General features: G+C 67.5%; 52 protein-coding genes (1 of these 52 cut by a window edge). 26 read left to right on the plus strand and 26 right to left on the minus strand.

Features of this window, described 5'->3' with window-relative positions; all coding sequences use genetic code 11:
- Nucleotides 1-827 (minus strand): IclR family transcriptional regulator (locus BDO18943_RS26675; protein ID WP_175024706.1); only part of this gene is annotated, 827 nt, incomplete at its 3' end.
- Between the two features lie 177 nt (nucleotides 828-1004).
- Here BDO18943_RS26675 and BDO18943_RS26680 point away from each other — a divergent pair.
- The 3 genes from BDO18943_RS26680 (at nucleotide 1005) to BDO18943_RS26690 (ending at nucleotide 4924) form a co-directional block, all read left to right on the plus strand.
- Nucleotides 1005-1964, plus strand: coding sequence for an MBL fold metallo-hydrolase (locus BDO18943_RS26680; RefSeq protein WP_043183605.1), 960 nt, complete (start codon nucleotides 1005-1007; stop codon nucleotides 1962-1964).
- Between the two features lie 179 nt (nucleotides 1965-2143).
- A complete protein-coding gene (locus BDO18943_RS26685) occupies nucleotides 2144-3496 on the plus strand; it encodes an MFS transporter (protein WP_175024707.1) in 1353 nt (450 codons plus the stop codon).
- Between the two features lie 87 nt (nucleotides 3497-3583).
- Complete coding sequence (locus BDO18943_RS26690; protein ID WP_175024708.1) at nucleotides 3584-4924, plus strand: MFS transporter; 1341 nt, start codon at nucleotides 3584-3586, stop codon at nucleotides 4922-4924.
- 132 nt (nucleotides 4925-5056) lie between these two features.
- Here the strand turns inward: BDO18943_RS26690 and BDO18943_RS26695 are convergent, their stop codons facing one another.
- Nucleotides 5057-6877, minus strand: coding sequence for a sensor domain-containing diguanylate cyclase (locus BDO18943_RS26695; RefSeq protein ID WP_235996198.1), 1821 nt, complete (start codon nucleotides 6875-6877; stop codon nucleotides 5057-5059).
- A 325-nt stretch (nucleotides 6878-7202) separates the two neighbouring features.
- A complete protein-coding gene (locus BDO18943_RS26700) occupies nucleotides 7203-8003 on the minus strand; it encodes an SDR family NAD(P)-dependent oxidoreductase (protein WP_175024709.1) in 801 nt (266 codons plus the stop codon).
- Between the two features lie 141 nt (nucleotides 8004-8144).
- Between BDO18943_RS26700 and BDO18943_RS26705 the strand changes: the two genes are divergently transcribed.
- On the plus strand, nucleotides 8145-9104 hold the full coding sequence (locus BDO18943_RS26705; RefSeq protein ID WP_175024710.1) for a GlxA family transcriptional regulator: 960 nt from the start codon (nucleotides 8145-8147) through the stop codon (nucleotides 9102-9104).
- Between the two features lie 90 nt (nucleotides 9105-9194).
- Here the strand turns inward: BDO18943_RS26705 and BDO18943_RS26710 are convergent, their stop codons facing one another.
- Complete coding sequence (locus tag BDO18943_RS26710) at nucleotides 9195-9686, minus strand: 2,4'-dihydroxyacetophenone dioxygenase family protein (RefSeq protein WP_175024711.1); 492 nt, start codon at nucleotides 9684-9686, stop codon at nucleotides 9195-9197.
- Nucleotides 9687-9853: 167 nt separating this feature from the next.
- Here BDO18943_RS26710 and BDO18943_RS26715 point away from each other — a divergent pair, with 167 nt between their 5' ends.
- The 3 genes from BDO18943_RS26715 to BDO18943_RS26725 are packed head-to-tail and all read left to right on the plus strand — an operon-like array spanning nucleotide 9854 to nucleotide 11932.
- Nucleotides 9854-10324, plus strand: coding sequence for a MarR family winged helix-turn-helix transcriptional regulator (locus tag BDO18943_RS26715; RefSeq protein WP_175024712.1), 471 nt, complete (start codon nucleotides 9854-9856; stop codon nucleotides 10322-10324).
- Between the two features lie 37 nt (nucleotides 10325-10361).
- Nucleotides 10362-10697, plus strand: a complete 336-nt coding sequence (locus BDO18943_RS26720; RefSeq protein WP_043183616.1) for a hypothetical protein — start codon at nucleotides 10362-10364, stop codon at nucleotides 10695-10697.
- The gene (locus BDO18943_RS26725; RefSeq protein WP_175024713.1) at nucleotides 10694-11932 is read left to right on the plus strand and encodes an MFS transporter; all 1239 of its coding nucleotides are present in this window, start codon (nucleotides 10694-10696) and stop codon (nucleotides 11930-11932) included. The genes BDO18943_RS26720 and BDO18943_RS26725 overlap by 4 nt, the downstream gene beginning before the upstream one ends.
- A 114-nt stretch (nucleotides 11933-12046) precedes the next feature.
- Here the strand turns inward: BDO18943_RS26725 and BDO18943_RS26730 are convergent, their stop codons facing one another.
- The gene (locus tag BDO18943_RS26730) at nucleotides 12047-12997 is read right to left on the minus strand and encodes a LysR family transcriptional regulator (protein WP_175024714.1); all 951 of its coding nucleotides are present in this window, start codon (nucleotides 12995-12997) and stop codon (nucleotides 12047-12049) included.
- Between the two features lie 105 nt (nucleotides 12998-13102).
- On the opposite strand from BDO18943_RS26730, the gene BDO18943_RS26735 reads away from it, so the two are divergent.
- Together BDO18943_RS26735 and BDO18943_RS26740 are read left to right on the plus strand one after the other, a co-directional pair.
- A complete protein-coding gene (locus BDO18943_RS26735) occupies nucleotides 13103-14458 on the plus strand; it encodes an aspartate aminotransferase family protein (RefSeq protein WP_175024715.1) in 1356 nt (451 codons plus the stop codon).
- 50 nt (nucleotides 14459-14508) lie between these two features.
- Complete coding sequence (locus tag BDO18943_RS26740) at nucleotides 14509-16026, plus strand: CoA-acylating methylmalonate-semialdehyde dehydrogenase (RefSeq protein ID WP_175024716.1); 1518 nt, start codon at nucleotides 14509-14511, stop codon at nucleotides 16024-16026.
- 111 nt (nucleotides 16027-16137) lie between these two features.
- Here the strand turns inward: BDO18943_RS26740 and BDO18943_RS26745 are convergent, their stop codons facing one another.
- Complete coding sequence (locus BDO18943_RS26745) at nucleotides 16138-16512, minus strand: COG4315 family predicted lipoprotein (protein WP_175024717.1); 375 nt, start codon at nucleotides 16510-16512, stop codon at nucleotides 16138-16140.
- Between the two features lie 252 nt (nucleotides 16513-16764).
- On the opposite strand from BDO18943_RS26745, the gene BDO18943_RS26750 reads away from it, so the two are divergent.
- On the plus strand, nucleotides 16765-17694 hold the full coding sequence (locus BDO18943_RS26750; protein WP_175024718.1) for a helix-turn-helix domain-containing protein: 930 nt from the start codon (nucleotides 16765-16767) through the stop codon (nucleotides 17692-17694).
- 89 nt (nucleotides 17695-17783) lie between these two features.
- Here BDO18943_RS26750 and BDO18943_RS26755 read toward each other — a convergent pair whose 3' ends face one another.
- The 3 genes from BDO18943_RS26755 to BDO18943_RS26765 form a co-directional block, all read right to left on the minus strand.
- Nucleotides 17784-18743, minus strand: a complete 960-nt coding sequence (locus BDO18943_RS26755) for a DMT family transporter (RefSeq protein ID WP_175024719.1) — start codon at nucleotides 18741-18743, stop codon at nucleotides 17784-17786.
- 129 nt (nucleotides 18744-18872) lie between these two features.
- Nucleotides 18873-19805 (minus strand): AEC family transporter, encoded by a 933-nt coding sequence (locus BDO18943_RS26760; RefSeq protein WP_210771954.1) that lies wholly within the window; start codon nucleotides 19803-19805, stop codon nucleotides 18873-18875.
- A gap of 182 nt (nucleotides 19806-19987) precedes the next feature.
- The gene (locus BDO18943_RS26765; protein WP_175024721.1) at nucleotides 19988-20872 is read right to left on the minus strand and encodes a LysR family transcriptional regulator; all 885 of its coding nucleotides are present in this window, start codon (nucleotides 20870-20872) and stop codon (nucleotides 19988-19990) included.
- 311 nt (nucleotides 20873-21183) lie between these two features.
- Between BDO18943_RS26765 and BDO18943_RS26770 the strand changes: the two genes are divergently transcribed.
- Nucleotides 21184-22428 carry a serine hydrolase domain-containing protein gene (locus tag BDO18943_RS26770; RefSeq protein ID WP_175024722.1) on the plus strand — a complete coding sequence of 415 codons (1245 nt, stop codon included), beginning with the start codon at nucleotides 21184-21186 and terminating at the stop codon, nucleotides 22426-22428.
- A gap of 13 nt (nucleotides 22429-22441) precedes the next feature.
- Here BDO18943_RS26770 and BDO18943_RS26775 read toward each other — a convergent pair whose 3' ends face one another.
- Nucleotides 22442-23272 carry a GntR family transcriptional regulator gene (locus tag BDO18943_RS26775; protein WP_175024723.1) on the minus strand — a complete coding sequence of 277 codons (831 nt, stop codon included), beginning with the start codon at nucleotides 23270-23272 and terminating at the stop codon, nucleotides 22442-22444.
- Nucleotides 23273-23386: 114 nt separating this feature from the next.
- Entirely contained in the window at nucleotides 23387-24322 is a 936-nt protein-coding gene (locus tag BDO18943_RS26780; RefSeq protein ID WP_175024724.1) for a helix-turn-helix transcriptional regulator, read from the minus strand.
- An 87-nt stretch (nucleotides 24323-24409) separates the two neighbouring features.
- Here BDO18943_RS26780 and BDO18943_RS26785 point away from each other — a divergent pair, with 87 nt between their 5' ends.
- Both BDO18943_RS26785 and BDO18943_RS26790 read left to right on the plus strand, forming a co-directional pair.
- The gene (locus BDO18943_RS26785) at nucleotides 24410-25840 is read left to right on the plus strand and encodes a cytochrome P450 (protein ID WP_175024725.1); all 1431 of its coding nucleotides are present in this window, start codon (nucleotides 24410-24412) and stop codon (nucleotides 25838-25840) included.
- 231 nt (nucleotides 25841-26071) lie between these two features.
- Nucleotides 26072-26377 carry a panthothenate synthetase gene (locus BDO18943_RS26790; protein ID WP_089453035.1) on the plus strand — a complete coding sequence of 102 codons (306 nt, stop codon included), beginning with the start codon at nucleotides 26072-26074 and terminating at the stop codon, nucleotides 26375-26377.
- 72 nt (nucleotides 26378-26449) lie between these two features.
- Here BDO18943_RS26790 and BDO18943_RS26795 read toward each other — a convergent pair whose 3' ends face one another.
- Both BDO18943_RS26795 and BDO18943_RS26800 read right to left on the minus strand, forming a co-directional pair.
- Nucleotides 26450-26833: a hypothetical protein gene (locus tag BDO18943_RS26795; RefSeq protein WP_175024726.1), complete on the minus strand. Its 384-nt coding sequence runs from the start codon at nucleotides 26831-26833 to the stop codon at nucleotides 26450-26452.
- A gap of 138 nt (nucleotides 26834-26971) precedes the next feature.
- The gene (locus BDO18943_RS26800; protein WP_175024727.1) at nucleotides 26972-27772 is read right to left on the minus strand and encodes a helix-turn-helix transcriptional regulator; all 801 of its coding nucleotides are present in this window, start codon (nucleotides 27770-27772) and stop codon (nucleotides 26972-26974) included.
- A gap of 141 nt (nucleotides 27773-27913) precedes the next feature.
- Here BDO18943_RS26800 and BDO18943_RS26805 point away from each other — a divergent pair, with 141 nt between their 5' ends.
- Together BDO18943_RS26805 and BDO18943_RS26810 are read left to right on the plus strand one after the other, a co-directional pair.
- Nucleotides 27914-29320: an APC family permease gene (locus tag BDO18943_RS26805; protein ID WP_043183634.1), complete on the plus strand. Its 1407-nt coding sequence runs from the start codon at nucleotides 27914-27916 to the stop codon at nucleotides 29318-29320.
- Between the two features lie 72 nt (nucleotides 29321-29392).
- The gene (locus BDO18943_RS26810; RefSeq protein ID WP_175024728.1) at nucleotides 29393-30502 is read left to right on the plus strand and encodes a DmpA family aminopeptidase; all 1110 of its coding nucleotides are present in this window, start codon (nucleotides 29393-29395) and stop codon (nucleotides 30500-30502) included.
- Between the two features lie 129 nt (nucleotides 30503-30631).
- Here BDO18943_RS26810 and BDO18943_RS26815 read toward each other — a convergent pair whose 3' ends face one another.
- Both BDO18943_RS26815 and BDO18943_RS26820 read right to left on the minus strand, forming a co-directional pair.
- On the minus strand, nucleotides 30632-30844 hold the full coding sequence (locus BDO18943_RS26815) for a hypothetical protein (RefSeq protein WP_043183635.1): 213 nt from the start codon (nucleotides 30842-30844) through the stop codon (nucleotides 30632-30634).
- Between the two features lie 137 nt (nucleotides 30845-30981).
- The gene (locus BDO18943_RS26820) at nucleotides 30982-33165 is read right to left on the minus strand and encodes an FUSC family protein (protein WP_175024729.1); all 2184 of its coding nucleotides are present in this window, start codon (nucleotides 33163-33165) and stop codon (nucleotides 30982-30984) included.
- 201 nt (nucleotides 33166-33366) lie between these two features.
- Between BDO18943_RS26820 and BDO18943_RS26825 the strand changes: the two genes are divergently transcribed.
- Nucleotides 33367-34314: a LysR family transcriptional regulator gene (locus tag BDO18943_RS26825; RefSeq protein WP_043183638.1), complete on the plus strand. Its 948-nt coding sequence runs from the start codon at nucleotides 33367-33369 to the stop codon at nucleotides 34312-34314.
- A gap of 123 nt (nucleotides 34315-34437) precedes the next feature.
- Here BDO18943_RS26825 and BDO18943_RS26830 read toward each other — a convergent pair whose 3' ends face one another.
- Together BDO18943_RS26830 and BDO18943_RS26835 are read right to left on the minus strand one after the other, a co-directional pair.
- On the minus strand, nucleotides 34438-34740 hold the full coding sequence (locus BDO18943_RS26830) for a DUF4148 domain-containing protein (protein WP_175024730.1): 303 nt from the start codon (nucleotides 34738-34740) through the stop codon (nucleotides 34438-34440).
- 216 nt (nucleotides 34741-34956) lie between these two features.
- Nucleotides 34957-36099 carry a porin gene (locus tag BDO18943_RS26835; RefSeq protein ID WP_043183640.1) on the minus strand — a complete coding sequence of 381 codons (1143 nt, stop codon included), beginning with the start codon at nucleotides 36097-36099 and terminating at the stop codon, nucleotides 34957-34959.
- 459 nt (nucleotides 36100-36558) lie between these two features.
- Between BDO18943_RS26835 and BDO18943_RS26840 the strand changes: the two genes are divergently transcribed.
- Together BDO18943_RS26840 and BDO18943_RS26845 are read left to right on the plus strand one after the other, a co-directional pair.
- Complete coding sequence (locus BDO18943_RS26840) at nucleotides 36559-37893, plus strand: chloride channel protein (RefSeq protein WP_175024731.1); 1335 nt, start codon at nucleotides 36559-36561, stop codon at nucleotides 37891-37893.
- 208 nt (nucleotides 37894-38101) lie between these two features.
- Entirely contained in the window at nucleotides 38102-39424 is a 1323-nt protein-coding gene (locus BDO18943_RS26845) for a TIGR00366 family protein (protein WP_089453030.1), read from the plus strand.
- 66 nt (nucleotides 39425-39490) lie between these two features.
- On the opposite strand, the gene BDO18943_RS26850 is transcribed toward BDO18943_RS26845, so the two are convergent.
- The 4 genes from BDO18943_RS26850 to BDO18943_RS26865 form a co-directional block, all read right to left on the minus strand.
- A complete protein-coding gene (locus tag BDO18943_RS26850) occupies nucleotides 39491-40819 on the minus strand; it encodes an MFS transporter (RefSeq protein WP_175024732.1) in 1329 nt (442 codons plus the stop codon).
- A 222-nt stretch (nucleotides 40820-41041) separates the two neighbouring features.
- Complete coding sequence (locus BDO18943_RS26855) at nucleotides 41042-41974, minus strand: BKACE family enzyme (protein ID WP_175024733.1); 933 nt, start codon at nucleotides 41972-41974, stop codon at nucleotides 41042-41044.
- Nucleotides 41975-42009: 35 nt separating this feature from the next.
- Nucleotides 42010-42816 (minus strand): SDR family oxidoreductase, encoded by an 807-nt coding sequence (locus BDO18943_RS26860; protein WP_175024734.1) that lies wholly within the window; start codon nucleotides 42814-42816, stop codon nucleotides 42010-42012.
- Nucleotides 42817-42887: 71 nt separating this feature from the next.
- Nucleotides 42888-43598 (minus strand): GntR family transcriptional regulator, encoded by a 711-nt coding sequence (locus BDO18943_RS26865; RefSeq protein WP_175024735.1) that lies wholly within the window; start codon nucleotides 43596-43598, stop codon nucleotides 42888-42890.
- 378 nt (nucleotides 43599-43976) lie between these two features.
- On the opposite strand from BDO18943_RS26865, the gene BDO18943_RS26870 reads away from it, so the two are divergent.
- A complete protein-coding gene (locus BDO18943_RS26870) occupies nucleotides 43977-45245 on the plus strand; it encodes a glycosyltransferase (protein ID WP_175024736.1) in 1269 nt (422 codons plus the stop codon).
- Between the two features lie 51 nt (nucleotides 45246-45296).
- Here the strand turns inward: BDO18943_RS26870 and BDO18943_RS26875 are convergent, their stop codons facing one another.
- The gene (locus tag BDO18943_RS26875; RefSeq protein ID WP_175024737.1) at nucleotides 45297-46706 is read right to left on the minus strand and encodes a cytochrome-c peroxidase; all 1410 of its coding nucleotides are present in this window, start codon (nucleotides 46704-46706) and stop codon (nucleotides 45297-45299) included.
- Between the two features lie 94 nt (nucleotides 46707-46800).
- The gene (locus BDO18943_RS26880) at nucleotides 46801-48471 is read right to left on the minus strand and encodes a phospholipase C (protein WP_175024738.1); all 1671 of its coding nucleotides are present in this window, start codon (nucleotides 48469-48471) and stop codon (nucleotides 46801-46803) included.
- Between the two features lie 403 nt (nucleotides 48472-48874).
- On the opposite strand from BDO18943_RS26880, the gene BDO18943_RS26885 reads away from it, so the two are divergent.
- The gene (locus tag BDO18943_RS26885; RefSeq protein ID WP_175024758.1) at nucleotides 48875-49732 is read left to right on the plus strand and encodes an EamA family transporter; all 858 of its coding nucleotides are present in this window, start codon (nucleotides 48875-48877) and stop codon (nucleotides 49730-49732) included.
- A gap of 30 nt (nucleotides 49733-49762) precedes the next feature.
- Here BDO18943_RS26885 and BDO18943_RS26890 read toward each other — a convergent pair whose 3' ends face one another.
- A complete protein-coding gene (locus BDO18943_RS26890) occupies nucleotides 49763-50236 on the minus strand; it encodes an Lrp/AsnC family transcriptional regulator (protein WP_043183655.1) in 474 nt (157 codons plus the stop codon).
- 317 nt (nucleotides 50237-50553) lie between these two features.
- On the opposite strand from BDO18943_RS26890, the gene BDO18943_RS26895 reads away from it, so the two are divergent.
- The 6 genes from BDO18943_RS26895 to BDO18943_RS26920 all read left to right on the plus strand — a co-directional run bounded on the left by BDO18943_RS26895 (nucleotide 50554) and on the right by BDO18943_RS26920 (nucleotide 54938).
- Nucleotides 50554-51939 carry an amino acid permease gene (locus tag BDO18943_RS26895; protein WP_175024739.1) on the plus strand — a complete coding sequence of 462 codons (1386 nt, stop codon included), beginning with the start codon at nucleotides 50554-50556 and terminating at the stop codon, nucleotides 51937-51939.
- Between the two features lie 45 nt (nucleotides 51940-51984).
- Nucleotides 51985-53187: an amino acid aminotransferase gene (locus tag BDO18943_RS26900; protein ID WP_043183657.1), complete on the plus strand. Its 1203-nt coding sequence runs from the start codon at nucleotides 51985-51987 to the stop codon at nucleotides 53185-53187.
- A 162-nt stretch (nucleotides 53188-53349) separates the two neighbouring features.
- The gene (locus BDO18943_RS26905; protein ID WP_011355271.1) at nucleotides 53350-53748 is read left to right on the plus strand and encodes a DUF488 domain-containing protein; all 399 of its coding nucleotides are present in this window, start codon (nucleotides 53350-53352) and stop codon (nucleotides 53746-53748) included.
- A 138-nt stretch (nucleotides 53749-53886) separates the two neighbouring features.
- Nucleotides 53887-54177, plus strand: a complete 291-nt coding sequence (locus tag BDO18943_RS26910) for a DUF1488 family protein (protein ID WP_043183659.1) — start codon at nucleotides 53887-53889, stop codon at nucleotides 54175-54177.
- A gap of 16 nt (nucleotides 54178-54193) precedes the next feature.
- The gene (locus BDO18943_RS26915; RefSeq protein WP_089453021.1) at nucleotides 54194-54433 is read left to right on the plus strand and encodes a UDP-glucose 4-epimerase; all 240 of its coding nucleotides are present in this window, start codon (nucleotides 54194-54196) and stop codon (nucleotides 54431-54433) included.
- Between the two features lie 154 nt (nucleotides 54434-54587).
- On the plus strand, nucleotides 54588-54938 hold the full coding sequence (locus tag BDO18943_RS26920) for a metal ABC transporter ATPase (RefSeq protein ID WP_175024740.1): 351 nt from the start codon (nucleotides 54588-54590) through the stop codon (nucleotides 54936-54938).
- 60 nt (nucleotides 54939-54998) lie between these two features.
- Here the strand turns inward: BDO18943_RS26920 and BDO18943_RS26925 are convergent, their stop codons facing one another.
- Together BDO18943_RS26925 and BDO18943_RS26930 are read right to left on the minus strand one after the other, a co-directional pair.
- Complete coding sequence (locus BDO18943_RS26925; RefSeq protein WP_089453019.1) at nucleotides 54999-55778, minus strand: helix-turn-helix domain-containing protein; 780 nt, start codon at nucleotides 55776-55778, stop codon at nucleotides 54999-55001.
- A gap of 16 nt (nucleotides 55779-55794) precedes the next feature.
- On the minus strand, nucleotides 55795-55819 hold the end of the coding sequence (locus BDO18943_RS26930; RefSeq protein WP_175024741.1) for a response regulator transcription factor. Its footprint extends 380 nt past the window's final position; the window shows 25 of its 405 coding nt (coding positions 381-405); its start codon lies off the right edge, out of view — the gene reads right to left on this strand; it ends in the stop codon at nucleotides 55795-55797.

Consider the following 55819-nt stretch of genomic DNA (forward strand, 5'->3'; position numbering starts at 1 on the left):
GGCGGCGGGGCGTCGTGCGCCGCGCCGAGCGATGCGGTTGCCTGCCGTGCCGCGTCGCGCAGTGCCGCCGCGATCGGGCCATCCCAGTCGACGTCGATCGAGCCCGTCGAACCGATCACCGTCAACGCGAGCTGCAGCTTGCCGTCCGCGTCGAACACCGGCACGCACATCGCACTGACCCCGGGGCTGGGCAGATCGACGCCGCGCTCGATACCGCGTGCGCGGATCGCGTCGAGTTCGGCCGGCGGTACGCCGGTATCCGGCACGGGCTGTTCGGCGCCCGCGAGCGTGGCGCCCGCACCGGCCTGGCTGGCCGCCATCGCGTCGAGTTGCGCGGGATCGCCGAACGCGCGGAACACGCGGCCAGTGGCTGTCGTGTCGAGCGACATCACCGAGCCGACGTGCAGGTTCACGTGCAGCGGATAGCCGCCGTGCTCGATGCGCACGATCGTCGGCCCGAGTGCGCCCGGCACCGACAGCGCGACGCTCAGGCCGACCGCTTCCGCGAGCCGTGCCGCGTGCGGCAGCGCCGCGCGATAGGCCGGCTGGCGCTCGATCGACATCAGCCCGAGCCGCAGCGACAACGGGCCCGGCTCGTAGTTGCCGGTGATCGCGTCACGCTTCACGAGCGCGAGCCGCGTCAGGCTCACGAGATAGGTGTGCGCCTGCGCGGTCGACAGGTCGGCCGCCGCGGCCAGCTCGGACAGGCCGAGCGGCTTGCGACGGCGCGCGAGTGCGTCGAGCAGCCGGCCGCCGACCTCGACACTCTGGATCCCGCGCTGCGCCTTGGGCGGCGCGTCGTCTGCGCTGACTTCGTGGTTCTGCACGCGATGATTCTTCCGTTGACGAAACCCCGCATGGTATCCGACGCCATTTATCGCGCCAGCTCGTAGGTTTACCCGTATTAGACAATAGCAAGCGACTTTGTCATTGACAAATATTCGATGCAGGACGAAGATCCGCTCACTCCCCTCAACACATGGCTCGCAGCCACGGAACGCAACATGGCCAAAGCATTCGCCTCCCAAGCCGATCTGGAAGAGAAGAAAGTCACCTGGACGAAGCTGTCCGAGAACGCGTACGCGTACACCGCCGAAGGCGACCCGAACTCGGGCGTGATCATCGGCGACGACAGCGTGCTGATCGTCGACACGACCGCGACGCCCGCGATGGCTCAGGACCTGATCGCGAAGATCCGCAGCGTGACCGACAAGCCGATCAAGCACGTGGTGCTGTCGCACTACCACGCGGTGCGCGTGCTCGGCGCATCCGCGTATTTCGACGAAGGCGCGCAGCACGTGATCGCGAGCCGGGGCACGTACGAGATGATCGTCGAGCGCGGCGAGGCCGACATGAAGTCGGAGATCGAACGCTTCCCGCGCCTGTTCGCGGGTGTCGAGACGGTGCCCGGCCTGACCTGGCCGACGCTCGTGTTCGAGCGCGAGATCACGCTGTTCCTCGGCAAGCTCGAAGTAAAGATCATGCACGTCGGGTCTGGTCACACGAAGGGCGACACGATCGTCTGGATTCCGTCGCAAAAGGTGCTGTTTTCGGGCGACCTCGTCGAATACGACGCCGCGTGCTACTGCGGCGACGCGCAGCTCGAACAGTGGCCGGCCACGCTCGAAGCGCTGCGCGCGCTCGGCGCGGAGAAGCTCGTGCCGGGCCGCGGCCCCGCGCTGCTGAACCCGGCCGAAGTGAACAAGGGCCTCGACTACACGAAGGATTTCGTCACGACGCTGCTCGCACAGGGCCGCAAGGCCGTCGAGCAGAAGCTCGACCTGAAGGCGTCGATGGCGCTCACGCGCGAAGCGATGGATCCGAAGTTCGGCCACGTGTTCATCTACGAGCATTGCCTGCCGTTCGACGTGTCGCGTGCGTTCGACGAAGCGAGCGGCATCACGCATCCGCGCATCTGGACCGCGCAGCGCGACAAGGAAATGTGGGCCGCGCTGCAGGACTGAGCGGCTTGCACAGGCGGGGCACCCGACAGGGCGCTCCGCCTTTTTTCTGAAGCGGCGACCGGCCGCGGCTTTGCGCCGACTTTCCGTCTGCCGTATCTGAGCTCACAAGAAAGCAGGGCGCAAGTACGCCCTGGGAGACGGCTGCGCGCTCGAATCGCGCAGCCGGTTTGGAGAGAGACATGCCCCAATCGCTTCCCGCCGAAGCGACGCTCGCGCACGCGAGTGCTTCGGCTTCCACGTCTGTCGCCTCAGACGACGCGCTGCTGTTCCGCAAGATCGCATGGCGGATCGTGCCGTTTCTGTTCCTCTGCTACGTCGTCTCGTTCCTCGACCGCATCAACATCGGCTTCGCGCAGTTGCAGATGAAGCACGATCTCGGCTTCAGCGACGCGATGTACGGCCTCGGCGCCGCGGTGTTCTACGTCGGCTATGTGTGCTGCGAAGTGCCGAGCAACCTGCTGCTCGCGCGTTTCGGCGCGCGCCGCACCTTCACGCGGATCATGCTGCTGTGGGGCATCGCGTCGACCGGGATGATGTTCGTGTCGCAGCCGTCGCATTTCTATGTGCTGCGGTTTCTGCTCGGCGTGTTCGAAGCGGGCTTCTTTCCCGGCATCGTGCTGTACCTGACCTACTGGTTTCCCGCGAACCGGCGTGCGGCCGCGATCTCGGTGTTCTTCGCGGGGGTGGCGGTGGCCGGCGTGCTCGGCGGCCTGATGTCGGGCTGGATCATGCGCGACATGAGCGGCGTGCTCGGGCTGCACGGCTGGCAGTGGATGTTCGCGATCGAAGGCGCGCCGGCGATCCTGCTCGCGTTCGCCGCGTTCACGAAACTCGTCGACCGGCCGCAGGACGCTGCCTGGCTCACGTCCGACGAAAAGGCGCGTGTCGTCGCGCTGTGCGCGGAAGGGCGCGGCGCCGCACATGACGCGCACGACCGGCGCAGCCTCGCGGCCGCGTTGACGAACCCGCGCGTCTATCTGTTCGCGTTCATCTATTTCTCGCTGACCTGCGCGTCGCTGACGCTCAACTTCTGGATGCCGCTGATGATCCGCGACTTCGGCGTGACCGACGTCGTCGCCGTGAGCCTGTACACGGTCGTGCCGAACGCGGTCGGCGCGGTGGGGCTGATCCTGATCGCGCGCCGCTCGGATCGCACCGGCGAGCGCCGCAAGCACTTCGCGTGCTGCACGATCGGCGGCGGGCTTGCGCTTGCGGCGCTGACGCTGCACCTGCACAGCTTCGCGGCGATGCTCGCGTGCCTGTCGATCGCGGCGACGCTGATCTTTGCCGCGCTGCCGATCTTCTGGGCCGTGCCGACCCGCTACCTGTCGGGCAATGCGGCCGCGGCCGGAATCGCGCTGATCAGCAGCATCGGGATCACGAGCGGCATCGTCAGCCCGTGGGTGATCGGGATGATCCGCACGAAGACCGGCAGCATGGATCTCGCCGTGTATCTGCTGGCCGCGCTGCTGGTGGCGAGCGGGGCCGCGCTGATGCTCGGCGTGAAAGGCGAAGGCGCGCCGCGCGACTGAGCGCGCAACGGCCGGTCGCTGCGCGCGGGCGGCGGCGACCGGCGTCACCTGTCCGCCCCGTACCCGAATCCATCGAGGAGACGATCGATGTCTGCCCCCTTTCAAGCGGACGCCGCGCGTGCCGGTGCGTCCGGCGTTGCTGCAACGGACGACGATGCGCTGTACCGGCGCATCGGCGCGCGAATCGTGCCGTTCCTGTTCATCTGCTACATCGTGTCGATCCTCGACCGCAGCAACATCGGCTTCGCACAGTTGCAGATGCGGCAGGACCTTGGCCTGACCGACGCGATGTACAGCCTCGGCGCGGTGCTGTTCTTCGTCGGTTACGTGCTGTTCGAGGTGCCGAGCAACGCATTGCTGCGCCGCTTCGGGGCGCGCCGCACGTTTGCGCGGATCATGTTCCTGTGGGGCGCCGTGTCGGTCGCGATGATCACCGTCGACAGCGCGAAGCATTTCTACGTGCTGCGCTTCCTGCTCGGGCTGTTCGAAGCCGGGTTCTTTCCGGGCGTGGTGTTCTACCTGACGTACTGGTATCCGGCGCGGCGGCGCGCATCGGTGCTGTCGATCTTCTATGCGGGCGTCGCGGTGGCCGGGATGGTCGGCGGGCTGCTGTCGGGCTGGCTGATGCGCGGGATGTCGGGTGTACTCGGGCTGCACGGCTGGCAATGGATGTTCGCGATCGAGGGCGCGCCGGCGATCCTGCTCGGCGTGATCGCGTGGTTCTGGCTGTGCGATCGTCCGGAGCAGGCGAGCTGGCTGTCCGACGCCGATCGGCAACGGCTCGCGGCCGACCTGGCCGCCGACCGCGCCGGTGCGGATACGCCGGCACCGCATTCGCTGCGGCAGGTGCTGGCCGAACCGCGCACGTACCTGTTCGCGTTCATCTATTTCTCGCTGACCACCGCGCTCCTGATGCTGCTGTTCTGGATGCCGCTGATGATTCGCGAATTCGGCATCCACGATGTCGTGCAGATCAGCCTGTTGTCGGTCGTGCCGAACGCGATCGGCGCGGCCGGCCTGATCGCGATCGCGCGGCGCTCGGATCGCAAGCGCGAACGGCGCTGGCACTTCGCCGCATGTGCGTTCGGCGGCGCGCTGGCGCTCGTGCTGCTGACGCTGCACTTGCCGAGCATCGTCGCGATGATGGCGCTGCTGTCGGTCGCGGCGATGCTGATCTTCGCGGCGCATCCGGTGTTCTGGGCCGTGCCGTCCGCGTATTTCTCCGGCGCGGGCGCGGCGGGCGGGATCGCGCTGATCAGCAGCATCGGCGTGTCGAGCGGCATGATCACGCCGTGGCTCGTCGGGCTGATCCGCACGAGAACGGGCAGCATGGATCCGGCGATGCTGATGATCGCGGCGTTGCTGGCCGCGTGCGCGGTTGCGATGCTGTTGGGCGTGCGGTCGGTGCCGCAGGCGGATTCGGCGTGACGCCGGCGGCTGCGGGGCGGATTCAGTGGAGGGGCAGGAACAGCTCGGGCAGCACCCGCGCCCCGCAAATCAGGCCGCCGCGCGCCTGCAGGTCGATCGTCAGGCACGCAATCGACGCGATCATCGCGCCGGCTACGCCCGATACACCTCGATCCGGTTGCGGCCGCGCTCCTTCGCGAGATAGAGCGCCTTGTCGGCGCGCGACAGCGGCTGGTACGCGCCGAAGTCCGACGTCCGCATCGCGTCGATGCCGATGCTGACGGTCAGCGTGACCTGCTGATCCTCGTGCATGAGCTGCGCCTGCATCGTGCGTTGCTGCACGCGCTGCGCGAAGGCCAGTGCCTTGTCGAGATCCGATCCCGGCAGCACGATCGCGAATTCCTCGCCGCCGACCCGGCCGACGATGCCGTCCGGCCCGGTTTCCGCGAGCAGCAGCCGCGCGAAATGCCGGAGCGCGCGGTCGCCGACCGGGTGGCCCCAGCGGTCGTTCAGCGCCTTGAAGTGATCGAGATCGAGCATCAGCACCGCGGCGGCCAGGCCGGTCGTGCGCACGGTACGCAGCGCGGCTTCGCTTTGCCGCATGAAGGCGTGGCGGTTCGACAGTTGCGTCAGGTGGTCGGTCGTCGCCATCCGGTGCAGTTCGGCCTCGATGTGCTTGCGGTCGGTCGCGTCGGTGATGAAGCCGTGCCACACGGTGCCGCCGTCGGCCGTGCGCAGCGGGCGCGCATCGCCTTCGCGCCAGCGCAGGCCCTGGCCGGGCAACAGCACGCGATATTCGAGGCGCCACGGCGTCAGTCGTACCGACGAGTCGTGCAGCGACTGCCGATAGGCGAGCAGGTCGGCCGGATGGATCCGCGTCTCGACGGCCTCCGCGCTGCGGGCGAGCTGCTCGGGCGTCAGTTCGTAGATGTCGCCGACCCCCGCGCTCGCGTAGGAAAAGAAGCGGTGCCCGTCGGCCGCCTGCCGCAGCTGGAACACGAGCCCGGGCACCTGGTCGGTGAGATCCGTGACGAGCGCGGCCGAGTCGCGCAACCGCGCGGCGAGCTCGCGCAGCGCGGTGATGTCCGTGGTCGTCCCGACCATCCGGAGCGCACGGTCGTTGCCGTCGCGGGCGATCACCTTGCCGCGGCTGCAGATCCATTTGTACGAACCGTCCTTGCAGCGGATGCGGTGCTCGACCGCGTAGTAGTCGGTGCGGCCTTCGAAGTGCGCGAGCATCGCGGCCTTCACGTCGTCGATGTCGTCCGGATGCAGTCGCTCGTACGCATCCTCGATCCGGGTGCTGAGTTCGTGCGGCGCGTAGCCGAGCATCGCTTTCCAGGCCGGCGAGTAATGGATCTCGCCGGTTGCCACGTTGCGATCCCATACGCCGGTGCCGCTTTCGGTCAGCGCGAGCGTGGTCAGCGTGCTGTGTTCCTCGACGATGCCGAGACGCTCGCGTAACGTGCTTGCTTCGATCGCGCGGGCAAGCGCGCTTGCGGCGAGCGTGGCGAGGTCGCGCAGCACCGCATGTCGGGGCGCGTCGAGCGTCAGGCACGTATCGTCGACGACGCACAGCGTGCCGAGGTTCGCGCCATCGGGCGCCGTCAGTTCGCAGGCCGCGACGATCCGCAGTGCATGACGCGGGTGGTCGTCGTCTTGCCCGGTGCGGTTCGCACCGGGCAGCGCGAAGCGGGCATCGTCCGTCGGATCCGGCTCGGCTTGGAGCGGCAAGCACTCGGCGGGAAGTCGATCGGGAAGCGGGTCGGGCAGTGCGCCGTCGGCGGCCAGCACGCGTTGCGCATCGGCTTCGGCGCGCGCAATGAATGCGCCGGCGGCGCCGCAATGCGCACGCGCGACACGGCAGACGGTATCCAGTTCCGGCAGGGGCGGAAGCGCCGGCTGACGGTCGGCCGCGCCGCGCGCGGAGGCCGGCGCATCGCCGGTCTCGGTGACGAACATCCGGAACCGCATGGTCGAATTCCGCAACGGACGATTGCGCTCGTGATCGGACGAATGCCGGTCGGACGAGGCTGCTTGGGGGACTGTAATCGCAGAGCTTACTGTTGCGCGGAATGCGTGGCAAGCGGCCAGAAATCGGCGGTCGGTGCATGTCAATGCGCCGGTCGGGAAAGCGTCCGGCGTGTGTTCCCGCAGACGAATCCCGCGAGCGACGCTCGCCCGGAAACCTGCTGCCGAACCCTGGATGACGGCGGGCGATTCACCGCGCGTCACCGCGTTCCGCAGCCGGTCCCGGGCGCGAGTTGCTTTCGACCTGCGGGTGCGGGATGTCCCGCGCTCAGCGGCCCGTCGCGTAGCGCGGCGCGGGCGTATCCGTCGACAGGTGCGGCGCCATCGTGCGGCGCGCGGCTTCGTACGCTTCCCATTCGTCAGCCGCGTGCAGCGACGGGATCGTCACGAGTTCGCCGCGATCGAAGCCGACCAGCGCCGCGTCGACCATGTCGGGCGCCGGCATCACGATTTCCTTCGGCAGGTGCTCGAGCGGCAGGCCGCCCGTCTGCCAGAAATCGGTCGCGGTCGCGCCGGGCAGCACGGCCTGCACCTGCACGCCCTTGCCGGCGAGTTCGTGATGCAGCGACTGGCTGAACGCGAGCACGAACGCCTTGCTGCCGCCGTACACGCCGTTCAGTGTTTCCGGCGAGATCGCGACGATCGACGAAATGTTGATCACCGCACCGCGGCCGCGTGCGACGAAACCGGGCACGGCCGCATAGGTGAGGCGCGTGAGCGCGGTCACGTTCAGGTCGATCATCCGCGTCATCGCGTCGACGTCGCTGTCGAGCAGCGGTGCGTGCGTGCCGATGCCGGCGTTGTTCACGAGCAGCGTGATGCTCGCGTCCTGTTTCAGCTTCGCCTCGACGGCGGCGAGTGCGGTGCGGTCGTTGAGGTCGGCGTCGACGATCTCGACGCTGCGGTGCGTGTCGTTCGTGATGCGGTCGGCGAGGGCGACCAGCCGGTCGCGGTTGCGCGCAACCAGGATCAGGTCGTAACCGCGGCGTGCGAGGCGGTCGGCGTAGAGGGCGCCGATACCCGACGAGGCGCCGGTGATGAGGGCGGTACCGCGATGTGCTTGCGTCATGATGTGCTCCGTTTCGAGGGAAATGGCCGGATGGCGTGAAGCCATTCTGGTCTCGAATCGTTGCGACACAAATGACGTAGATGGGTATGATTCAGGACATCGGGCGGACCTGCGCGCCCGGGATGGAACAGGAGAACGCGCATGCACCGCATCGGCTTTCTGATCAGCGACGGCTTCCAGATCATGGCGCTCGCCGCGCAGTCGGTGTTCGAGTACGCGAACATGGGCATGAGCGAGCCGTTCTACGTGATGGACAACTATTCGGTCGACGGTGGCGACGTGCGCTCGTCGCTCGGGCTGCCGGTCGCCACGCGCGCGCTGCGCGGGCGGATCGCCGTCGATACGTGGATCGTCGCGGGCGTCAACGATCCGCTCGCTTCGCCCGCGCCGGCCGGCGTCGTCGCGTTCCTGCGTCGCGCGAACGCACGCGCGCGGCGGATCGCCGGCATCTGTACGGGCGCGTTCGTGCTGGCCGAGGCCGGGCTGCTCGCGCAACGCCGCGCGACGACGCACTGGGCGTTCGGCCGCGACATGCAACGAAGCTACCCGGAGATACGTGTCGAGGAAGACCGGATCTACATCGTCGACGGGCCGATCTGGACCTCGGCCGGGATGACGGCCGGCCTCGACCTTGCGCTCGCGATGGTGGAAAAGGATCTGGGCGCCGATGCGGCCCGATCGGTCGCGCGCAAGCTCGTGATGCACCAGCGGCGGGCCGGCGGCCAGTCGCAGCATTCGGAAATGCTGGATCTCGCGCCGAAATCCGACCGGATCCAGAATGCGCTGAACTACGCGCGGCAGCATCTCGGCCGAGCGCTGACCGTCGAGGATCTCGCCGGAGCCGTCCACCTAAGCCCGCGCCAGTTCAGCCGCGTGTTCACGCTCGAAACGGGGCAGTCGCCCGCGAAGGCAATCGAGCGGCTGCGGCTGGAGTCGGCGCGGCTGATGATCGAGCAGAGCCGCCATTCACTCGACGTGATTGCGAAGGAAAACGGCTTTCGCGACCGCCGGCACATGCGCGACGCGTTCGTGCGCGGGTTCGGCGTGCCGCCGCAGGCGATGCGGCGCGAAGCGCGGGCGGACGAGCGGGAAACGGGCTGAACGGGCACCGACCTCAATCCGTTCGTCCCGTCGTCCCGTCGTATCGACGGTGACTGTAACGGGCGGTCCGATTTCCGCTATCGCCCAGTATCAACGCGTGACGAACGGCGCGGCGGCGTCCGGCGCCGTGCGCGCATGCTTGCGCTGGCGCAGCAGCGCGACGCGGCAGTTTTCGCGCGCGGTCTCGCGGCCGTCGTCGTCGAGCAGCACGAGATCGCCGCGCATCACGTTGAGCGTGATCACGTCCTCACCCGGTGCGCCGAGCGTTTCCGGCGTATGCACCGAACCGGCCGGTTCGAGCACCGTCGAGCCGGCGTGCGCCACCCAGTCGTATTCGCGGTAGCGCCACGCCCCCTGCAAGGTATGGACGAACACCTCGCCGTCGTGACGGTGGCGCGGCAGCGTGCCGCCGGCCGGCATCTTCAGCAGCGCGGTCAGCGTGTCCTCGGCCGCATTGATGTGCAGGTACTTGATCGCCAGCCCTGGCAGGTCGGCGCTCATCGGCAGCCACGGCAGCGCGTCGCCGGGCAGGCACGAGATCGGCGGCAGGTCGGTGGAGAGCAGGGCGGACGGCTGCGTCATGGCGGGAGGCGTGCGGAAATGGGGAGCCCGCATTATCGCAGAGCCGGGTTGCGCTGCCGAACCGGACGTTGCGCATCGACTTGAGCACCGGCGAAGTGGCGATCCTTACAGTCTGAAATATGCAGCTAAACTGTACAGTTTTCCTGTATATCTGCTATCTTGAATTCATGAACACGCCATCGCCATCCTCCGACGCGCTCCCACTGGCCGGTCTCGCCGGCGAACTCCGCATTTCGGTCGGCAAGCTGATGCGGCGGATGCGGGAGCAGATCCACCCGAACGACCTCACGTCATCGCAGAAGTCGGTGCTGTTGCGGCTCGACCGCGACGGCCCCGCGACCGTGTCGGCACTCGCGCGTGCCGAAAGCGTGCGCCCGCAGTCGATGCGCGTGACGGTCGCGACCCTCGAGACGCTGGGCGCCGTCAGCGGCGCGCCCGATCCCTCCGACGGCCGGCAGACGTTGATCGCGCTCACGCCCGGTTTCCGCAAGGTGCTGCAGGCCAACCGCGCAGCCAAGGACGACTGGCTGTTCCGCGCGCTGCACGCTCAACTGTCGGAGCGCGAGCAGGCCGAGCTCGCATCGGCCGTGAAGCTGCTGCAGCGGCTCGCCGAATTCCAGGAACCGCCGCGTCCGTAAACCGCCTCGAACCGCTCGCCGAAAGGACAACCTGAACATGAACCTCCCGCATCTCGTGTCGTATTTCTTCGGCGGTGCGTTTCTCGCGAACGTCGTGCCGCATCTCGTCAGCGGATTGCGCGGGGAGCCGTTCCAGACCCCGTTCGCGAATCCGCCCGGGCGCGGGTTGTCGTCGTCCACCGTGAATGTCGTGTGGGGCGTCGCGAACCTCGTGGTGGCTTATGTGCTGGTGTGCCGGGTTGGCGACTTCGACCTTCGGGTGACGGCCGACGCGGCGGCGTTCGGTCTTGGCATCCTCCTGCTCGGCCTGTTCCTCGCGCGGCACTTCGGCGAACTGCACGGCGGCAACGAGCCCGACCGGGAGCGGCCATGAGCGTGCCGGCGGCGGGCGTATTCCGCTCGCTTCGCAGCTTCAACTATCGCGTGTGGGCAATCGGCTCGCTGGTGTCGAACATCGGCACGTGGATCCAGCGCACCGCGCAGGACTGGCTCGTGCTCACGCAGCTTACGCATCACGACGCGTCGGCCGTCGGCATCGTGATGTCGCTGCAGTTCGGCCCGCAGCTTCTGCTGCTGCCGTGGACAGGTTACGCGGCCGACCGTTTCGACCAGCGCAAGCTGCTGATGGCGACGCAGGCGCTGATGGGCGGGCTCGCTCTGTTGCTGGGGTTGCTGACGGTGACGGGCGTCGCGCAGTTGTGGCACGTGTATCTGTTCGCGTTCCTGTTCGGCTGCGCGTCGGCGTTCGATGCGCCGGTGCGGCAGACGTTCGTCGCGGAACTGGTCGCCGATCGGGAGCTGGCGAATGCCGTCGCGCTGAACTCGACGTCGTTCAACGCGGCGCGGATGATCGGGCCGGCGGCGGCCGGCTTTATCATCGCGTCGGTCGGCACCGGCTGGGCGTTCCTGCTCAACGGGCTCAGCTTCGTCGCGGTGCTGGCGTCGCTGTCGATGCTGCGTGCCGACGAGCTGCGCGCGCACGCGCGGGCCGACCGCAAGCGCGGGAGCCTGCTCGACGGGTTCCGTTACGTGTGGCAGCGCCCTGACCTGAAAGCGATCCTCGTGATGCTGTTCCTGATCGGCACGTTCGGGCTCAATTTCCAGCTGTTCATCTCGACGATGGCGGCCAGCGTGTTTCACGTCGATGCGCGCGGCTTCGGCGTGCTGTCGTCGATGATGGCCGTCGGCACGATTACCGGTGCGTTGCTCGCGGCGCGCCGCGACCGGCCGCGCTTCCGGCATCTGTGGATCGGCGCGGCGCTGTTCGGGCTCGGCTGCACGCTGGCTGCGCTGGCGCCGGGCTACTGGTTGTTCGGCGCCGCGCTCGTGCTGACCGGGATCGCCGCGATCACCTTCATGAACTCGACCAACAGCCTGGTGCAACTGTCGACCGAGCCGGCGATGCGCGGCCGGGTGATGGCGCTGCGTCTCGCGGTGGCGCTCGGCGGCACACCGATCGGTGCGCCGGTGGCGGGCTGGGTCGCGAATCATCTCGGCCCGCGCTGGGCGCTTGGTGTCGGCGCGATGTCCGGTTTTGCCGCGGCGTTTGTCGCGACGCATTTCATGAAGCGGATGCGCGGGCAGTCGGGCGCGGAGGGTGGCGGCTGACCGGCCGTGAAATCGGCGCGGGCTGCCCAAGCGCCCAAGCACCCAAGCACCCAAGCACCCAAGCACCCAAGCACCCAAGCACCCAAGCACTCAGCCACTCAGCCACGACGGTCGTTACGCCGCCGGCCGCGCCGCCGCATGCGCAACTTCCAGACACGACTGAAACAGCAGCGCGGCCCGCGATGGCCGCGGCGAGCGCCGCAGCAGGCTCACGAACCGGCACCGGTAATTGAACCGGTGCGGCGCGATCGGCTGCATCAGCCCCTTGTTTTCGAAGCTTTCCGCGTAGTGGTCGGGCAGGAAGCCGAGATAGCGGCCGGACAGGATCAGCGTCGCGATCGACTCCTGATCCGACGCGGTCGCGCTGCGCGTGAGCTTCGCGCGGTGACTCAGCTCCATGTTCGGCGAATGGAAGCCGAGGCCCGCGAACGCATGATTGCGGATCGTCGTCCACGTGAGCTTGCCGTGCGGCGCATCGAAGAGTGGATGCTGGCGGCCGCAGTAGAGCAGCATCCGCTCGTCGAACAGCTCCGAATACACGAGGCTGCCCGAGTTGCGGTGCGCGGGAATGATCCCGACCTGATAGCTGCCGTCGATGATCCCGCGCTCGACCTCGTTGATCGACGCGACATGCAGATTCAGCGCGACGTCGGGGGCTTCGTCGGCGAACTGGCGGATCGCGTCGCCGAGCCGCGCGTTGGCGTTGGTGGCCGTCTTGTCGAATACCGCGATGTGCAGTTCGCCGCCCATCTTGTCGTGTATGCCGTCGATCCGGCTGCGAAATGCTTCCATCGACGCGAGCAGCCGCAGCGTCTCCTCGTAAACCGTCTGGCCCTCGGGCGTCAGCGTGAAGCCCGCGCGGCCGCGCCGGCACAGCACGAGGCCGAGGCGCGTTTCCAGATCCTTCACGTGCCGGCTGATCGTCGAGATGCCGATATTCAGTTCCAGTTCGGCCGCGGCCATCCCGCCGCACTGCACGACGCCCTTGAAGACCCGCAGCAGGCGGAGATCCATGTCGCTGAGCTGCCCGAGCAGTGCGCGGCTCTTCGGTTTCTTTGCTTGCATAGTTGAGCAAGTGAACATTGATATTGCGATATTCAAAAGACTAATTGGCGTCCCGACAATGTGCAACATCATCACAAGGAGGAGGGGCGCGCCGCGCCGACCGACATGACCGACATCACCACCGCCCAGCAGGACGACACCAACCTCCGTACCGACGCCGCCTGGCTCGACGCGCACTGGATGCCGTTCACGGCCAACCGCCAGTTCAAGGCCGATCCGCGCATGATCGTGTCGGGCAAGGGCGCGTATTACACGGACGGCGAAGGCCGCAAGATCTTCGACGGCCTGTCGGGCCTCTGGTGCACGGGCCTCGGTCACGGCCGCACGGAAATCGTCGAAGCCGTGAGCCGCCAGGTCGCGCAGCTCGACTACGCGCCGGCGTTCCAGTTCGGTCATCCGAAATCGTTCGAGCTCGCCAACAAGCTCAAGGACCTGACGCCGGCCGGCCTCGACTACGTGTTCTTCACGGGGTCGGGCTCGGAAGCGGCCGATACCTCGCTGAAGCTGGCCCGCGCTTACTGGCGCGCGAAGGGCAAAGGCACGAAGACGCGCCTGATCGGCCGCGAGAAGGGCTATCACGGCGTGAACTTCGGCGGTATCTCGGTCGGCGGGATCGGGCCGAACCGCAAGCTGTTCGGCCAGGGCCTCGACGCCGACTTCCTGCCGCACACGCAACTCGCCGAGAACAAGTTCTCGCGCGGGATGCCCGAGCACGGCGCCGAGCTGGCCGACCGCCTGCTCGAGCTGATCGCGCTGCACGACGCGTCGAACATCGCGGCCGTGATCGTCGAGCCGTTCTCCGGTTCGGCGGGCGTGGTCGTGCCGCCGAAGGGCTATCTGAAGCGCCTGCGCGACATCTGTACCGCGCACGACATCCTGCTGATTTTCGACGAAGTCATCACGGGCTTCGGCCGTGCCGGCGCGATGACGGGCGCCGACGCGTTCGGCGTGGTGCCGGACATCATGAACTTCGCGAAGCAGGTGACGAACGGCGTGCAGCCGCTCGGCGGCGTGATCGCGACGAAGGAAATCTACGACACGTTCATGGCCGCAGGCGGCCCCGAGTACATGCTCGAGTTCCCGCACGGCTATACGTATTCGGCGCATCCGGTGGCATGCGCGGCCGGTGTCGCGGCGCTCGACCTGCTGGTGAAGGAAGACGCGGTGGCCCGCGTGCGCGATATCGCGCCGCATTTCGAGGCTGCGGTGCACGGGCTGAAGGGCCAGCGCCACATCGCCGACATCCGTAACTACGGCCTAGCAGCCGGCCTGACGATCGCGGCGCTGCCGGGCGAGCCGGCACGGCGCCCGTACGAGATCGCGATGCGCTGCTGGGCGAAGGGTTTCTATGTGCGCTACGGCGGCGACACGATCCAGCTGGCGCCCCCGTTCATCTCGGAGAAGCGCGAGATCGACAACCTGATCAACGCGCTGTCCGATGCGCTGAACGAAGTGGACTGAGCCGCGGCTTGCCCCTGAGCGATAACCGAATTCACGAAAGAGTCAGATACATGAAACACGACAGCAACGTAACCTCCACCGTCGGCCACCTGATCGACGGCAAGCGCGTCGACGGCGGCAGCCGCGTCCAGCCGGTGTTCGACCCGGCCACCGGCGAATCGCACAAGAGCGTCGTGCTCGCCGACAAGCTGACCGTCGAAGCCGCGATCGCGTCCGCGCAGGCCGCGTTTCCGGCCTGGCGCAACACGCCGCCGCTGAAGCGCGCCCGCGTGATGAGCCGCTTCAAGACGCTGCTCGAGGAGCACGCGGAAGAACTGTGCGCGCTGATCACGGCCGAGCACGGCAAGGTGCTCGCCGATGCGATGGGCGAACTGCAGCGCGGGATCGAGAACGTCGAATACGCAACCTACGTACCCGAGCTGCTGAAGGGCGAGCACAGCAAGAACGTCGGCCCCGCGATCGATTCGTGGAGCGAGTTCCAGGCGCTCGGCGTCGCGGCCGGCATCACGCCGTTCAACTTCCCGGTGATGGTGCCGCTGTGGATGTGGCCGATGGCCGTCGCGTGCGGCAATACGTTCGTCCTGAAACCGTCCGAACGCACGCCGTCGTCTACTTTGCGCATGGCCGAGCTCGCGCTCGAAGCTGGCCTGCCGCCGGGCGTGCTGAACGTCGTGAACGGCGACAAGGAAGCGGTCGACACGCTGCTGACCGACCCGCGCGTGAAGGCGGTGAGCTTCGTCGGCTCGACGCCGATCGCCGAATACATCTACTCGACCGGCTGCGCACACGGCAAGCGCGTGCAGGCGCTCGGCGGCGCGAAGAACTTCGCGGTCGTGATGCCCGACGCCGACATCGGCAACGCGGTGAACGCGCTGATGGGCGCCGCGTACGGCTCGTGCGGCGAGCGCTGCATGGCGATTCCGCTGGTCGTCGCGATCGGCGACGAGACGGGCGACAAGGTCGTCGCGGGCCTGAAAGCCGAGATCGAGAAGATGAAGGTCGGTCCGGGCAACGGCGCGGGCGTCGACATGGGCCCGCTCGTCACGCAGCAGCATTTCGAGAAGGTGACGGGCTTCGTCGAAGCGGGTGTGGAAGCGGGCGCGACGCTCGTCGTCGACGGCCGCAGCGTAAAGGTCGACGGCCACGACGGCGGCTATTACCTCGGCCCGTGCCTGTTCGACAACGTGAAGCCCGGCATGCCGATCTACCAGCACGAGATCTTCGGGCCCGTGCTCGGCGTGATCCGGTTGAAGTCGCTCGACGAGGCGATGGCGCTGATCGACGCGCATGAGTACGGTAACGGCACGTGCCTGTTCACGCGCGACGGCGAGGCCGCGCGCTACTTCGGCGACAACATCCAGATCGGCATGGTCGGCATCAACGTGCCGCTGCCGGTGCCGGTTGCGTACCACTCGTTCGGCGGCTGGAAGCGCTCGCTGTTCGGCGACCTGCACGCGTACGGCCCGGACGCCGTGCGTTTCTACACGAAGCGCAAGACGATCACGCAGCGCTGGCCGTCGGCCGGCGTGCGCGAAGGGACGGTGTTCAGCTTCCCGTCGAACCGCTGACGCGCATGCCGGCTGCATGCAGCCGGCATGACGGGCAAAGGCCCGCTCCGATCGTCGATCGGAGCGGGCTTTTTCATGTCTGCACGGAGAGGGCGGAAGGCAGCAGAACGCTTACGGCGCTACCACGTGCCACATGTTCTTGAAGTTGTCGCCGTTGCGGTCGCCCTGTTTCATGTCCTTCGAGAAGAAGTACAGCGGCTTGCCCTTGTACGCCCATTGCGGACTGCCGTCATCGCGCTTGATGATCGTGTAGGGGCCGACCGGGACATCGGTCGCGCTGGCCTTGTAGGGCGGCCAGAAGGATTCGCATTGGCCCGTGCAGGCGCTGGTGCCGGCGTTGGGCTTGTCGTGGTCGAATGCGTAGACGGTCATCCCGTTTGCGGCGACGAGCGCGCCGTTTTCGACTTTCGTGATCGAGCCTTGGGCCGACGCCGAAGCGGATGCAATGGCGAGCAGGGCGGAACTGACGAGAAGCGAGAGTTTCATGTGCGGCTCCAGATTTTTCGACGATGCATGCGGGCAGGCGAGCAGCGACCCGCTAGGGTAGCCGGAACGGTCGTGATGCAACCTGTCACATCGACCACCGTTTCAACGATAGGCGTTTTGGGCCGCAGGTGTGAGAAAGGGGTTGGACCCGTTCGACCGTGACGCAGGTTGTCTGAGAACAAAAACCAGCCATTTCCGGGAGGCGGCTGGTACGCTCGGGGTCCGTCACTTTTGATGGAAGCGACTACGGACATGGCTGAAAGTGCCGAGCACCTGTTCCTTAAGCAGACGTTTCTGACTGTCCTGAAGCGGTTCTCGCGAATCGACCTTTATGGATTTTGTGAAACCGACCGAAAGCTGTTTGATTTTTCATGCCTGGTGGAGCGCGACTGGGAAAGACCGCTGGTCGGACAGGTTCTATGGGGGCATACCGACGGTATCGAGAAGGACGTGCGTTCGCTTCTCCACGATGACGGAGCCGAGATTACGCCGTACATCGTTCGAGATTCCGTAAAAACGTATCAGGCACTGGAAGAGATCATTGCAAGCTATCGGAATTCCCCGGCCCGTGGCCGGCTTGCAAGATTGAAGCTGTTGCCGGTGCCGTCCGATTTCGACGCGGACAACGCGTCGCAGCGCGACTGCGTCGAACGCTTGCTGACCGAAAAGATCGTCGACGACATTATCTTCAATGTCGTGTTCGGACACATCGCGGAAGAGCATGTGCAGTTCTTTCTCGATGCATCGGGAACGCTCGGGCTCAATCTTGCGATCCTCTACGTCATTGCGACAGAAGGGTTCTTGAATATCTCGACCCTGTCAAAGCGACTTCAAGTGAGTGCGAGCCCTGTTCGCGAGCAGTTGTTGTTATTGAAGGGCGCCGGATTCATTCGGGCGGATCGGGACAAGGCGTTATATGAGATGACGTCCAGAGGGCGCTTGTTTCTCGATCTTGTTCGACGTGTCGATCACGAACTCGAAACCGGGGACCTGACGGATGAATGCGCTTACATATTGAGCAGACTCGGTTGCGCACCGATAGCGCTGGACGAACGTCTCGAGGCGCGCATGCAGAAGCCGTTCGGCCGGTTGTTGACCACAATGCAGGCGGTCCGGTCGCAGTTCGGGTGCGATCTGTCGAGCATTCGCCATGTGGCGCGCCATCGGGACGTGCCGGAATAGCGATGGTGCGTTTGCCTGTGTGGCGCGCAGCACAACAGCTCTGGCTCGAATCAGGAGCGGACTATCAAACCGTGCGGTGCATGGCCAGGTCACTTCGAACCCGTGGCGACACCTTGACGTCTCGCCCGATTGGTCAGCGCGACGCCCGCGATCACGAGCGCACCGCCGGCCAGCATCGACGGCGACAACGGCTCGCCGAGCAGCGCGACCGACAGCAGCACGCCGAACACGGGCACCAGGTTGGTGAACACGGCCGCGCGGGCCGGCCCGAGTTCGCGGATCCCCTGCGAATACCAGACGAACGCGACCACCGTGCCGATCGCGCCGAGATAGAGCATCGACGCGACGGCCTGCCACGTCAGCGGCGTGCCGCTGCTGGCGGGCGAGCCGAACAGGTGCGCGACGATCAGCAGCGCGAGGCCCCACAGCGCCGCATACGTCGTGGCCGCCAGCGGCGACAGCCCGTCGAGCGCGCGCCGGCCGATCACCGTATAGGCGGCCCAGCTCAGCACCGCGCAGAGCATGTAGCGTTCGCCCGCGCCGAACGTGTTGCCGAGATCGGTCAGCACCCGCAGCAAGTCGCCACGGCTGATCACGATCAGCGCGCCGAACAGCGCGACGGCGATGCCGGCCCAGCGCGACAGCGACAGGCGTTCCCCGCGCACGACGATCGACAGCAGCACGGCGGTGGCGACGGGATTCAGCGCGACGAACAGCGCGGTGCGCCCCGCCGGCATCCGCGCGAGTGCCGCGAAAAAGCACACGTTGTACAGGAAGATGCCGGTCGCGCCGAGTCCGAAGGTCGTCAGGATCTGGCGGCCGCTCAGCTTCGGCAGCCCGCCTTCGATCTTCCACGTCAGCACGACCAGCAGCAGCGCGGCGATCGCGAAGCGGCCGGTGGCCGCTGAGGTCGCGGACATCGTCGCGGCCAGGATCCGGCCTGCGATGAACGTCCCGCCCCAGAACAGCGCGACGAGCGTGAGCTTCACGTAGATGGCCGCGTGCGGCCGGGCGGCGGCGATGGCGGCGGGCGGGGCGGGAGCGTTCATGTGACGGGGTTTCTCGGTGAGCGCCTGCTGCAACGCATGAGCGACCGTGCGCGGCCGGCGATTGCGAATCGCGCGATCGCTACGGTGCAGGCTGGATTCAGGGGGATCGGATCGGGCGCGGCGTCGTCGTCAGCGAAACGCGGGCGCCGACGCGAGGGCGGTCAGTACGACGGGCATCGCGAGCGCCGCGGCGATCGTCTGGAACGCGGTGATGCCGGCCATCAGCGGCGCGTCGCCGCCGAGCTGGCGCGCCATGATGTACGACGCCGACGACGTCGGCAGCGCCTGGAACAGCAGCGCGACCGTCAGCGCCGCGTCGCCGAGCCCGAACAGCCGGCCGGCGGCGAGTGTGATGAGCGGCATCGCCATGAACTTGAACGCCGACGCGACGCACACCGGCTGCAGCCACGCACGCGCCGCATCGAATCGCAGCGCCGCGCCCACGCACAGCAGGCCGAGCGGCATCGACGCGACGCCGAGCGCGCGCACGGCCGGCTCGACAGCCGCCGGGAACGCAACGCCGCCGGCCTGCATCGCGATCCCGAGCGCGCACGCGACGACGAGCGGATTCGACAGGATCTGGCGCGCGAGCGCCGCCGCGCCGAGCCGCGTGTCACCGTAGCGCGCGAACACGAGCACGCACATCAGGTTCACGGTCGGGACGATCGCCGCGACGCACACGGCTGCGAGCGCGATGCCTTGTGCGCCGAACAACCCCGCCGCGAGCGCGGTGCCGACATAGTTGTTGAAGCGCACGGCGCCCTGGAATACCGACGTGAAGCCGGCGCCGTCAACCCGCACGAACCGGCGGACCAGCAGTAGAAGCGCCGCGGCGAGTGCGGTCGAACCGACCAGCGCAGCCGCGAGCGGTAAAACGGGCAGCGATTGCAGCCGCGCGTTCGCGAGACCGTCCGCGAACAGCGCGGGCAGCAGCACGTAGTAGCACAGCCGCTCGGCCTGCGGCCAGAACGCGTCGGCGATGAAGCCCGTGCGCCGCAGGCCGTGGCCGAACCCGACCAGCAGCGCGACCGGCGCCAACGCGAGCAGGATCGGGCCGATCATCGGCACGCCTTCACGCGAGCCGTGCGGGCCATGCGGGCTGCAGCGAGCGGCTGGCATGCAAAGCGGCGGAACGAGGCGGGAATCCATCCTGCGGGCAACATGGCGACACGCAATCGAAAGAGTGACGATGCCGCCAAGTTAACACGCTCAAGCAACAGGAATAATTGTTAATTATCGGGTGTTCAATGAGAAATTCTCATCGATGAAGCGGTGACTTCGGCCGCGAGCGCACGCGCGAAACGTTCGGCCGGACGCGACTGGTGTTCGAGCAGGACCACCGCGCGCCCCATCTGCGGCTGACCGAACGGCAAGCGCGTGACGGGCGGCAGGCGCGCAAGCGTCGCATCGGGGAGCGCGACGATTGCCGCGCCGAGCCCTCTCGCCACCATGCGCGCGATCGTTTCCGCACTGTCCAGCACCATCTCCTCGCGCACGCGCACGCCGATGCGGCGCAGCTCGGCGGCGATCATGCGGCCGGCCCATGCCTGCGCATCGAAGCGGATGAACGGCAGCGTGTCGAGCAGCGTGACCGCGTCGCGTTCCGCATGATCCGGCGGCGCGAGCAGCCAGAAGCGATCCTCGTACAGCGTGGTCCACGTCAGTTCCGCCGGATGCGGGCGCACCGGGCTCGTCGTGATGGCCGCATCGAGTTCGCCGGCCGCGACGCGGTTCGCCAGTTCGGCCGACATCCCGGCCGACACGTGCACGCGCAGCCCCGGATGCGCATCGCGGAGCGCGAGCAGCGCGTCGGGCAGCGGGCCGGACAGCGCGGTCTGGATCGCACCGATCCGCAGGCGCCCGACCAGCTTCTTCTCGTCGCTGAGCGCATCGGGAATCCGGTCGACCATCGCGAGCACCTGCTCGGCCTGCGCGAGCAGGATGTTGCCGGCCTCGGTGAGTACCGGCTGCCGGCGCGAGCGATCGAACAACTGCACGTTGTATTCGCTTTCCAGCGTCTTGATCTGCAGGCTCACAGCCGATTGCGTGAGGCCGATGGCTTCGCCGGCGCGCGCGAACGTCCGGTATCGGGCGATGGCGGCCAGCGTTCTGAATGCGCGTAATGACATGAGCGGACGGAGGTGGGCAGAGGCAGCCGGGTGCGAAGCGGATCCCGGCCGGCGCGATTGACGGCGCGTTGCGATGAGCGGTTCGCAGGGCCGCCGCCAGGGTTCGCGACATCATGCCCGCGTGTCTCGAATCGGGCAACCGGCCCGCATGGCGCGCACCGCGTGTCGCCGATGACTCGGGACGGTTCGTGCATTCTTTAAAATGATATAGTTCTATTTTTAGAATGTTTGAGCCGGGCAGGCGCGTTTGGGGAAGCGCAGTGACGCGGGTTCCGGCGTGTCGAGACCGAAGTGGAAACAGGAGCAGGAGCATGACCAAGGTGGCACATCCGGGTTTGTCGTCGCAGCGGCTGATGGCGCTCGACACGCGGCTGAACGAACGGTACGTGGCGTCCGGGCGCCTGCCGGGTGCGGTGACGATGATCCATCGCCGTGGCGAGCTGGCGCACGTAAACGTCGTCGGATCGATGGACGTCGAGCGGGCGAAGCCGATGCGTGACGACGCGATTTTCCGCATCTATTCGATGACCAAGCCGATCACGAGCGTCGCGTTCATGACGCTGGTCGAGCAGGGGCTGGTGGCGCTCGACGATCCCGTGTCGAGCGTGATCCCGGCATGGAAGGAGCTGGGCGTGGCGGTGGCCGGCGCACGGAGCCTCGGCGGGTTCCAGACCCGTCCGGTCGCGCGCGAGATGCTGATGGTGGATCTGCTGCGCCATACGGCCGGGTTGTCGTATTTCTTCCAGGCCCGCACGAATGTCGATGCCGCGTACCGCGAACTCGCGCTCGGCGAACCGGGCAACCCGGGCGGTCTCGACGGCATGATCGCGGACCTGGCCCGGCTGCCGCTCGACTACTCGCCGGGCGACGAATGGAACTATTCGGTCGCGACGCACGTGCTCGGCTATCTCATCGAGAAGATCTCCGGGCAGCCGTTCGCCGACTACCTGAAGCAAGCGCTGTTCGACCCGATCGGCATGCCCGACACCGGCTTCTTCGTGCCGGACGAGCAGGCCGAGCGCCTGTGCGCGTGCTATCGACCGGGTGCGGATGGCGCGCTCGTGCTGCACGACGACCCGGCCGCCAGCGCGTTTCGCCGGCCGCCGGCGCTGGCATCGGGCGGGAGCGGGCTCGTGTCGACGGCCGGCGATTACCTGCGCTTCTGCCGGATGCTGCTGAATCGCGGATCGATCGACGGGCACCGGATCCTGAGCCCGAAAACCGTCGAGCTGATGACGATCAACCATCTGCCGGGCGGCCAGACGCTCGACCGGATGTCGCGCTCCACGTTCAGCGAGGCCGTGTATCCGGGGCTCGGTTTCGGGCTCGGCTTCGCGGTGACGCAGGACCTGGCCGCGACGATGCAGCCGGGCAGCGTCGGCGATTACTTCTGGGGCGGCGGTGCCAGCACGGCGTTCTGGATCGATCCGGCCGAGGACCTGATCGTCGTGTTCATGACGCAGCTGCTGCCGTCGACGACGTACCGGATCCGCCGCGACCTGCGGCATTGGGTCTACGGCGCGATGTGCGACGACGACGTCGACACGTCGGCGTGACGCGGTGCGCGGGTCAGGCCGACGGCTTGCGTGCGGCTTTCCGGACGCCCGTGCGCGGCGACGGGATCAGGTCGGCACTGCGGTCGTCGCCGTCGAGATCGTGCGTGATATCGAGCACGAAACGGTCGGCGCGATACAGGTAGAGCCCGGCGTGGACGATGCAGCCGTCGCCGTCCGTCCACCAGCGGCGCATGCGAATCAGCATGTCGGCCATGCTGCAGTCGGCGCTGTCGGACGCGAGCAGGTCGGCCGTTTCCTGATCCGCATAGGCGGCCGTGATTTCCTGGCGGGCCTTCGCGAGCGGTAGCCGGTTGTACTGACGGACGAGATAACCGACCTTGTGCCGTGCGTCGCTGCCCTTCGGAAAGCGGTCGTAGGTTTCGCGCGCGACGTAGCTGTCCATCACGCCGTAAGGCGCACCGTCGTGCAGATGAAGCGTACGGATCCGCATGTAGGCGGCGCGCATCGGCTGGCCCGTCTGCAATGCGGCGGGCAATTCGGTCACGGCGTCGCGCAGCAGCACGCGCAGGGTCTGGCCGGGTGCGAGCTGGAGCGGATCGTTGATCGCGGCGCGCAGCGCCGGGTTATCCGCCGGCGAGACGACCTCGGCCGTGACGAACGTGCCGCGGCCGCGGGCGCTGCTCACGAGCCCTTCGGCGCTCAGTTCGGCCAGCGCCTGGCGCACCGTGATCGTGCCCGCCTGATAGAACGCGCACAGCTCGGGAATCGGCGGCAACTGGTCGCCGCGCTTCCATTCGCCCTGGTGGATTCGTCCGCGCAGCAGGCTGGCAATTCGCGCATAAAGGGCGACCCCTTTGCGTTCTGGGGGCGACGACGGGTTCAATTACGGGCTCCTGGAATGATGCGGGCGGTGGAGGGGTTCGGGGCAATGCCTAACATTCTACTATTGGAATGTATGACCCATTTCGCATGGCCGGCATCGTGGCGCCGCCGTGCGTCACACCCACAGCCGGTACATCCAGAACGATTCGTCCTCGATGAAGCGTTGCGTGAATTCGCTCGGCGAGAATCCCGTGATGCGCTTGACCTCGCGGCTCAGGTGCGCCTGGTCGGCGAACCCTTCGTCCAGTGCGAGCGTCGCCCAGTTGAACGCGGCACCGGCTTCGAACCGGTCGCGCGCCGCAAAGAACGCGCTTTCCGTCCTGACGAGCGTTTGCCATTCGCGCAGCGATCGGCCGCTGTAGGTCTTGATACGCCGCTCGACCTGGCGTGGGCTGTGGGTATGCCGCCATTCGCGCGCCTGCAGTGCGAGGCGCTCGACCCAACTGCGTCCCGCATTGCGGAGCGACGACAGCGGCGTCGCCGGCCGCAGCGCCTGCCAGCGAGGCGCAAGATGACGTTCGATCGCCGCCAGCGCATCGGCATCGCGCTCCGCGCCCACCAGCGCATCGAGCAGCGGATGCCAGTCGTCGCCGAGGCAGGCGTGCGCGTCGAGCACGCGGTCGTGGATGTCCGCCAGCGCAATGCCGAACAGTGTCCGCGCCGCATCGGCGGTGAAGCAGATCATGCCGATCCGTCCGCCGGTCGGCGCCCAGGCCACGGTCGGGGCCGAATGGCTGCCCGACAGCGTCGCTGCGGCACCGAAGGGGCGCCACCGTGGCCCGTCGGCCGTGGGTTCGACGAAGCCCACGTCGAGATCCCGATACCACGACACGCACACCAGCGGCGTGGCCGGAAAATGCGAGAGCCGTTGCGCGTCGCTCAACACGAACCCGCGCGTGTCGTGCAACACGATCGCGACCACCGCGCCCTGCAGGGCAGCCGGCGCGGGGTACAGCCGTCCATGCGGCGACCGCCCGTCGCTCAGCGCGCGGGGAGCGCGCGCCAGCGGATCGGGGCACGACGGCGAGATCGATGACGGGTCGGAGAACATGACGCCGGAGTATAGGGACCGGCCAGACGCGTGTCGATGTCGTTTGCGTTCAAGACCGCCCGCATGCCGATTCGGATAATCCGGCCCATGAACACGCGATCCACTTCCCAATGTCCATTCCATGCGGGCGCTTCGGCTTCGGCGCCCGTGCTTCACCCGCCCGGCGTATGGCCGCCGGGGCCGCGTGCCGGCCTGACGGGTTGGGGGCTGCTGCGCACGATGTCGCGCGACCTGCTCGGCACGCTGGCCGGCTGGCAGCGCGCATACGGTGACGTCGTGCACTTGCGCATGTGGCCCGAGCATGCGGTGATCGTGACCGATCCCGCACTCGTGCGCGAACTCCTGGTGACGCATCACGATGCGCTCGGGCGCTGGGAGCGTGCCGTCCGGGTGTTTGCGGAGGTTCACGGCCATAGCGTGCTGATCGCCGAAGGCGACGCGTGGCGCGACAAGCGGCAGGCGTTGCAACCGAATTTCATGCCGAAGCCGGTGCAGGCGTTCGTGCCGTCGATCGCGGCGACGGCCGGACATGCGCTCGCGCAGTGGCCCGCGCGCGATCCGGACTGGCCGATCGAAAGCGCGCTGACGTCGCTGGCGATGGACGTGATCATGCGCACGATGTTCTCCGACGCGATCGGCGACGAGGCGCGTGCGGCCGAGGAAGCCGTGCGCGTGGTGAGCGCGGCGGCCAACGCCGATTTCTACTGGCCGGCAAGCACGCCGGACTGGATGCCGTGGAAGCGCGGCAAGGCGCGGGCGATGGCCGTGCTGAACGGGCTGATCGACCGGCAACTGCATGCGCGTCTCGATCTGCCGACGCACGCGTGGCCCGACGATCTGCTGTCGCGCCTGTTGCGGCTGCATCGGGACGACGCACGGCGATGGCCGCTGCAGGCCGTGCACGACGAATGCATGACGGCGTTCCTCGCGGGCCATGAGACGACGGCCGGGGCGTTGACCTGGTGGGCCTGGTGCATGGCAGCGCATCCGGCGGCGCAGGGCGCCGCGCGTGACGAGGTGGCGCGCGTGCTGGGCGGTCGCGCGCCATCCGCCGAGACGCGATCGTCGTTGCACTACCTGACCCATACGCTCGAGGAAACGCTACGCCTGTATCCGTCCGCGCCGATCCTGATCAGCCGCCGGGCATCGCGGCCGATCGTGCTGGGGCCGTGGCAGTTTCCCGCGCGGACGCTGTTCATGCTGCCGCTGCAACTCATGCAGCGCGATGCGCGATGGTTTGCCGAGCCCGACGCGTTTCGTCCCGAGCGGTTTGCGGACGACGCGCCGGCCGCGCCGCGCGGCTCCTACATGCCGTTCGGCACGGGGCCGCGCGTGTGTCTCGGGCAGCATCTGGCGATGACGGAAATGACGGTCGTCGCGGCGATGATCCTGCAGCGCTACGCATTGTCGGTGCCGCCCGGCATGATGCCGCCGCGGCCGGTGCTGAACGTGACGCTGCGGCCGGAGCGGCCGCTGCATCTCGCGATCGCGCCCGCTGCGGACGGCGGTACCGTGTGATGCGTGCGGCGCGGCCGGGCGAGCGGGGCGCCGATTCGACGGCGCATCGAATGCGACGCCATTCCCGGCGGATTGGCGCGTCGCTAACGATTGGCGTTCGCGCGATGCGGTGTCATCGAATCGTCGGAATGTGAATGCGAATCGGCCAATGCTTGCGGCGCCACTGGCGCGGCATCGCGCAGCACCTATGCTTGAAGGGCCCAGGCCGGGCGGAGCCCAAGGAGGATGGTCATGCGCATGCTTCTCAACATACGAATCCCTCACGAGCCGTTCAACACGCTGGTGCGCGACGGCAGCGTCGGCGACGTGATCGGGCGAATACTCGAAGCGGTCAAGCCGGAGGCCGTGTATTTCACCGAGCAGAGCGGCGGACGCGGGGCCGTCGTGATCGTCGACGTGAATGATCCGTCGCAAATCCCGGCGCTCGCGGAGCCGTGGTTCCTGATGTTGAATGCGGACTGCGAGTTTCGCGTGGTGATGTTGCCGGACGATCTCCGGAATGCCGGGCTCGCGCAACTCGGTGCGAAGTGGAAGTAGCGGGAAGCTTCACATGCCCCTGCGCCTGCTCGAGAACCGGGCAGGCGGCATGGCGCGGCGCTCGCGCGCCGACTAACGCGCAGGCTGCGGCGGTTCGACGTTCGCCGCTTGCCTGTCCTTCGGTCGCAATAGCAACAGCAGGCCGCTCAGTGCCGCCGCGGCGACGAACACGAAAAAGAACCGTTGGTTCCATTGATACTCGCTGGTGGACGCCGTGCCACCGTGATTCCCGGCCGTGGCGCCGATTTCCAGCAGGAACGTGAAGACGGCCGGCACCGGCGCGGAACCGAGGTAGGCCAGGAACGCGAACTGCAGCCGGCCACGGGTCAGGATCGACCAGATGTTCTTCCCCATCAGCCAGGCAACCAGCACCACGGGCGGTACGAGCACGATCGATGCGGCACTGATCGCACACAGAAACAGCCAGCCAAGTCCCATGATCGGAATGAGCGACATGAATCGGGATTCCTGTTTTCGGGCAATCTTGTTGTCGACGGAGCGTCCGCATCGGTGTCGCGGGATGAACACGGCATGTGGCGCTTGACGGAGTGTGCCCGATTCCGCGCCGGTTGCCATCCATCAGCATCGACGCGGTCATCCGGCCGCGTCTTCCCCCAGCGCCTGGATGAACCGCGAAAACAGCTCGGGTTGCGACGAGATCCCGAGCTTTGCGTAAAGATGCCGCCGGTGCACCTTCACCGTTTCGGGTGATATCGCGAGCCGCTCGGCAATCGCCTTCGACGAATTGCCGCGCAGCACCATTCTCGCGATCGACATCTCGCGATCGGTCAGCACGCCCGCACCGAAGCGGGCGAGCGCCTGCTCGACCCGCGCGCCGAGATCGGCGTCGGGCGCCGCGCGTGCCGCGTCGCCCACCAGCCGCCAGTGCTGCCGGATCGCCGCGAGCACCCACGGCATCGCGGCCGTCAGCTTGCCGAGCGGCTCGACGTCGAACCGCGCGCCCGCCCCGAGCGACAGCGACAGCAGCATGTCGGCATTCGGCCGCACGAGGATCTGGATCTCGTCATCGCCGACCGCATCGCGGAAGTAGCTCAGGAAATATTCGCTCTGCCGGAACAGGTCGGGCGCGACTTCCTCGAGCCGGTAGCAGCCGTCGGCGAGCCCGTCGTGCGCGGCCTGCAGGAACGGATCGAGCAGATACACGCCGTTCAGGTAGAGCGGCACGGGCGACGCGGCATCGGTGCCGCCCGTGTCGTATTCGTCGAGCACGAGCGGTACGCCGTCGGGGCCGATCGCGGTCGCGAGCGCGTTGTCGAACGGCACCATTTCATTGAGCAGCAGCACCAGGAACCGCCAGAAACGCGGCTGGCCGAGATGATCGATTGCGCGGCCGAGCGCCTGGTGCATCGCGATTTCGGAAAAGAGACGATCCATACCACCACCGGAAGGGCGTAACACGAAGGGGGAATAGCGGTCCTGAAATTGGCTTCCTAGACTGCCACGCAATCAATCGGGCCCGAGTATGGGCGTTCAAAAAAAAGTGGCAAAGGATTGGCCCAAGCACAGGAGAACGAAATGGCGATGATGTCGGAATCGACGGGCACGCTGCAAGCGGCGCCTGCAACGGAAGACGCGCCGCGCGCGCTGTCGCAGACGCTCAGCGTGCGCGATGCGGTGATGATCACCGTCTCGGGCGTGACGCCCGCGAGCTCGATCTTCGTGATCGCGCCATTCGCGATCCAGCAGGCCGGCAGCGGCGCCGTGCTGTCGTTCCTGCTCGGCGGCGTGCTCGCGCTGGCGTTCGCGCTCTGCTATGCGGAACTCAGCGCCGCGCACCGCAGCGCGGGCGGCGAGTACGTGATGGCCAAGCGCGTGTTCGGCACGCTGCCCGGCTACCTGACCTTCATCACGGTGCTGTCCGTCAGCGTGTTCATTCCGGCCGTGCTCGCGAGCGGCGCCGCGCCTTACCTGAACAACGCGCTCGGCACGCACTTCAGCAACCAGTCGGTCGCGCTGACGATCGTGCTGCTCAGCTACCTGCTCGGCATGCTGAACATCAAGACGAACGCGTGGATCACGGGCGCGTTCCTGGTGGTGGAGATCGGCGTGCTGATGCTGATCGCGGGCCTCGGCTTCGGTTCGCCGCATCGCGGCGCCGACGTGCTGGTCGCACCGGTCGTCGCGAGCGGCAACGCGCTCGTGCCGGCGACGCTGGCTGCGATCGTCCCGGCGATCGGCACCGCGATCTTCTGCTACAACGGCTTCGGCTCGGCCGCCTATCTCGCGGAAGACCTGCGCGGCGGTAACCGCAATGTCGCGAAGGCGGTGATCTATTCGCTGCTCGTGATCCTCGTCGTCGAACTGATTCCGCTCACCGCGATCGTGCTCGGCGCGCCGTCGCTGACGGAACTGACGAAGAGCGCCGACCCGATCGGCTATGTAGTGCGTTCGCTGAGCAATCCGGCCGTGTCGCGCGTGGTCAGCGGCGGGATTTTCCTGTCGGTATTCAACGCGATCATCGCGATCGTGATCACGATGGGCCGCCTGCTGTACAGCAGCGGCCGGCACGCGCTCTGGTCGCGCACCTGCAACCGCGCATTCTCGACGATCCACCCGCGCTTCGAATCGCCGTGGCTCGCCACCCTCGCGCTCGCGGTGCCGTCGGCCGGGCTCGTGTTCGTGTCGAGCCTCGACGAGCTGACCGCGTTCACGGTCGACCTGCTGCTGCTGATCTATCTGGTCGTCGGCCTGGCCGCGCTCGCGAGCCGGTTCGTACGCCGTGACGTCGAACACCATTACAGGATGCCGTTGTGGCCCGTGACGCCGCTCGTCGCGGTAGCCGGCGCCGCGTATACGCTCTACACGACGCTCGCAACGGCGACGAAACCGACCGACCTGATCATCATCGCGGGGTTGCTGATCGCCGCGCTCGTGATGTATGCAGTCTGGGCGCGCCACAGCGAAGCCTTCCGTACGCTCTGAGCGCCGGATCGAAAGCTTGCCGCACCGAAACACTGAAACACCGAACCATTGAAAGACTGGAGGAATTGCATCATGCGCACGAGGGATCTCGGCATCCGCATCGGACTGGGCACACCGGGCCGCTTCAACGCGATCACGGACGTTCCGGGCGTGCGGGTCGGACATTGCACGCTGAACGTCGAGAACGGCGACGCGTCGATCCGCACCGGCGTCACCGTCATCGAACCGCGCGCGGGCGCCGCGCACGATTCGCCGTGTTTCGCGGGCGTGCACGTGCTGAACGGCAATGGCGACGCGACGGGGCTCGAATGGATCCGCGAGGCCGGCTTGCTGACCACGCCGATCGCCTATACGAATACGCACAGCGTCGGTGCGGTGCGCGATGCGCTCGTCGCGAACGAGCGCGAAGCGGCGGCCGGCCGCGTGTACTGGTGCATGCCGGTCGTGATGGAAACCTACGACGGGCTGCTGAACGACATCTGGGGGCAGCACGTGAGCGCCGCGCACGTGCTGCGTGCGCTGGCCGCCGCACAGTCGGGGCCGGTTGCCGAAGGCGGCGTGGGCGGCGGCACGGGGATGATCTGCCACGAGTTCAAGGGGGGCATCGGCACCGCGTCGCGTGTGCTTTCGGCCGAGGCGGGCGGCTGGACCGTCGGCGCGCTCGTGCAGGCGAACTACGGCGTGCGCGAGATGCTGCGCGTGGCCGGCTACCCGGTCGGCGAAGTGCTGCGGCACGTGCCTTCGCCGTTCCGTGCGCCGGACGCGCAAGGCGAGGCCGGGATGGGCTCGATCGTCGTGACGATCGCGACCGACGCGCCGCTGCTGCCGCACCAGTGCACGCGCCTTGCGCAGCGTGCGAGCGTCGGGCTGGCGCGCGTCGGCGGCGGCACCGAGGATTCGAGCGGCGACATCTTCCTGGCGTTCGCAACGGGCAACGATGGCCTGCCGGCGGCGAACTACGGCAGCAAAGGGGCACCGACGACCGGCGTGAAGATGGTCAACAACGACCATATTTCCGCGCTGTTCGTCGCGGCGGCGGAGGCGGTGGAGGAGGCGATCGTGAATGCGCTCGTGGCGGGCGGCGACGTCGAGTCGCGCGGTGCGCGGGTCGAGGGGCTGGGGCAGGCGCGCTTGCTGGATGCGTTGCGCGAGGTGGGTTGGCGGCCGGGGCGCGGCGCCTGAAACGGCATGCGCCGCTTCAATCGAAGCGGCGTGGGGGCGAGCGGCGATGCGGCGATCGGCCGGGCCGCCGCTCGCCCGCGCAAGCAGTGCGGGCGGTGCAGGCCTGGCCGTGACGACGCGGCGTCATGCTCAGCTGCCGAAGTAGACGTTGCAGAAGCTGACGGGGCCGACACAGGCGTTCGGGTCTTCCTGCTTCGATTGCGCACGATCGACGCGGCCGGCGGTTGCGACGGCTTCAGCGCGGTTCGCCTGTTGCTGTGCGACGTCTGCCGGTGCCGGCTGTGCGTGAGCAACAGCAGCGGTGAGCGACAGGGCAACGAGGGCGAGGTGCAGCGGCTTCATTTTGGTTTCTCCTGGGTGAGTGCCAGTCTCGCTGGCAGTGAGGAAACTATAGGCTCGTACTGCTTAAAGATTAATCACCGCGGCTGTAGAGCTTATTTCCATCCGGAACAAGGATCACGTTGCGCACGCACCGATCGTCAATGGCGATGCCGGTTGAACGGCGCGTCCTTGTCCAGCAGTGCGCTGCGCATGAAGTGCAGGCAGCCGACGATTCGCTGCATGCGGTGCCGCTCGTCGGGCACCGAATACCACGCCTGCAGCGTGTGCTGCGCCGCGCGGATCGCGAGATTCACCGATTTCAGCGTGCGCGCATGATGGCCGGGCGTCGGATCGTCGAAGAAGCGCGGCAGCTCGTGCAGCACAGCTTCGACGGAACCGGTCCAGCGCAGTGTCTGCGGCGGTTTCGATGCGGAGAACGCATTCAGTTCGTCGCGCAGGTCGATCACCGCGTGGCCGACCTCGAGCGTCGACAGCATCCAGCGCATCGCGTCGCGATGCTGTCGCGTGCGTCGCACGAGCAGCGTGCGCAGTTGCGCCATCAGGTCGTGCGTGCTCGACTGGAAGCGCTGCGCGAGGCCGTCCGTTGCCCCTTCGCATGCCAGCGTGACCTGGCGGCGCAGGTCGTGCGCGATGCGGCCGGTGAGCCACGGCATGTGGGTCGGGAACACGACAGCGAACACGAGCGAGCACGCGAGCATTGCGATGACGATCGCCAGGCCGTTGTTGATCAGCACCTCGGGCGTGTATGCAGTCACGTTGTCGGGCCCCGCGAGCAAGCAGAAAAACACCGCGAAGCCGATCCCGTAGCCGGACAGTCCCGGTCGCATCGCGAGAAACGCGCCGAGGCCGAGCACCGGCGCGAGCGCGGCGCACAGCAGCGGGAAGCCGTCGATGTTCGGATACACGTAGCACAGGAACACGTAGCCGACGGCGGTCGCGAATGCCGCGCCGACGCTCATCTGCGCGACGAACTTCGGTGCACGCGGTGACGTCGAGCTGAGTGCGCACGCGATCGCGGTGGCGATCACCGCGAGCGGGCCGCTCGGCCATTCGGACGCGAGCCAGAACGCGCTCATCGCGCCGACGGCGACGATCGTGCGCAGGAACGCGAACCCGACGAAGAACGAGTTGGTTTTCACCGCGTAATGCGTGACCGAGCGCTCGAACGCGTGATCGTCCTGGTCGAGCGACGCATAGGTGTCGGCGTAACCGAGATATTCGCCGATGAAGCGGTACAGCAGCTCGATCGCCGTATCGAAGTCGAGCAGGCCGCCGGCCGCATGCGCCTCGATGTCTCGGCGCGACGCGCGCGCAGCTTTCGGCAACGCGCTGTGGAAGCGGCGCAGCTCGAGCAGTGCGCCGGTGGCCGGCGCGATGCCGCGCTGCCGCTCGTCACGCAGCGCGGCGAAGCGCTGCGCGAGCGCATCGACGTGCGGCGCCAGCGCATCGAGCACCGCGTCCGAGCCATTGGCGCGCAACCGCTTGACGAGTTGGTGCAGCGCATGCAGCCGCGTGCACGCGTTCATGAACTCGCTGTTCAACCGCGCGAGGCGGCGGCTGCGCGCGCGAATGTGCGGATCCTCGAACGACGCGAACGCGCGGTTGGCCTCGAAGCCGACGATATCGTCGACGAAATCGGCGAAACGTCGCTCGAAATCGCCGCGTGCAACGTCGCCTGCGAGCGCGCCGGCCGTGAACGCCGCGAACGTCGCATGGCGGGTGCCCAGCGAGCGCATCAGCGCCTTCGCGGAGCTGAGCGGCAGGATCAGCGCGCTGACCGCGCCCGAGCACGCGATGCCGAGCGCGACTTCCGCGGCACGGGTGAGCGCGGACTGGAACAGCGTCTGCGGGGTCATCACGGACGGCAGGCCGATCAGCGCGGCCGTATAGCCAGCGAGCACGAAGCCGTACCAGCGGAAGTGGCGGTTGCGCACCGCGAGCGCGATGCAGGTGCCGATCCACAGCGTGATGCCGGCCATGTACAGCTCGGGCTGCTGCGCGAACAGCCCGCCGAGCGCCAGCGCGGCGACGAGGCCGGCCGCCGTGCCGAGCACGCGGTAGAAACTCTTGGCGAACACCATTCCCGACAGCGGCTGCATCAGCACGAACACGGTCGTCATCGCGGTGCGCGGCTGCGACATTTCCAGGCGCATCGCGATGCCCATCGCGAGGAGCGCCGCGAGTACGGTTTTCGCGAGGTGCAGCCAGATCAGCCCGTCGCTCGCGGCCCAGTCGCGCGCCGCGTCGCCGAGTGGATCGAGCCAGGTCCTCCATCGTGCCGGTTCGATGGAAGGTCGCTCGATCGCAGGTGATGGCTTCATGACTGGGGTGGGGCTCGTACGGCGCCGGGCGGGGTGCCGCGGCTTGTCCGAACGGTCCGTTCGACTGGTGAGGCGCCGATTGTAGGAGTGCGGCGCCTGCGCATTAACGCAGCTGCGGGGAAACGATAGTTGCAGCCGGAGTAACAATCTGTCGCATCCAGTGGAGGAAAATAGCGGCTCCGCTACAGGTTGCTCACAGGAATGGATACCCTACAAAACATGCGGGTGTTTTCGCGCGTCGTCGAAACGGGCAGTTTCACCGCCGCCGCGCAATCGCTGAATTCGACGACCGGCGCGATGTCGCGCGCGGTGTCGGAACTCGAAGCGCGCCTGCGCACCCGTCTGATGAATCGTTCGACGCGCCGTCTCGCACTCACGTCGGCCGGCGAAAGCTATCTGCGGCGCTGCCGCCAGATCCTCGCCGACGTCGACCGCGCGGAAGAAGAGGCGAGCTGCGCGCACGAACGGCCGGCCGGCGTGCTGCGCATGCACAGCTTCGCGAGCGTTGGCCATCACTATGTGTTGCCCACGCTGACGCGCTATCACGCGCAGTTTCCGGACGTGTCGATCGAGCTGTCGCTGTCGCAGCGCATGCCCGACCTGTTCGACGGTACGAGCGACATGGCCGTCGTGACCGCGTCGTCGCTGCCCGATTCCGAACTCGTGTCGCACCTGCTCGGCTCGACCTTCAGCATCCTGTGTGCGTCGCCCGACTATGTGAAACGCCACGGCGCGCCGGTTCGTCCGCAGGATCTCGCCGCGCACGCGTGCCTGACGCTGTGCACGCCGGCGTTCCCGACGCACGAATGGGTGCTCGAAGGGCCCGAAGGCGTCGAGCAGATCCACGTCGCGGGGCCGGTGCAGACCAATACGGCCGAATCGCTCGCCCTCGCGATCCGCGACGGCATCGGGATCGGCATGCTGCCGCTGTACTCGGCGATCGATGCGCTGCGCGACGGCACGCTCGTCCGCGTGCTGCCCGCGCATATCCTGCAGAAGATGAACGTCTACGCGCTGTATCCGTCGCGTCGCTTCGTCGATGCGAAGGTGCGGACCTGGGTCGAGATGCTGCGTGCACAGGTGCCGGGAATGATTGCGCGCGACGTCGAGATGCTCAACGCGATCGATCGCGAACCGCAGGCCGCCTGAGCGGCGGACGCGCGCCGGCGTCCTGCCGGCTTTTTCTCTTCAAGCAAACCACACGAACGCGAATGCAACCTGCGCCGCGCCCGCGGCACATCGTTCACGCGGGCGCGGCGCATCGTCGTGCCGTTACAGCGCGGGCTTTGCCGCCGCGCCCGATTCCGTTGCCGGTTCGCCGGCCGGGCCGTACGCGGCATGCGCGGCCTTCTGTTCCGCAAGACGCTTTTCGTGGAGTCGTTCCTGCGCCGCCATGATGTCATCCGGATAGTTGTTGGATTCGCCGCGCGCAGGGTTGTAGCCGACCGACTCGAGATCGGTCAGCTCCTGCAGCACTTGCGCACGCGTGACGGGCGACTTGGCCGACTGGGCGAACGACAGGGCCGGTGCAGCGAGCAGGACGGCAGCGGCGGCGGTAACGACGAGCGATTTCACGAGGTTCTCCTGGGGACGGGGTGGGCGGCCGGTTCGACGCGCGATGCGTGACCCCGACCTTTGCTGGCAGTCTACGCAGCACCCGCGCGCGTAAAAACCCCGATTCCAGGCAGGCAGCCTTCCAGATGAAACAACATTGGCGCAAGCCGCCCGCGGCGAACGCGCCCGCGTGAGAACGCGGGTGCGTGGCCAACGGGCGACGTTGCCGCGCGCCGGTCAGAAGCGCGTGCGCATGCCGATCGTGCCGACGATCTGGTTCGCCGTGCTCGATGCGCCGCCCGAGCCGTTGATGAACGCCTGGTAGCCGCGGCCCGATGCGTGCTGATACATCGCTTCCGCGTACACGTCCGTGCGGCGCGACAGCTTGTAGACGGCCTGCAGGTCGACCTGATGCCACTTCGGATCGGTGCCGTGCTTGCTGTCGGGGTTCGACACGCTGGCGTCCGTGTACACGTAGGCCGCGCCGAGGCTGACGGCCGGCGTCACCGCATAGCGCACGTTCACGTCGTAGTTGTTGAACGCGACCTGGCCGGTCGAGCCGAACGAGCCCGTGTTGTCGTACTGCGAGCGCGTATAGACGAAGCCGACGGTGGCCGGGCCGAACCCGTAGCTGATGCCACCGCCGTACGATCGCATGCGGTCCGAGCCGATCGACCAGCCGCCCTGGTTCAGGCTCTTCGCTTCGGCCGCATCGGTCGCGCCGGGGCTCGCGCTCGTCGAGCCCTTCGTGCCGTTCATCTGCAGGTATGCGCCGGCCAGCTTCAGCGGGCCGTTCGTGTAGCTCGCCGCGACGCTGTATGCGCGGTTCGCGCCGAAGCTGGTCGCGTTCGAGAATGCGTACATCGCGCCGACCTTGAAGCCTGCGTAGGTCTCGCTCGTGTACTTGACCGCGTTGTTGATGCGTAGCGAGTGGTTCAGGTTGTCGTTGTCGAACGGATGCGCGAAGCTCGTGTCGCCGAAGTCGCCGGCCGTGGCCGACAGCGGCGCGACGAAGTCGACCATCGTGTCGTACTGGCGGCCGAGCGTCAGCGTGCCATAGCCACTCTGGCTCAGGCCGACGTACGCGTGGCGGCCGAACAGCTTGCCGTCCTGCCCGAGCCCGCCGTTGTTCACGTTGAAGCCGTTCTCGAGCACGAACAGCGCCTTCAGGCCGCCGCCGAGATCTTCGGTGCCGCGAAACCCGATGCGGCTGCCGTTGACGGTGCCGCTGTTCAGGCGCCACAGCGACGCACCGTTGGCGTTGTTGGTATAGACGATGCCGGCGTCGATCAGGCCGTACAGCGTCACGGAGCTCTGTGCGTGAGCGAGCGGGGCGAACAGCGCGGCGGTGCATGCGCCGGCGATGAGGGTTTTTTTCAAGTCAAGGCTCCTGCGTGTGGGACTGGGAACGAAAGTTCGGCGCAAGTATAGGAATGCCTCGCGCGTGCAAGGCCACCGGGGGCCGCGAGCGCACCTTTCCGGATCCGGCAAGAGTCCTTCACAAAACTGACACGACGCGCCGCACGCGCGAGACGATGGCGGTTCTTGCGTGATCGCACGCGGCTGGTATCCGTTCATCGCGGAGAGCCTGTCGCGTCGTTGCAACATGCGCGGGGCGGGCACGGCGGTTGATCGGTGCGACCGGCGCGCGTCACGTATCCGGATTGAGGCGGACGAAGGACGACGAAGGGTGATGGCCTGCCTGTCTTTATGTATTCATCAAATGCATGAGTTGATTCGAAAAATACGTTTGTCTCATGATGGGCGCCGGCCTACGATGCGGTCCTGACGACGGCGCGCGTGTTGCGCGCCGTCTTTTCGATCCCATTCGCCGACCCCATGCGCCTCGATCTCCCGTCCGCTCCCGCCCCTTCTTCGCCGGCCGCCAGCCCGTTCGCGCGGGTGGCCGTCGTCACGATCCTGACCGGCGTCGGCGCGGGCCTCGGCGGCATGCTGCTCGCGCTGCTGCTGCATGCGATCCAGCACGTTGCGTATGGCTACAGCGTCGCGCACGTGATCGGCACCGAGAGCTTCCTCACCGGCGTGACCGGTGCCGATCCGTTGCGCCGGCTCGTGGTGCTGACCGTCTGCGGGATCGTCGCCGGCGGCGGGTGGTGGGCGCTGTACCGGTATGGCCGGCCGCTCGTCAGCATCCGCCGCGCGGTGCGCGCGGCCGATCCGCGGATGCCGTTCGTCAGTACGACGGTTCACGCGTTGCTGCAGATCGTCACCGTCGCGCTCGGCTCGCCGCTCGGCCGCGAAGTCGCACCGCGCGAGATCGGTTCGCTGCTTGCCGGGCGGCTTGCGCATCGCGCGGGGCTCACGCCCGACGATTGCCGGCTGATGGTCGCGTGTGGGGCGGGCGCGGGCCTCGCGGCCGTCTATAACGTGCCGCTCGGCGGCGCGATCTTCGTGCTCGAAGTGCTGCTCGGCACGTTCGAACTGCGTGCGCTGGTCGTGGCGGTCGCGACGTCGGCGATCGCGGCAGCTGTCGCATGGATTGGCCTCGGCAACGAGCATCAGTACACGGTGCCGCCGTTCGTGCTGAGCACACCGCTGGTGGCGTGGTCGATCGTCTGCGGGCCGCTGTTCGGCTTTGCCGCATACGGCTTCGTGCGGCTCACGACGCGAGCCCGGGCGAACGCGCCGAAAGACGGGCGGCTGCCCGTGCTCGCGCTGCTCAACTTCGCGGCGATCGGCGTGCTCGCGATGCGGTTTCCGCAATTGCTCGGCAACGGCAAGGGCCCGGCGTCGCTGGGCTTCGACGGCACGCTGACGATCGGCCTTGCCGCGGCGCTGCTCGTGCTGAAGGTGCTGATCGAGGCCGGCAGCCTGCGGGCGGGCGCCGAAGGCGGCCTGCTGACGCCGGGCCTCGCGAACGGCGCGCTGCTCGGCGTCGTGCTGGGCGGGCTGTGGAGCCTCGTGTGGCCGGGTGCGTCGATCGGCGGATGCGCGCTGGTCGGCGCGACAGCGTTTCTCGCCGCGTCGATGCAGATGCCGATCACGGCGGTCGTGCTGCTGGCCGAATTCACGCGCGCGGATCACGACAGCCTCGTGCCGATGCTGCTTGCCGTGGCCGGGTCGCTCGTCGCGTACCGGTTCGCGCAGCGGTTGGCCGAGCGGCGGGTGGATTCGGTTGCAACCGTGAGCACACCTGCGACGGCCGTTCGCTAACGCACGCGCATCCGTCCTTGTCACCGGCGGTGCCGACTGCACCGCCGGTTGCCGTTTTCCTCCCCGTTTCCACCGCCGCGCCAGCACGCAATCGCAGCCGCGCGCGCCCAAGCGCGTTCGCCGGTTCTGTGCAAGAATCCGCGCGTTTCCGCGCCTCAACCAACAACGACACGCGCGGACGTCCCTATCAGGAAACGAGGAGCTCAAGTTGATTCAGCGCATTTCCCGCTTTTTCACGCAGGTGGTTCACCGCGTGTTGCCCGACCCGTTGATTTTCGCGATCCTGCTGACGATCGTCACGTTCGCGCTCGCGTTCGGCCTGACGCCGAATACGCCCGCGCAGCTCACGACGATGTGGGGTTCGGGTTTCTGGAACCTGCTCGCGTTCTCGATGCAGATGGTGATGATTCTCGTCACCGGCCACGCACTCGCGAGCTCGCCGCCCGTGAAGCGCATGCTCGTCGCGCTCGCGAGCACCGCGCGCACGCCGGGGCAGGGCGTGATGCTCGTTGCGTTCGTCGGCGCGCTCGCCTGCGCGATCAACTGGGGCTTCGGCCTCGTGCTCGGCGCCATGCTCGCGCGCGAAGTGGCGCGCCGTGTCGCCGGCAGCGATTACCGGCTGCTCGTGGCGTCCGCATACATGGGCTTCCTGAGCTGGCACGGCGGATTGTCGGGTTCGGTGCCGCTCGTCGCGGCCACGAAGGGCAATCCGATGGAGAAGACCATCGGGCTGATTCCCGTGTCGCAGACGATCTTCACCGGTTACAACGCGTTCATCACGATCGGCCTGATCGTGATGCTGCCGTTTCTCGCGCGCATGATGATGCCGAAGCCCGGCGACGTCGTCAGCGTCGATCCGGCGCTGCTCGCCGAACCGCCGAGCGTCGAGCGCCAGCTCGGGCCCGACGCGACGTTCGCGGAGCGGATGGAGGAGAGCCGCGCATTGTCGGTCCTCGTCGCGGCGCTGTGCGCGGCGTTCCTCGTGCTGAAGTTCGTGCAGAAGGGCTTCGCGCTCGACATCGACACCGTGAACCTCGCATTCCTCGCGGCCGGCATCCTGCTGCACCGGACGCCGATGGCCTATGCGCGCGCGGTGGCCGGCGCGGCGCGCGGCGCGTCGGGGATCATGATCCAGTTCCCGTTCTATGCGGGCATCCAGGCGCTGATGGATCACTCGGGGCTCGCGGGCGTGATCACGAAGTGGTTCGTCGATATCGCGAACGTGCACACGTTCCCGCTGCTCGCGTTCCTGAGCTCGGCCGTGATCAACTTTGCGGTGCCGTCCGGCGGCGGCCACTGGGTCGTGCAGGGCCCGTTCGTGATGCCGGCGGCTCAAGCGCTCGGCGCCGATCTCGGCAAGGCCGCGATGGCGATCGCGTACGGCGAGGCGTGGACCAACATGGCGCAGCCGTTCTGGGCGCTGCCCGCGCTGGCGATCGCCGGGCTCGGCGTGCGCGACATCATGGGGTATTGCGTGACGACGCTGCTGTTCTCGGGCGTCGTCTTCATCGCGGGGATGTATCTGTTCTGACGCAGTAGGGCGCGATGCGGGCGGCGTTTGACGCGCGCATCGCGCTGGCTTGAATGGCGCGGGCGGTCAACCGTGCGACCGCGCGTCGGCATGCTCGTGCCCATGACGCAGCGCCAGGCTCGCAAACGCCGCGACGACGAGCGCGGCCGCCAGCAGCGTCAGCCCGTTTTTCGCATTGCCGGTGGCCTGTTCGATCGCGCCGACGACGGTCGGCCCGACGAAGCCGCCGAGCAACCCGCACGTATTCACGAGCCCGAGCCCGCCGGCCAGCGCGCTGCCGGCGAGCCGCGACGCGGGAAAGGTGAACACTATCGATTGCACGACGAAGAACATCGACGCGGCCACGCACACGCAGGCAAGCCCGGCGACAGGCGACACATGCGCGGCGCCGACCATTCCGGCCGCCATCACGACCAGCCCCGCGCACAGCATCCGCCGTGAATGACGCGACTCGCGCGCGAAGCGCGGCAGGGTCCCGGCCCCGATCGCTGCGGCGAGCCACGGTAGTGCGGTCAGCAGTCCGACTGCGAACGGCGAGAAGCGCCCTGACGCGCCGATGATGCCCGGCAGGAAGAAGATCACCGTGTAGATCGTCAGTTGATGGCAGAAGTACACGAAGATCGCGAGCCAGATCTGCGGATCGCGCAGCGCGGAACCGAACGCATGGCCGCCGTGCGCGGCGACGCCCGCATCCTGTTCCGCGGCCAGCGTGCGCTCGAGCGCACGGCCGGTTTCCGCGGAGAGCCACGGCGCGGCGCTCGGGCGGTCCGGCAAGCGCGTCCACACGACGAACGCGAGCAGGATCGCCGGGATGCCTTCGACGACGAACAGCCATTGCCAGCCGTGGAAGCCGAGCGTGCCGTCGAGTTCGATCAGCGCGCCGGCCAGCGGCCCGCCGACGATGTTGGCGATGCACACGCCGAGCAAGAAGTAGCCGGTTGCGCGCGCCCGCTCTTCGCGGCCGAACCAGTACGTCAGGTACAGCATCACGCCGGGAAACAGGCCGGCCTCGGCGGCACCGAGCAGCAGGCGCATCACGTAGAACGACGTTTCGCCGCGGACGAACGCCATGGCGACCGACAGTGCGCCCCAGGTGATCATGATGCGCGTGATCCAGAAGCGCGCGCCGACGCGATGCATGACCAGATTGCTCGGGATCTCGAAGAGCGCATAGGTCAGGAAGAACAGGCCCGCGCCGAGCCCGTACGCGGCCGATGAAATGCCGAGATCGACGCCCATCGAGTGTTTGGCGAACGCGATGTTGGTGCGGTCGAGGAAACTGATCACGTAGGCGGCGATCAGCAGCGGCATCAGTTTGCGGAACAGCAGCCGGTTCAGCGACGCGCTTGCGTCGCCGGTGGCGGACGGCAGGGCCTGGGCTTGATGTGTGGACATGCGGACGACTCCGGTAAGGGCGAACCGGCGCGCGCGGCAAGCACGGCGCGCCGCGTTCGGCAGATGCCGCTGCGACGTGCGCAGCGGATGGGCAGACGACGGAGCCGCGCCGGCGGCGCTCGAACGGAGCGGGGCGATGATGGGCGTCCTGGCGCCGGCCGGCTGCGGCCGGCGCCTTGTCACTGCGCTTGCGGGTCCTGGTGTTGGGTCGCGAAGCGGCGATCAGAAATTCACCGCGTCGCCCCCCTTGAGTGCGAGCATCGCGCGCGCCTCGGCCGGCGTCGCGATGTCCAGCGACAGGCCTTCGAGCACCTGCCGCATCTTCAGTACCTGCGCGGCGCTCGATTCCGCGAGCTGGCCGGGCGCGATCCACAGCGAATCCTCGAGCCCGACGCGCACGTTCGCGCCCTGCGCGGCGCCGATCGTCGCGAGCGGAATCTGGTTGCGGCCGGCACCGAGGATCGACCAGACGTAGTCGCCGCCGAACAGGCGGTCGGCCGTGCGGCGCATGTGCATCAGGTCGTCCGGGTGCGCGCCGATCCCGCCGAGCAGGCCGAACACGCTTTGCACGAAGAACGGCGGCTTCGCGAGTCCGCGGTCGACGAAATGCGCGAGGTTGTACAGGTGCGAGATGTCGTAGCACTCGAATTCGAAACGCGTGCCGTTCGCGCCGCAGCGCGTGAGGATCGTCTCGATGTCGGCGAAGGTGTTCTTGAACACGAGGTCGCGGCTCTTCTCCAGATGTTCGCGTTCCCACGGATGCTTCAACTCGCGGAAGCGCTCGAGCATCGGGTACAGCCCGAAGTTCATCGAACCCATGTTCAGCGACGCGACCTCGGGCTGGAAATGCAGCGCAGGCTGCAGCCGTTCGTCGACCGTCATGTGCGGGCTGCCGCCCGACGTCAGGTTGATCACGGCGTCCGTCTGCGCCTTGATGCGAGGCAGGAATTCGGCGAACACGGCAGGATCCTGGGTCGGCTTGCCGTCGGACGGATTGCGGGCGTGCAGGTGCAGGATCGCCGCGCCGGCCCGGGCAGCCGCGACGGCGGCCGTCTCGATCTCGTGCGGCGTCACGGGCAGGTACGGCGACATCGAAGGCGTATGGATCGCGCCGGTCGGCGCACAGGTGATGATGACTTTGCGAGCGTTTGCCATGGAGGGAATCCCTTCGGTGAGCGATGCAGGAGGCGTCAGAGCACTTCGACGTTGCCGCAGACGGAGATCGCCTGTCCGGTGATCCCGTGTCCGCCGGGCGAGCACAGGAACAGTGCGGTCGCGGCGATCTCGGCCGGATCGGTCATGCGCCGCAGCGAGATTTTCTCCAGATAGCGCTTTTCCATCTCGTCGTAACTGACGCCGAGCTGCTGCGCGCGCGCATCGATCACGCGGCGCATCCGGGGGCCCCGCACGATGCCGGGCTGGATCGCGTTCACGCGGATGCCGAGCGGCCCGAGTTCGATCGCGAGGCTTTTCACGAGGCCGACCACGGCCCACTTGGTCGCCGCGTAGGGTGTGCGGAACGCATATCCGAGCCGACCCGCCACCGACGACAGCGCGATGATGGCGCCGCCGTGTTTCGATTCGCGCAGAAGCGGCACCGCGCGGCGCGCAAACTGGAACTGCGCGTTCAGGTTGATCGCGACCGTCTGCTCCCACTGCACGGGATCGATTTCGTCGATGCCGCCGGTCGGGCCGGCGATGCCAGCGTTGTTGACGAGTACGTCGAGGCCGCCGAGCGTGGCCGATACGTCGTCGAACACCCGTGCGACGGCAGCCGGATCGGATACGTCGGCCAGCGTCGCTCCGATCACGCTTGCTCCGGCGCGCGGCGGCCGGTCGGCGAGCGCGGCGATCGCGGCCTGCGACGCGTCACAGACATGCACACGCGCGCCGCACTCCGCGAACGCGTCCGCGATGTCGAGACCGATGCCCGAGGCACCGCCCGTCACGAGGACGCGCAGGCCGTCATAGGGTTTCAGCAGGTCGGAAGCTGTCATGCCGGGTTGTCTCCATCGTTGATGTTGTCGGATGCGGCCGCCCGCGATCGGGCGATCGCGGCAAGCGGCCGCTATGGCTTCGCGTTCGCGGTGCGCGGGGTCTGTTCGGCACGCAGCGTCTCGGCAAGGTCGTGCGCGGCACCGCCGATGTCGAGTGCGATGCCGGCCCGTACGCCCGTGCCGTCGCGCCGCTCGAGCGCATCGACGATCGCGCGGTGCGCATCCATCGAGCGCCGCATATGCGGGATGTCGAGCGCGACCATGTTGAGGAACGGCCCGACGCGCATCCACAGGTTCTCGACGATCGCGAGCGTGCTTTCGCTCGCGCCGTGTGCGTAGATCGCGCTGTGGAAGGCGAAGTTGCTTTGCAGGTAAGCGCGCGACCGGCCGGCCTCGACGTGTGCCTGCATCGTCTCGCAGGTCTTGCGCACGGCGGCGATCTGCGCATCGGTCATTCGGGCGCATGCGCGTTCGGCAATGCAGCCTTCGAGCGCGATTCGCACGTCGCGCAGTTCGTCGAGCGTGTCGAGCGTCATCGGCGGCACGACGAGCGCGCGGTTCGGGCCGTCGACCAGTGCGCGTTCGGCGCGCAGCCGCGTGAGCGCGGCACGCACGGGCATCGTCGACGAACCGACCGCCTCCGCGACGCTGCGCAGGCTCAACGCCTGTCCGGGCGCGAAACGGCCGCTCATCAGCGCTTCGCGCAGTTGCTGGTAGACCTTGTCGGCCATCGTTTCCTGTTCGATGGCTTTGAGGGCGGGCGGGACGATACGTGGCGCCACGGCGGGTTCTCCTGGGTTTGATCTGCGATCTGTGATCACACTTGCGATGTGCGAAGTGTGGTCGCGGGAGGGCGTGGAGTCAAGGCGAACGGGATCGGGGAAAACGAGGGGGCAGGCGAAGGGCTGGCTGACCGGTACGGCCATGACTTCCATTCGTTCCAGGCCATTCGATATGGGGCGGCCGCAATCGACGCTGTTTCTTACGGGTTGGGGACTGCGGAGCCGCGGCTGGGGCGCTTGCACGGGGCAGATTCAAACGTTGCAGGCTGTCAGCCGTTCGTTGCTTGGCGAGCGAAAGGCGCTATGTTATAAAGGCGCCGAGAGCGAGCCTGGCCTACCTTCGAACAACGGATCACATTCGCAGTACCAAGAAAAATCATGGATAAACAGGGGTATATCGAGGGTGAGGACACGCGCGTGCGGGTCCTGTTTCATGTGACCGATTTCGGCAACGGCGGGATCGAATCGTCGCTGATCCAGTGGCTGCGGATCCTCGACCGCCAGCGTTTCCGCGCGGTCCTGTCGATTACGTACGCGTCGCCGATGCTGGCCCAGCGCTTTCGCTCGCTGATCCCGGCAGACATCCCGATCGAGATCCTGGTGCGTCCGCAGTGGCTGCGCTACTTCCAGGATCGCCGTCACGCGCACAAGCTCGGCAAGGCGGGCCGGATCGCGCGCGATCTTCACGGTGCGCTCGCGGTGCGCCCTCACATCGGGCGGCGCGTTGCCGAACTCGCGCGCAACGTGGACGTCATCGTCGACTACGACCTGTCGCTGCGGCGCCTGGCCGGCCGGTTCGGGGTGGCCTGGATCGGCGTCAACCACTTCAGCTTCGTTGCACGGCTCGGCGGCCAGGGCCGCCGCGTGCGCCGCCTGCTCGACCAGTACAGCCGCTACGACAGCATTGCCGCGCTGAACCCGCAGATGGGCGACGAAGCCGACCGGATGTTCGGCGACCGCTTGCAACAGGTGACGGTCCTGCCCAACGCCATCGACATCGACGCGATTCGCGCAAACGCGACGGCGCCGCGCCCGGCACTGCCCGGCGGGGTCCCGTACATCGTCTCCGTCGCACGTCTCGACGAGCTCCAGAAAGATCACCGCACGTTGCTGCGCGCGTATGCGCAACTCGTCGCGCAGCGCGACGTGCCCGAGCATCTCGTGCTGGTCGGCGACGGCGCGCACCGCGACGAGCTCACACGTCTGGCGGCTGCGCTCGGCATCGGTGCGCGGGTGCATTTCATGGGGCAGATGGACAATCCGCATCCGTTGATGGCGGGCGCGTCGATTCTGGTCCTGAGCTCGAAGAACGAAGGGATGCCGATGGTGCTGATCGAGGCGCTCGCGCTCGGCAAGGCGATCGTGTCGACGGACTGCCCGACCGGGCCGCGCGAGATTCTCGATCACGGTCGCGCGGGGCTGCTGGTGTCGGTCGGCGACGTCGACGCGCTGGCCAATGCGATGGCGCAGTTGCTGTCCGACGATGTGCTGCGGGCGGATCTCGCCGCGCGTTCGTTCGATCGCGCTGCATGCTTCGGCATCGCGGAAAGCAACCGGCGGCTCGACGCATGCATCGATGCGATTCGCGTGAAACGGGCGGGCCAGCTTCGCCAGCACGCGCACACGAGGGTGCAGCGCGCCGGCTGACCGCTGGCGCGCGGGTGCCACGCGCCCCGCCATGCGCGGGGCGCGCGCGGTTTACCGCACCGGCTCGTCGTTCAGCGTGCCGAGGAACGCTTCGATATCCTTGATATCCTGCGCCGTCATCGCGGGCTTGTCGCCAGGCTTGCGGTCGAACGGCGCATCGGTCACGTCGACGTTCGCACGATATTTCGGCGGGATGTCGTCGTACTCGTCGATCTTCCCGTCCGCGCCGCGCGAATAGAACTTCTGCGGCGAGATGCTGCGCTCGTTGTAGAACGCCATCACCTGGTCGAGCGTGTGGAACACGCCATTGTGGAAGAACACGTGGCGCGTCGCCGCGTTGCGCAGCGTCGGTGTCAGGAACATCGCACAATACTGCGTCTGGTCCTTCAGGTCGTCGCGGAACGGCCCGCACACGCCGAGATCGTAGAACGCCGGGTTGCGGTTCTGCGCCAGTTCCTGGTTGCGCGGCGCGCCGAGCGCCTCGTACTGGTAATCGGTAAACATCGGCGGCAGCCCGTCCTTGCCGGGCTTCGACAGGTGGCAGCCCGCGCAATTCGCCTTGTCCGGATCGTTGAACAGGCGCAGCCCGCGCAGTTCGGCCTGCGTGAGACGTGCACGGCCTTCGAGCCAGCGGTCGTACTTGCTGTTGTACGGGTGGAACGACGGATCCTCGACCTGGTAGCGCGCGATCGCGAACATCGCTTCCGACACCGCGAGCTGCGGGCTGTCGAACACGCGCGCGCCGAACAGTTGCTCGAGCTGCGCGCGGTGCGACGACTGCGCGAGCTTGTGCGCGACGTCGTCGATGCTCGCATTCGCCATCTCGACCGGATTCAGCAGCGGGCCGAACGCCTGCTGCTGCAACGTATCGGCGCGGCCATCCCAGAACATCCCGCCCTGCGGCACGAGCTGCGGCGCGGCCGACGTGCCGGCCACCTTCTGCGCCTTGACGACGCCGGCCGCCGACGCGGCCTGTTGCGCGACGGTCGGTGCGGCGTCGTTTTCACCAGCATCGGGGCCGATGCTGAAGTTCGGCTGGCGGTACAGGTACATCAGCGACGGCGGCGGTCGATAGCCCTGCTGCGTCATCGCGAGGCCGCCCGGCTGCACGTCGAGCGCGTTCGGCGGGCCGTACGCATGATCGGGGCTGTGGCACGACGCGCACGACTGCTTGCCCGATGCGGACAGCGACGGATCGGCGAACAGCGCGCGGCCGAGCTGTGCGACCGCCGACAGCGGCTGCGCGGCGGGCCGCTGCAGCACGACCGGATGCGGGTTCGCGCCCGTCCAGTCGGCGACGACGGTGCCGATCGCCGCGGGCACCTGCGCGGGGAACGCGATCGCGAACGCACCGTAGCCGAGCACGGCGGCGCCGATCACGAACGCCGCGCGGCGCAGGAGGCGGAAAGGCGTGCGGGTGCCGGTGGTGTCGGGGGACGGGAACGCGGGGCGAGCTGTCATGCTGTCGGTCGGAAATCGGGCGCCGCACGAAGCGGCGCAATAAATGGAAACGGCCGGCGCGTGATGCGCCGGCCATGCGGTCACGACGTACCGGTCAGATCGCCGGTGCCGCGCTCAATGCGGTGCCGAGCGTCGGGTCGAGATACAGCGGCGTCGTGTTCGGCTTCGACGTGAAGTCGAACAGGCTGCGCAGGTCGCCCGCCGTTGCATCGAACGAACCGCCGCCAATGCGCTGGCCGCCGAGCCAGTTGTCCTCGATGAAGCGCACGACGGACGACTGGTCGATCATCGTGTGGTCGACGTAGTTCTGCTTCGCGTACGGCGAGATCACGATCAGCGGAATGCGCACGCCCGGGCCGCAGCGGCCGTTCACGGTCGCGCCGTTCACGCCGGTGGTGCCGCCCGTGCCGCACTTGCCGCTGCCGTTGACCTGGTCGACCGGGTCCGACGACGCACGCGTCGGCGCCGTGTACACGTGGTCGTACCAGCCGTCCGAGTCGTCATAGGTGACGATCACGGCCGTGTTCTGCCAGTCCGGCTGCTGCTGCAGGAAGTTGACGACCTTCGTCACGAACGCCTGCTCGTCGAGCGGATCCGAATAGCCTGCGTGCGCGTCCTGTGCGGCCGGGGCCTTCAGGTAGCTGACCGACGGGAAGTTGCCGGCCTTCACGGCGGCGAAGAAGTCGTCCGTGTCGTACTGGTGGTTCGCGGGTTCGGCGGTCTTGCCGTCGGTCTGCAGGCTCGAGCCGATCGCAGCGACCGAGCTCGGGCGCGTGTGCTGCGGGTTCGCGGTCGACGCGTAGTACTGGAACCAGTTGTGGTGCGGGATGTAGTCGGACGTCGCGGCGTTCACGGCGGTAGCGACCGTGCTGCGGGCGCAGCCCGTGGTGCCGTTGCCGTTCGTCGTCGACAGGTTGAAGCCGCCCATGAAGCCGCCCCACGTGATCTTCGCGCCGTTCAGCAGGTCGCCGATGTTCTTGCCCGCCATCATCGCCTGGTCGGTCGTGCTCGAGCACACGTCGTAGCCCGGATCGACGTCGTTGATCATCGTGAAGCCGCCCTGGCCGTCATTGATGTAGTACGAGCTTTTCGCGAGCGTCGACGGCTGTGCGGACGTCTTGACGACCTGCATCCCGTTGGTCTGGCCCGACACGACGTTCAGCGCGCCCGGCGTCGACGGGCCGTACGACGTCGTGTACATGTTGTCGCTCATCGCGAAGCGCTGCGCGTAGTTCCACAGCGCGGTCACGGTGTTGCCGTCGAAGTAGCCCATCACCTGGCCCTTCGTGCCGAACGCGCCGGCGCCGCCGGACGAGCCCTTGCCGGTGTATTTCGGGAACAGGTCGGCGAGGCCGTTGTCCTCGGCCTGCTGCTCGGCCGTGTACGCATGGTTCTGGTCGGCGGTCGCGGCCTGCGTACGGTCGAGGCGGAACGGGTTCGCCGCGTCGGTGCCGTTGGCGGTGTTCGTGAAGTTCGGGTTCGCGGTGAGCAGCGTGCCCGTCAGGCCGTTGGACGTCGGCGTGCCGGACTTCGCGTTGAACGCCGGTTCGCCCGACGGGTTCGTCGCGTTCGGGTAGGTGCCGAAGTAGTGGTCGAACGAGATGTTTTCACCGTAAATCACGACGACGTGCTTGATCGGCGTGGCGGTCTGCAGCGCATCCTGCGACGACACGGCGGGCGTCGACGTCGGATCGCTGCCGCCGCAGGCGAACAGCGCCAGCGCTGCGGCAGCGCAGGCGGTGACGAGCAAGGCTTGACGGAACATCGGGAAACTCCAGGTAAGGTCTTCGATGGTGGAGAACGGCCCCGTCGCCGTGTCGGTTCGGCGCGGAGCTCGTGAGAGAGCACGCGCATTGAAACAGTCGCGTATGAAGATATGGGGACGGAGTGATTTCGCATCGATTGCGCTGCGGTATCGATTTCATTACGGCGGAATGCGGCGCGAAAGAGAAAGGAAAGGGGCAGACCGCATGCCACCTTGGCGTCACATTCCGCGGCGCGCGGGGCCGCTGCCGTGGATGCCGCGCGGGGCGGGCGAAAGGGCGCCTTTGCCCCGTTCGCGCACGATGCGACGCGGCACCGGCTTTTTGACAATCGGATGACGGATTCGTAGGATGAAAACCCTGCGGCGACGAATTCGCGTGGCCGACCGTCAGCGAGTATTCATCGTGCCGATCCCCGTTTTGTTTGCCGTTCTGTGTGCGGCGTTCCTGCATGCGTCATGGAACGCGCTCGTCCGCAGCAGCGGCGACCGGCTGCGGTCGGCCACGGTGCTGCAGATCGCGATCGGGCTGTTCGCGCTGCTGTTCCTGCCGGCCGCCGCGCCGATCACGCCCGCGAGCTGGCTTTATGTCGTCGCATCGGCCGTGCTCCACGTCGTGTACACGCTGCTGCTGGTGCGCGCATACGAGCACGGCGACCTGACCGTCGCGTATCCGGTCGCGCGCGGCACTGCGCCGCTGCTCGTCACGCTCGGCGCGGCGGCGTTCGCGGGCGAGCACCTGAATGCGGGCGCGCAAGCCGGGCTCGTGCTGATCTGCGCGGGCATCATGGCGATCGGCCTGGAGCGCGGGCGCGGCGCGAAGCACCGGATGATGCAGGTGCTGCCGACCGCGTTCGCGACCGGCGTGTCGATCGCGGCCTACAGCGTGGTCGACGGGATCGGTGTGCGGGAAAGCGGCAACACGGTCGGCTATACCGCGTGGATGTTCGTGCTGACGGGCGCGATGATGGCCGCGTACTACCGGCTGCGGGCGGGGCCGCTGCGGCTGACGCAGGATGTCGGCGAAACGGCGAAGGCTGCATGCGGCGGCGTGTTCGCGGCGCTCGCGTACGGCATCGTGATCTGGGCGATGGATCGCGCGCCGATGGGGCCGGTGTCGGCGCTCCGGGAAACGAGCGTGGTGTTCGCGGCGCTGATCGCTCGCGTGTATCTCGGCGAGCGGCTGACGCCGCGCCGGGCGGCCGGCTGCATCGTGATCGCGGCGGGGGCGTTGCTGATCAGCGCGTTTGAAGCGGTGCGGTGAGCGGGCCGGCGGGGTGCGCGGCCCGCGGCTTCAGCCCTCGACCGGCATCGCACTCGTGCACTTGATCTCGTCGAGGCACACGCTCGAATGCACGCCGCTCACACCGGGCGTCCGCATCAGCGTCTCGAGCAGGAACTGCGACAAGCCCTTCAGGTCGTGTGCGACGACCTTCAACACGTAGTCGATGTCGCCCGTCACGGAAAAACACTCCTGGATCTGCGCGAGATCGGACACCAGTTTCTGGAACTTCGACAGGTCGCGGATATGCCCGCGCTCCATCGTCACGTGCACGAAAGCGGTGACGCCAAAACCGAGCGTGTCGGGGCACAGCCGGGTTTCGTAGCGACGGATCGCGCCGATCTCCTCCAGCCGCCGGTGGCGGCGCAGCGTTTGCGCGGGCGACAGGCCGACGGCCTTCGCCAGATCGAGGTTCGACGCGCGGCCGTTCTCCTGCAGGATCGAGAGCAAGTGGCGATCGAGGCGATCTAGAACCGGTTCATGCATTTTTGTTTCCTTATCTGTCTCCTGGATGCAATCTTATCTCATAATGTAGGGTTTGCATGAACGGGTTACGAAACCCGATTTCGTCGTCGCGACGCTAAACTGACGCCGGATTTTCGTGTGCGAACGCAGCAATGCGGGCGCGGCGACAGTCGGCGGCCGGTCTGGCGGGCACGCCGACACGATTCGGGCGCCGCCACGCGAAGATTGCAGTCCCCAACCCGGCGGCTCCACGAACGGCCCCGGCACAGCAAAACAGCGCCCGGCACACCGAGGCGCGCCGCACCGCTTCAGGCGGAGGCGGACAGAGTGGAGAAGACATGGTTTCTGGAAACGAGAGCGACGGCCTGAAGCGCGGGCTGAAGAACCGGCACATCCAGCTGATTGCGCTCGGCGGCGCGCTCGGCACGGGGCTGTTCCTCGGCATCGCGCAGACCATCAAGATGGCGGGCCCGTCCGTGCTGCTCGGCTACGGGGTGGCCGGCATCATTGCGTTCTTCATCATGCGCCAGCTCGGCGAAATGGTCGTCGACGAGCCTGTCGCCGGCTCGTTCAGCTACTTCGCCAACAAGTACGTCGGCCACTTCACCGGCTTCCTGTCCGGCTGGAACTACTGGGTGCTGTACATCCTCGTCAGCATGGCCGAGCTGTCGGCCGTCGGGATCTACGTGCAGTACTGGTGGCCCGGCGTGCCGACCTGGGTGTCGGCGCTGGTGTTCTTCGTCGCGATCAACCTGCTCAACCTGGCGAGCGTGAAGTCGTACGGCGAGACGGAATTCTGGTTCTCGATCATCAAGGTTGCCGCAATCGTCGGCATGATCGGCTTCGGCGGCTGGCTGCTCGCGAGCGGCCACGCCGGGCCGGAGGCCACCGTGCGCAACCTGTGGCAGCACGGCGGCTTCTTCCCGAACGGCGTGTCGGGGCTCGTGATGTCGATGGCGGCGATCATGTTCTCGTTCGGCGGGCTGGAGCTGATCGGGATCACCGCGGCCGAGGCCGATGATCCGAAGCGCAGCATTCCGCGTGCGACCAACCAGGTCATCTACCGAATCCTGATTTTCTACATCGGCGCACTCGCTGTGCTGCTGTCGCTGTATCCGTGGGAAAAGGTCGTCAGCGGCGGCAGCCCGTTCGTGCTGATCTTCCATGCGCTGAGCAGCAACGTGGTTGCGAACGTGCTGAACGTCGTCGTGCTGACGGCTGCGCTGTCGGTCTACAACAGCGGCGTGTACAGCAACAGCCGGATGCTGTTCGGCCTCGCGCAGCAGGGTAACGCGCCGAAGGTGCTGTGCTCGGTGAACAAGCGCGGCATTCCGCTCGCCGCGCTCGGCGCGTCGGCGCTCGCGACCGGCGTGTGCGTGCTGATCAACTACTTCATGCCGGGCAAGGCATTCGAGGTGCTGATGGGCCTCGTCGTGTCGGCGCTGATCATCAACTGGGCGATGATCACCCTGATCCACCTGAAGTTCCGCCAGGCGAAGCGCGCGGCCGGGGAGGAGACTTCCTTCCGCAGTCTGGGCTATCCTTTCACGAATTACCTGTGCCTGGCATTCATGGCCGGCATTCTCGTCGTGATGTACCTGACGCCGGATCTCCGCCTGTCGGTGTACCTGATCCCGGTATGGCTCGCGGTGCTCGCGGTCGGGTATCGCTTCCGTCAGAAGAATGCAGGCTATGCGGTGCACGACGGCGCATCCGCACGCTGAAGCAGGTCACGACCGATCATTCTTCCAAACGAGACCGACATAGCCATGTTCGAACACATCGACGCGTACCCGGGCGACCCGATCCTGACGCTCAACGAGAACTTCCAGAAAGATCCGCGCGACCAGAAGGTCAACCTGAGCATCGGCATCTACTTCGACGCCGAAGGCCGGATTCCGGTAATGGGCGCCGTGCGCGAAGCCGAAACCGCGCTGCAGCGCGACAGCAGCGCGAAGCCGTACCTGCCGATGGTCGGCCTGGCCGCATATCGCGACGCCGTTCAGGCGCTCGTGTTCGGCGCCGATCACCCGGCCCGCGCGGCCGGCCGTATCGCGACGCTGCAAACGCTCGGTGGCTCCGGCGCACTGAAGGTGGGCGCCGACTTCCTGAAGCGCTACTTCCCGGATGCGCAGGTATGGCTCAGCGATCCGAGCTGGGAAAACCACCGCTTCATCTTCGAACGCGCCGGCTTCACGGTGAACACGTACCCGTACTACGACGAGGCGACGGGCGGCCTGAAGTTCGACGCGATGCTCGCGGCGATCGACGCGCTGCCGGCGCGCAGCATCGTGCTGCTGCACGCGTGCTGCCATAACCCGACTGGTGTCGACCTCGACGAAGGCCAGTGGGAGAAGCTGATCGACGTGATCGAGGCGCGCGGGCTGCTGCCGTTCGTCGACATGGCGTACCAGGGCTTCGGCGCGGGCCTCGACGCGGACGCCTTCGCGGTGCGCGAACTGGCCCGCCGCGGCGTGCCGGCGCTGGTCGCGAATTCGTTCTCGAAGAACTTCTCGCTGTACGGCGAGCGCGTGGGCGGCCTGAGCGTCGTCTGCGAGGATCCCGCCGCGGCCGACCGCGTGCTCGGCCAGCTGGCCGGCGCCGTGCGCTCGAACTACAGCAACCCGCAAACCTACGGCGCGAAGGTCGTGGCAGCCGTGCTCGGCACGCCTGCGCTGCGCAAGCAGTGGGAAGAGGAACTGGCGGCGATGTGCCGCCGCATCGCACGGATGCGCCAGTCGATCCATGACGGCCTGCGCGACCACGTCAGCGGTGAGGCACTGACGCGCTATGTGAAGCAGCGCGGGATGTTCACGTACACGGGTCTGACCGAATCGCAGGTCGACGCGCTGCGCGAAGTGCACGGCGTGTACATCCTGCGTTCGGGCCGGATGTGCGTGGCGGGCCTGAACGACTCGAACGTCGCCATCGTCGCCGATGCAATCGGCAAGGTGCTGAAGAGCGGCGTCTGATCGCGGCGCGCTCCGGCGCGCCAGCAGCAGGCCGAACCGGCTGTCTCCCGCAAGGGGGCAGCCGGTTTTTTGTTGGGCGACCGCAAGGTGCGTCGCCCGGCTGACGCGGGGGCAGGCGCGGCGGTACGATCACGGGATCGAACATCACTCGAAAGGAGCGACATGGGCATCCGGATCATCCAGCTCGGCACGCCGCGCGCGGCCGGCGAGGGCCTGCGGATCGGCACGGTGCGGCGGCCGCCGCGCGGCGTGCCGAAGGCGGAATTCGCGTCGCGCAACTACTATGATGTATGGCTGCCGACGCTGTCGCCGAGCCCGGAGCTCGTCGCGCAGGCGCAGGCCGCCGAGACCGATGCCGAATGGAACGCGTTCCGGCGTCACTTCCGCGCGGAGATGGCGCATGGCGATGCGCCGAAGGTGCTCGACCTGCTGGCGGCGCTGTCGGCGACCACGGCGTTCTCGATCGGCTGTTACTGCGACGACGAACGCCATTGCCACCGCAGCGTGCTGCGCGAACTGCTCGCGGAGCGCGGCGCGGCAATCGAGCCCGACGCGGGCTGAACGCGGTTTGAAGCGGCGTCGCGCAGCCGCGCCGGCACGCTGCTGCGTCGTTATCGTGCGGCGCAGCGAACCGGTTGACGTGGGTCAAGCGCGCGGGCGCGCGCGCCACTATGCTCTTGTCATGGAGCCATCACGACGATGACAGGCCGACAGATGCAGATTGTCTTCCCGCCGGAACCACCCGAATATTGCGCACGCGACCTGGTCGTGGCGTTTTCGGCGCTGGTCGACGGACGTTGCGTGCAGTGCGCGGTCACGGCCGAGGCGCTGGAAGATCATTTCGGCGCGCCGTCGCTGCTCGAACGCGACCTGCTGGCTGCGTTCGAAGCGCACCGGTCGGCGATCGAGGCGATGGCGCGACGCATGCTCGAGGAAATCGGCGGCCGGCCGGTGCTGCTGCACAGCGGCCACTTCCGGCTCGAAGACTGATACCGCAGGAGGGCGCATGACACTGCAGGGCAACATTCACGAACGCGACTGGTCCGTCGAAGTCGAGACGCGCCCGTGCGAATCAGGCGAATTCCGCTGCCGCGTGTCGGTCGAGCATGGCACCGGTGCCGCGCGTTTTCATCACACGTTCGAGCACAGCCACGCGTATCCGACCGAGCGCGAGGCGATGATCGAAGGGCTGCGGGCGGGCATGACGTGGATCGAGATGAAGGCGTCGCAGACCTTCAACGTATGAACCGTCCCGCGCCGACGAAGGCGCGGGCAGACTATCGGCCGGCAGCGATCGAAGCATTCGCGCCGCGCCACGGGCAACACGTGCCGCCGCTTTTCGGTGCGGGCGGCACTTGCAAGGCGGTCGACGAGCGGGCGGCCCCGTCAGGAGACACGACATGGGCGTGGGCATGCAGATCGCCTGCCACGGATTCGCGGGGTCCGCCGCGATCGAAGCCGAAGCCGGCGCGCAGTTGGTCCGGCTGGAACGGTTTCGCGCGCTGATTGGCGGCTGCCATCTCGCCATCGAATCGCGTGCCGCCGCCGATGGCGCACGCCAGTACGACGTGCGGCTCGAGCTCGTGATGCACGACACGGCGCTGTGGTCGCTGCCGCCGTGCGTCGGCGGCGACGTGGACGACACGCTGCGCCGTGCGTTCATGCAGGCCGAACAGGCGCTGATCGCATGCCAGGCGGGCGGTGCAAGGGTGGGGCTGCGCAACGCGGCGGCCGGCGGCGCGGTGCGATGATGCATCGCGCGCGGTGCCGGGGCCGTGCGGGTCGCCAGACGTAGTCCGGGTGTGGGTCCGTCAGACCCGTGCGAGGGCTTGCGAGTCGATGATGCGTATGCGCTTGCCGCGCGTTTCGACCAGCGCTTCACGATGGAACCGCGAGAACATCCGGCTCACGGTTTCGAGCTTCATCCCGAGATAGCAGCCGATTTCCTCGCGCGTCATCCGCAAGTTGAATTCCGTCGCCGAATAGCCGCGCGCCTCGAAGCGCGACGACAGGTTCAGCAGGAAATGCGCGACGCGTTGCTCGGCCGACATCGTGCCGAGCAGCAGCATCTGGCTCGATTCGCGAACGATTTCGCTGCTCAGCATCTGATAAAGGAAGTGCTGCATCGGCTTGATCTCGCGGCACGCCGCTTCGAGCGCGCCGAACGGGATGATGCACACGACGCTGTCTTCGAGCGCGATCGCGTCGCAGCAGTGCTGGCCGCCGCCGATACCGTCCATCCCGAGCGTTTCACCGGCGATCTGGAAGCCCGTCACGTGCTCGCGGCCGTCGCGATGCATCATCACCGTCTTGAATGAACCGGCGCGCACCGCATAGATGCTCTGGAACGGATCGTCGGTGCGGAACAGCGCGTCGCCCTGGCGAACCTGCCGGGTCGTGCAGATGATCGCGTCGAGGCGGCCGTATTCGGCCGCGGTCAGGTGCGGCGGCAGGCACATCGAGCGCATCGCGCAGACCGAGCAGCGCGCGGCGGGATGTTTGGCTGCGTCGGCGCGCGTGACCGCGCGAAGCGGAATCGTCGGCCGAGGTGCGATGGGTACGTCGGCGGCGCAGATGGTGGCTGTGGACATGAGTCACTCCGGCTCGTCAGGGGCGGTGCGCGCGGGCGTGC

This window comes from Burkholderia aenigmatica, from assembly GCF_902499175.1.
Lineage (GTDB): Bacteria > Pseudomonadota > Gammaproteobacteria > Burkholderiales > Burkholderiaceae > Burkholderia > Burkholderia aenigmatica.

Bases quoted from the DNA above. Each gene is read 5' to 3' on its own strand.
- BDO18943_RS26815 (WP_043183635.1), bottom strand. From the start codon at position 30,844: ATGAAGCCGCTGCACCTCGCCCTCGTTGCCCTGTCGCTCACCGCTGCT.
- BDO18943_RS26855 (WP_175024733.1), bottom strand. From the start codon at position 41,974: ATGGCAAACGCTCGCAAAGTCATCATCACCTGTGCGCCGACCGGCGCG.
- BDO18943_RS26695 (WP_235996198.1), bottom strand. From the start codon at position 6,877: ATGCGGTTCCGGATGTTCGTCACCGAGACCGGCGATGCGCCGGCCTCC.
- BDO18943_RS26910 (WP_043183659.1), top strand. From the start codon at position 53,887: ATGACAGGCCGACAGATGCAGATTGTCTTCCCGCCGGAACCACCCGAA.
- BDO18943_RS26680 (WP_043183605.1), top strand. From the start codon at position 1,005: ATGGCCAAAGCATTCGCCTCCCAAGCCGATCTGGAAGAGAAGAAAGTC.
- BDO18943_RS26850 (WP_175024732.1), bottom strand. From the start codon at position 40,819: ATGTCCACACATCAAGCCCAGGCCCTGCCGTCCGCCACCGGCGACGCA.
- BDO18943_RS26765 (WP_175024721.1), bottom strand. From the start codon at position 20,872: ATGTCATTACGCGCATTCAGAACGCTGGCCGCCATCGCCCGATACCGG.
- BDO18943_RS26920 (WP_175024740.1), top strand. From the start codon at position 54,588: ATGGGCGTGGGCATGCAGATCGCCTGCCACGGATTCGCGGGGTCCGCC.
- BDO18943_RS26880 (WP_175024738.1), bottom strand. From the start codon at position 48,471: ATGTTCCGTCAAGCCTTGCTCGTCACCGCCTGCGCTGCCGCAGCGCTG.
- BDO18943_RS26820 (WP_175024729.1), bottom strand. From the start codon at position 33,165: ATGAAGCCATCACCTGCGATCGAGCGACCTTCCATCGAACCGGCACGA.
- BDO18943_RS26800 (WP_175024727.1), bottom strand. From the start codon at position 27,772: ATGGATCGTCTCTTTTCCGAAATCGCGATGCACCAGGCGCTCGGCCGC.
- BDO18943_RS26760 (WP_210771954.1), bottom strand. From the start codon at position 19,805: ATGATCGGCCCGATCCTGCTCGCGTTGGCGCCGGTCGCGCTGCTGGTC.
- BDO18943_RS26725 (WP_175024713.1), top strand. From the start codon at position 10,694: ATGAGCGTGCCGGCGGCGGGCGTATTCCGCTCGCTTCGCAGCTTCAAC.
- BDO18943_RS26790 (WP_089453035.1), top strand. From the start codon at position 26,072: ATGCGCATGCTTCTCAACATACGAATCCCTCACGAGCCGTTCAACACG.
- BDO18943_RS26825 (WP_043183638.1), top strand. From the start codon at position 33,367: ATGGATACCCTACAAAACATGCGGGTGTTTTCGCGCGTCGTCGAAACG.
- BDO18943_RS26705 (WP_175024710.1), top strand. From the start codon at position 8,145: ATGCACCGCATCGGCTTTCTGATCAGCGACGGCTTCCAGATCATGGCG.
- BDO18943_RS26925 (WP_089453019.1), bottom strand. From the start codon at position 55,778: ATGTCCACAGCCACCATCTGCGCCGCCGACGTACCCATCGCACCTCGG.
- BDO18943_RS26770 (WP_175024722.1), top strand. From the start codon at position 21,184: ATGACCAAGGTGGCACATCCGGGTTTGTCGTCGCAGCGGCTGATGGCG.
- BDO18943_RS26685 (WP_175024707.1), top strand. From the start codon at position 2,144: ATGCCCCAATCGCTTCCCGCCGAAGCGACGCTCGCGCACGCGAGTGCT.
- BDO18943_RS26805 (WP_043183634.1), top strand. From the start codon at position 27,914: ATGGCGATGATGTCGGAATCGACGGGCACGCTGCAAGCGGCGCCTGCA.
- BDO18943_RS26745 (WP_175024717.1), bottom strand. From the start codon at position 16,512: ATGAAACTCTCGCTTCTCGTCAGTTCCGCCCTGCTCGCCATTGCATCC.
- BDO18943_RS26905 (WP_011355271.1), top strand. From the start codon at position 53,350: ATGGGCATCCGGATCATCCAGCTCGGCACGCCGCGCGCGGCCGGCGAG.
- BDO18943_RS26780 (WP_175024724.1), bottom strand. From the start codon at position 24,322: ATGTTCTCCGACCCGTCATCGATCTCGCCGTCGTGCCCCGATCCGCTG.
- BDO18943_RS26875 (WP_175024737.1), bottom strand. From the start codon at position 46,706: ATGACAGCTCGCCCCGCGTTCCCGTCCCCCGACACCACCGGCACCCGC.
- BDO18943_RS26735 (WP_175024715.1), top strand. From the start codon at position 13,103: ATGACCGACATCACCACCGCCCAGCAGGACGACACCAACCTCCGTACC.
- BDO18943_RS26900 (WP_043183657.1), top strand. From the start codon at position 51,985: ATGTTCGAACACATCGACGCGTACCCGGGCGACCCGATCCTGACGCTC.
- BDO18943_RS26755 (WP_175024719.1), bottom strand. From the start codon at position 18,743: ATGAACGCTCCCGCCCCGCCCGCCGCCATCGCCGCCGCCCGGCCGCAC.
- BDO18943_RS26810 (WP_175024728.1), top strand. From the start codon at position 29,393: ATGCGCACGAGGGATCTCGGCATCCGCATCGGACTGGGCACACCGGGC.
- BDO18943_RS26915 (WP_089453021.1), top strand. From the start codon at position 54,194: ATGACACTGCAGGGCAACATTCACGAACGCGACTGGTCCGTCGAAGTC.
- BDO18943_RS26860 (WP_175024734.1), bottom strand. From the start codon at position 42,816: ATGACAGCTTCCGACCTGCTGAAACCCTATGACGGCCTGCGCGTCCTC.
- BDO18943_RS26720 (WP_043183616.1), top strand. From the start codon at position 10,362: ATGAACCTCCCGCATCTCGTGTCGTATTTCTTCGGCGGTGCGTTTCTC.
- BDO18943_RS26690 (WP_175024708.1), top strand. From the start codon at position 3,584: ATGTCTGCCCCCTTTCAAGCGGACGCCGCGCGTGCCGGTGCGTCCGGC.
- BDO18943_RS26840 (WP_175024731.1), top strand. From the start codon at position 36,559: ATGCGCCTCGATCTCCCGTCCGCTCCCGCCCCTTCTTCGCCGGCCGCC.
- BDO18943_RS26740 (WP_175024716.1), top strand. From the start codon at position 14,509: ATGAAACACGACAGCAACGTAACCTCCACCGTCGGCCACCTGATCGAC.
- BDO18943_RS26890 (WP_043183655.1), bottom strand. From the start codon at position 50,236: ATGCATGAACCGGTTCTAGATCGCCTCGATCGCCACTTGCTCTCGATC.
- BDO18943_RS26700 (WP_175024709.1), bottom strand. From the start codon at position 8,003: ATGACGCAAGCACATCGCGGTACCGCCCTCATCACCGGCGCCTCGTCG.
- BDO18943_RS26795 (WP_175024726.1), bottom strand. From the start codon at position 26,833: ATGTCGCTCATTCCGATCATGGGACTTGGCTGGCTGTTTCTGTGTGCG.
- BDO18943_RS26710 (WP_175024711.1), bottom strand. From the start codon at position 9,686: ATGACGCAGCCGTCCGCCCTGCTCTCCACCGACCTGCCGCCGATCTCG.
- BDO18943_RS26785 (WP_175024725.1), top strand. From the start codon at position 24,410: ATGAACACGCGATCCACTTCCCAATGTCCATTCCATGCGGGCGCTTCG.
- BDO18943_RS26895 (WP_175024739.1), top strand. From the start codon at position 50,554: ATGGTTTCTGGAAACGAGAGCGACGGCCTGAAGCGCGGGCTGAAGAAC.
- BDO18943_RS26730 (WP_175024714.1), bottom strand. From the start codon at position 12,997: ATGCAAGCAAAGAAACCGAAGAGCCGCGCACTGCTCGGGCAGCTCAGC.
- BDO18943_RS26870 (WP_175024736.1), top strand. From the start codon at position 43,977: ATGGATAAACAGGGGTATATCGAGGGTGAGGACACGCGCGTGCGGGTC.
- BDO18943_RS26750 (WP_175024718.1), top strand. From the start codon at position 16,765: ATGGCTGAAAGTGCCGAGCACCTGTTCCTTAAGCAGACGTTTCTGACT.
- BDO18943_RS26715 (WP_175024712.1), top strand. From the start codon at position 9,854: ATGAACACGCCATCGCCATCCTCCGACGCGCTCCCACTGGCCGGTCTC.